General features: G+C 69.0%; 31 protein-coding genes and 7 pseudogenes. 24 read left to right on the top strand and 14 right to left on the bottom strand.

What is annotated here, in order from left to right:
• The coding region (locus JHN63_RS11050; protein WP_200679215.1) for a serine/threonine-protein kinase at positions 1-1,096 on the bottom strand (1,096 nt) is incomplete at its 3' end.
• Positions 1,097-1,367: 271 nt separating this feature from the next.
• Here JHN63_RS11050 and JHN63_RS11045 point away from each other — a divergent pair.
• A complete protein-coding gene (locus tag JHN63_RS11045; RefSeq protein WP_200679213.1) occupies positions 1,368-1,550 on the top strand; it encodes a hypothetical protein in 183 nt (60 codons plus the stop codon).
• 265 nt (positions 1,551-1,815) lie between these two features.
• On the opposite strand, the gene JHN63_RS11040 is transcribed toward JHN63_RS11045, so the two are convergent.
• Positions 1,816-2,622, bottom strand: a complete 807-nt coding sequence (locus JHN63_RS11040) for a helix-turn-helix domain-containing protein (protein ID WP_200679211.1) — start codon at positions 2,620-2,622, stop codon at positions 1,816-1,818.
• A gap of 101 nt (positions 2,623-2,723) precedes the next feature.
• On the opposite strand from JHN63_RS11040, the gene JHN63_RS11035 reads away from it, so the two are divergent.
• Together JHN63_RS11035 and JHN63_RS11030 are read left to right on the top strand one after the other, a co-directional pair.
• Positions 2,724-3,566 carry an oxidoreductase gene (locus JHN63_RS11035; protein WP_200679210.1) on the top strand — a complete coding sequence of 281 codons (843 nt, stop codon included), beginning with the start codon at positions 2,724-2,726 and terminating at the stop codon, positions 3,564-3,566.
• Positions 3,563-4,234: an SDR family NAD(P)-dependent oxidoreductase gene (locus tag JHN63_RS11030; RefSeq protein WP_200679209.1), complete on the top strand. Its 672-nt coding sequence runs from the start codon at positions 3,563-3,565 to the stop codon at positions 4,232-4,234. Before JHN63_RS11035 ends, JHN63_RS11030 begins: the two co-directional genes overlap by 4 nt.
• A gap of 605 nt (positions 4,235-4,839) precedes the next feature.
• On the opposite strand, the gene JHN63_RS11020 is transcribed toward JHN63_RS11030, so the two are convergent.
• The gene (locus tag JHN63_RS11020; protein WP_200679207.1) at positions 4,840-7,182 is read right to left on the bottom strand and encodes an alpha-L-fucosidase; all 2,343 of its coding nucleotides are present in this window, start codon (positions 7,180-7,182) and stop codon (positions 4,840-4,842) included.
• A gap of 206 nt (positions 7,183-7,388) precedes the next feature.
• Positions 7,389-7,688: a hypothetical protein gene (locus tag JHN63_RS11015; RefSeq protein WP_200679206.1), complete on the bottom strand. Its 300-nt coding sequence runs from the start codon at positions 7,686-7,688 to the stop codon at positions 7,389-7,391.
• A gap of 367 nt (positions 7,689-8,055) precedes the next feature.
• Here JHN63_RS11015 and JHN63_RS11010 point away from each other — a divergent pair.
• Positions 8,056-8,472, top strand: a pseudogene (locus JHN63_RS11010) (transposase); the annotation flags it as partial.
• Positions 8,473-8,528: 56 nt separating this feature from the next.
• Complete coding sequence (locus tag JHN63_RS54630) at positions 8,529-8,648, top strand: hypothetical protein (protein WP_374222910.1); 120 nt, start codon at positions 8,529-8,531, stop codon at positions 8,646-8,648.
• Here the strand turns inward: JHN63_RS54630 and JHN63_RS54625 are convergent.
• A pseudogene (locus JHN63_RS54625) lies at positions 8,642-9,133 on the bottom strand (ISKra4 family transposase); the annotation flags it as partial. The gene JHN63_RS54630 and the pseudogene JHN63_RS54625 sit on opposite strands and share 7 nt — an antisense overlap.
• A 142-nt stretch (positions 9,134-9,275) precedes the next feature.
• Positions 9,276-9,438, bottom strand: a pseudogene (locus JHN63_RS54620) (ISKra4 family transposase); the annotation flags it as partial.
• Between the two features lie 271 nt (positions 9,439-9,709).
• Here JHN63_RS54620 and JHN63_RS54230 point away from each other — a divergent pair.
• The gene (locus tag JHN63_RS54230) at positions 9,710-11,470 is read left to right on the top strand and encodes a PE-PGRS family protein (RefSeq protein WP_200679203.1); all 1,761 of its coding nucleotides are present in this window, start codon (positions 9,710-9,712) and stop codon (positions 11,468-11,470) included.
• Between the two features lie 737 nt (positions 11,471-12,207).
• Here JHN63_RS54230 and JHN63_RS10995 read toward each other — a convergent pair.
• The 3 genes from JHN63_RS10995 to JHN63_RS10985 form a co-directional block, all read right to left on the bottom strand.
• Complete coding sequence (locus JHN63_RS10995) at positions 12,208-13,455, bottom strand: DUF4157 domain-containing protein (protein WP_200679201.1); 1,248 nt, start codon at positions 13,453-13,455, stop codon at positions 12,208-12,210.
• Between the two features lie 370 nt (positions 13,456-13,825).
• Entirely contained in the window at positions 13,826-14,173 is a 348-nt protein-coding gene (locus tag JHN63_RS54615; protein WP_374222911.1) for a hypothetical protein, read from the bottom strand.
• Between the two features lie 225 nt (positions 14,174-14,398).
• Positions 14,399-14,836 carry a MarR family winged helix-turn-helix transcriptional regulator gene (locus tag JHN63_RS10985; protein ID WP_200679221.1) on the bottom strand — a complete coding sequence of 146 codons (438 nt, stop codon included), beginning with the start codon at positions 14,834-14,836 and terminating at the stop codon, positions 14,399-14,401.
• A 162-nt stretch (positions 14,837-14,998) separates the two neighbouring features.
• Between JHN63_RS10985 and JHN63_RS10980 the strand changes: the two genes are divergently transcribed.
• The 6 genes from JHN63_RS10980 (at position 14,999) to JHN63_RS10955 (ending at position 25,399) form a co-directional block, all read left to right on the top strand.
• A complete protein-coding gene (locus tag JHN63_RS10980) occupies positions 14,999-16,096 on the top strand; it encodes a substrate-binding domain-containing protein (protein WP_200679219.1) in 1,098 nt (365 codons plus the stop codon).
• A 111-nt stretch (positions 16,097-16,207) separates the two neighbouring features.
• Positions 16,208-16,489, top strand: a complete 282-nt coding sequence (locus JHN63_RS10975) for an FmdB family zinc ribbon protein (RefSeq protein WP_200679199.1) — start codon at positions 16,208-16,210, stop codon at positions 16,487-16,489.
• Positions 16,490-16,535: 46 nt separating this feature from the next.
• Positions 16,536-17,783, top strand: a complete 1,248-nt coding sequence (gene fmdA / locus JHN63_RS10970; RefSeq protein WP_200679197.1) for a formamidase — start codon at positions 16,536-16,538, stop codon at positions 17,781-17,783.
• 28 nt (positions 17,784-17,811) lie between these two features.
• Positions 17,812-18,843 (top strand): alpha/beta fold hydrolase, encoded by a 1,032-nt coding sequence (locus tag JHN63_RS10965; RefSeq protein ID WP_200679195.1) that lies wholly within the window; start codon positions 17,812-17,814, stop codon positions 18,841-18,843.
• Positions 18,844-18,845: 2 nt separating this feature from the next.
• A complete protein-coding gene (locus tag JHN63_RS10960; protein ID WP_200679193.1) occupies positions 18,846-19,430 on the top strand; it encodes a DUF1097 domain-containing protein in 585 nt (194 codons plus the stop codon).
• Between the two features lie 821 nt (positions 19,431-20,251).
• Positions 20,252-25,399 carry a family 43 glycosylhydrolase gene (locus tag JHN63_RS10955; RefSeq protein ID WP_234476433.1) on the top strand — a complete coding sequence of 1,716 codons (5,148 nt, stop codon included), beginning with the start codon at positions 20,252-20,254 and terminating at the stop codon, positions 25,397-25,399.
• Positions 25,400-25,694: 295 nt separating this feature from the next.
• Here JHN63_RS10955 and JHN63_RS10950 read toward each other — a convergent pair whose 3' ends face one another.
• A complete protein-coding gene (locus JHN63_RS10950) occupies positions 25,695-26,423 on the bottom strand; it encodes a spermidine synthase (RefSeq protein ID WP_200679190.1) in 729 nt (242 codons plus the stop codon).
• 84 nt (positions 26,424-26,507) lie between these two features.
• On the opposite strand from JHN63_RS10950, the gene JHN63_RS54610 reads away from it, so the two are divergent.
• Entirely contained in the window at positions 26,508-27,203 is a 696-nt protein-coding gene (locus JHN63_RS54610) for a PQQ-binding-like beta-propeller repeat protein (RefSeq protein ID WP_374222909.1), read from the top strand.
• Here the strand turns inward: JHN63_RS54610 and JHN63_RS10940 are convergent.
• Positions 27,146-30,166: a glycosyl hydrolase gene (locus JHN63_RS10940; RefSeq protein WP_200679188.1), complete on the bottom strand. Its 3,021-nt coding sequence runs from the start codon at positions 30,164-30,166 to the stop codon at positions 27,146-27,148. The genes JHN63_RS54610 and JHN63_RS10940 overlap by 58 nt on opposite strands.
• Positions 30,167-31,690: 1,524 nt before the next feature.
• Between JHN63_RS10940 and JHN63_RS10935 the strand changes: the two genes are divergently transcribed.
• Positions 31,691-32,140, top strand: coding sequence for a spore-associated protein (locus JHN63_RS10935; protein ID WP_200679187.1), 450 nt, complete (start codon positions 31,691-31,693; stop codon positions 32,138-32,140).
• A 296-nt stretch (positions 32,141-32,436) separates the two neighbouring features.
• Positions 32,437-32,739 (top strand): annotated as a pseudogene (locus JHN63_RS10930) (IS30 family transposase); the annotation flags it as partial.
• Positions 32,740-32,821: 82 nt separating this feature from the next.
• On the opposite strand, the gene JHN63_RS10925 reads toward JHN63_RS10930, so the two are convergent.
• Positions 32,822-33,337, bottom strand: coding sequence for a hypothetical protein (locus JHN63_RS10925; RefSeq protein WP_234476432.1), 516 nt, complete (start codon positions 33,335-33,337; stop codon positions 32,822-32,824).
• A gap of 625 nt (positions 33,338-33,962) precedes the next feature.
• Here JHN63_RS10925 and JHN63_RS54605 point away from each other — a divergent pair.
• The 4 genes and pseudogenes from JHN63_RS54605 to JHN63_RS10905 all read left to right on the top strand — a co-directional run.
• A pseudogene (locus JHN63_RS54605) lies at positions 33,963-34,142 on the top strand (transposase); the annotation flags it as partial.
• On the top strand, positions 34,120-34,944 hold the full coding sequence (locus JHN63_RS10915) for an IS3 family transposase (protein WP_234476431.1): 825 nt from the start codon (positions 34,120-34,122) through the stop codon (positions 34,942-34,944). The pseudogene JHN63_RS54605 and the gene JHN63_RS10915, both read left to right, overlap by 23 nt.
• The gene (locus tag JHN63_RS54600) at positions 34,887-35,165 is read left to right on the top strand and encodes an IS3 family transposase (protein ID WP_200679184.1); all 279 of its coding nucleotides are present in this window, start codon (positions 34,887-34,889) and stop codon (positions 35,163-35,165) included. The genes JHN63_RS10915 and JHN63_RS54600 overlap by 58 nt, the downstream gene beginning before the upstream one ends.
• Before the next feature lie 198 nt (positions 35,166-35,363).
• Entirely contained in the window at positions 35,364-35,741 is a 378-nt protein-coding gene (locus JHN63_RS10905; RefSeq protein ID WP_200679182.1) for a hypothetical protein, read from the top strand.
• Between the two features lie 38 nt (positions 35,742-35,779).
• Here JHN63_RS10905 and JHN63_RS10900 read toward each other — a convergent pair whose 3' ends face one another.
• Positions 35,780-36,094 carry a hypothetical protein gene (locus JHN63_RS10900; RefSeq protein ID WP_200679180.1) on the bottom strand — a complete coding sequence of 105 codons (315 nt, stop codon included), beginning with the start codon at positions 36,092-36,094 and terminating at the stop codon, positions 35,780-35,782.
• Positions 36,095-36,132: 38 nt separating this feature from the next.
• Here JHN63_RS10900 and JHN63_RS10895 point away from each other — a divergent pair.
• The 5 genes and pseudogenes from JHN63_RS10895 to JHN63_RS10875 form a co-directional block, all read left to right on the top strand.
• Positions 36,133-36,750: pseudogene (locus tag JHN63_RS10895) on the top strand (IS3 family transposase); the annotation flags it as partial.
• A pseudogene (locus JHN63_RS10890) lies at positions 36,746-37,150 on the top strand (cation transporter); the annotation flags it as partial. The pseudogenes JHN63_RS10895 and JHN63_RS10890, both read left to right, overlap by 5 nt.
• A 357-nt stretch (positions 37,151-37,507) precedes the next feature.
• Entirely contained in the window at positions 37,508-38,038 is a 531-nt protein-coding gene (locus JHN63_RS10885) for a hypothetical protein (RefSeq protein ID WP_200679177.1), read from the top strand.
• Between the two features lie 327 nt (positions 38,039-38,365).
• Positions 38,366-39,124 (top strand): methyltransferase domain-containing protein, encoded by a 759-nt coding sequence (locus JHN63_RS10880; RefSeq protein ID WP_200679175.1) that lies wholly within the window; start codon positions 38,366-38,368, stop codon positions 39,122-39,124.
• Positions 39,125-39,885: 761 nt separating this feature from the next.
• A complete protein-coding gene (locus JHN63_RS10875) occupies positions 39,886-41,394 on the top strand; it encodes a cryptochrome/photolyase family protein (RefSeq protein ID WP_200679173.1) in 1,509 nt (502 codons plus the stop codon).
• Positions 41,395-41,417: 23 nt separating this feature from the next.
• Here the strand turns inward: JHN63_RS10875 and JHN63_RS10870 are convergent, their stop codons facing one another.
• The gene (locus tag JHN63_RS10870) at positions 41,418-42,623 is read right to left on the bottom strand and encodes an NAD(P)/FAD-dependent oxidoreductase (protein WP_200679171.1); all 1,206 of its coding nucleotides are present in this window, start codon (positions 42,621-42,623) and stop codon (positions 41,418-41,420) included.
• Between the last annotated feature and the right edge of the window lie 39 nt (positions 42,624-42,662).

Raw genomic sequence — 42,662 nt, 5'->3', positions numbered from 1 at the left:
AGCACGCTTCGGCAGGCACCGCCGTGGTGGTGGCCAGGGCATCGGCGGTCCGCTCGGCGGTGCCTGCCGAAGCGTGCTGCATTCCGTAGGTGAGCAGGAGGCCCAGGAGTACGGCGGCAGCCGAGACGAGCATGCCGGGTCGGCCGGGTCGCCATGACCGGGCCCAGTCGTGGCGTGGTCCCTGGCCCAGGACCGTACGTGCGGTGTCCGTGGTCGATCGGGGGGAGCGGGCCGAGGGCAGCAGCAGCGCCAGAAGGGCCACGAGGGCGGCGAGCCGGGCGCGGCCGCGTTCCTCCCAGTCGGCCCCGTATACGGCGCCGGCGACCGCCTCCAGTTCCGTCACGAACGCCTCGGCCTGTGCCGGCCGTTGGTCCGGTTCCTTGGCCAGACCGCGACGGACCAGCTCGCGCACCGCCGCGGGGACCTCCTCCACAGGGACGGGGGCGTCGACGTGCTGCAGGGCCAGTTCGGCGATGTTGTCGCCCGAGTACGGCTTGTGCCCCGTCAGGCACTCGAAGAAGGTGGCCGTGGCCGCGTACACGTCCGCGGCGCACGAGGCGGGGGCGCCGGTCCACTGCTCGGGGGCCATGTAGGACGGGGTTCCGGCCACACCCGCGCTGGTGCCGGTGTCCACCGCGATACCGAAGTCGACGAGCTTGGACGATCCGTCCGTCTCGACCAGGACGTTCTCCGGCTTGTAGTCGCGGTGGACGACGCCGATGCGGTGTGCGTCGGCGAGACCGAGCAGCGATCCCTTGAGAAGGACGAGCGCGGCCTCGGGATCGAGTGGCCCCTGACGGGTCAGCAGCGTCCGCAACGAAACACCGTCCACCAGTTCCATGACGATGGCGGCGCCCCGCGGGCTCTCCACGTACTCGTACAGGCCGGTCACGTAATGACTCTGCAGTCCGCCGAGCAGACGTGCCTCCGCCCGGAAATCGTGCACGAAACCAGGCCGCGTGCGCAGGGACTCGCTGAGGTACTTCACCGCGACCCGGACGCCGGTGTCCGCGTGCACGGCCAGCACGACCCGACCGCTCGCACCCGACCCGAGCTCGAGAGACTCGGTGTATCCGGGCACCACCCATGTGCTCACGTCATCCCCCAGACCGCGTGCCGCCGTACCGGACCAAATCCTGGAGCGGCTGGACCATCGCGTTAAGAGACACATTTTCAGCCACGGCGGTTGCGGAGCAGGACAATGCCGATTCCCCCGTCGTCGGTTTCAGGGTCGGGTCTGCCGGCAGCGACAACGCAGCCAACCAAAGTGCGCTCGCCACTCGTCCCCATTGATGACCCGTACCGCTTCGACCCTTGTCGCGCATCGCCTCGGCCAACCTCCCCCCACCACCACGAAAGAGGCCTGCATGCTCCACATCCACTTCACGCCGCTCGACTTACAGAGCATCCGCGTGGCCCGGCGTCCCGATCCGCTGTGGGAGCTCGTCTGCGCCACCTGCCGGCTGGGCACGAATCAGGGCCCGCTCGAGTTCGGGGCGGGCGACGTCAACGACGTCCATGGGCCGTACCGATGCCGTCCTGTGGGCTGATCACGCCTCAACAGGCGCGCGACCTGGGACAGTTGCCCGTCGGCGGGTGGATGCGGCCGTGCCCGGGGACAGAAGTCGTTCGACGAGGTTCGAAAGGCTTCTGCCGGGGCCGCGCGATCGGCGATCGTCGCCGTCAGGGCACGTTCCGTCGGCAAGGCTCACCGCGTTACAGAACAACCAGTCGGCGGCAATACGGGACGCTTCGGGGTGGCCTGCCTTGGGCTGGGGCGGCGCGTCAGTGACCGGACTGGTCCGCCCGTGTCGGTCAGGCGAGTCCGCGCAGTGCTTCGTCGTCTTTGCCGCCGGATTCGGGGAAGTACACATACAGCACGTGGCCCCTGGGTCCGGCGAGTGTGAAGGTCTCGAAGTTGAGGCGGAGGACGCCGACGCCGTCGACGCGCAGCCGTTTGTCGCCTGCTACGCGGTCATATACGTCGTGGGAGTCCCACAGTGCCCGGAATGCCTCGCTGCGTTCGCGCATGCTCGCGAGAAAAGGGTCGAGTTCCGCGCCATATGCGCTTGAGGTGGCGCGCAGGCCGGCGACGGCTTGCCGGCTGATGTCGTCCCAGTCGGGGTAGACCACCGGCGCGCGCGGGTCGAGGAAGGTGAACTCGATCAGGTTGTGCCCCGGGTTCCACGCCGGGTTGACGCGGGCGGCGAGCGCGGTGGCGGCCAGCACGTCGCGGTTGGGGGCGACGACGAACGCGGGCAGGTCGGCCCAGCGTTCCAGCAGGCGCAGCACCCCCGGCCGCACGGAGTGGTCGGGGCCGGCGTGGGTGTCGGCCGGGGCCAGTGGTGGTGTCGCGAGCGACCACAGGTAGGTCCGCTCGGTGTCGTCCAGCCGCAGCACGCGGGCCAGGGCTTCGAGGATCTCGCGGGACGGGTGCCGGTCACGGCCCTGCTCGATCCGGGTGTAGTAGGACGGGCTCAACCCTGCGAGCAGCGCCAGTTCCTCGCGGCGCAGGCCGGTGACCCGGCGTCGCGTGCTGTCGACGACGCCGGCGGAGGCGGCGTCGATCTTTTCCCGGCGGCTGCGCAGGAACGAGCCGAGCTGGTTGTCGTCATGTGCCATCGAGAGCGACCTTACCGCTGGTCACTCGGTGAGGCTGACCCTCCGAGAGCCACCCTCAAGGGGGTGTGGCACGTCCACGCCCTCACTGGTGACATGGAGTCATGTCGAACGAAACACACTGGCTGATCACCGGATGCTCCAGCGGCCTGGGCCGGGCCCTGGCCGAGTACGCCCTGGACCGGGGTAACCGGGTCGCCGTCACCGCCCGCGACCGCGCGACCGTGACCGGCCTCACCGAGAGGTACGGCGACCGCGCGCTGGCCCTGGAGTTGGACGTCACCGACCCAGCGTCGGTGGCCGCGGCCGTGCAGGCGTGCGAGGAGACGTTCGGACGCGTCGACGTCCTGGTGAACAACGCCGGATACGGCTACCTGGCCGCTATCGAGGAAGGCGAGGACGCGGCCGTCCGCGCACTTTACGAGACCAACGTGCACGGCGTGGTGACCGTCCTCAAGGCGGTGCTGCCCGGCATGCGAGCCCGTCGCTCGGGACGGATCATCAACGTCTCGTCCTTCGGCGGCCTGGCCGCCTTCGCCGCGACCGGCTACTACCACGCCACGAAGTTCGCCCTGGAGGGACTGTCGGAGTCGATGCACGCGGAACTCGCGCCACTGGGCATCGCGGTGACGATCGTCGAGCCGGGTGGCCTGCGCACCCAGTGGGCGGGGGCGTCGATGCGGCAGTCCCCGACGCGCTTGGCCGACTACGAGCAGACCGCCGGCAAGCGCCGTGACTCCACACTGGCCGTGTCCGGCCGCCAGCCCGGCGACCCAGCACGGGCCGCCGCAGCGATCGCCGCGATCGTGGATACCGAGGCACCGCCCCTGCGGCTGCTGCTGGGCTCCGACGCGCTCGCCGGGGCACGCGCCCGCCTGGACCGGGTGCGCGGCGAAATCGACGCCAACGAGGCGTTGACCACGAGCGTAGACCTGGTGCAGGCATGAGTGACGCTGGGGCGCGAAAGGGTACGTTCGTCGTGATCGGTGCCGGGCCGGGCCTTGGTGCCGCGGCGGCCCGCCGGTTCGGCCGCGAGAGGCATCCCGTCGGGCTGATCGCTCGCGGCGCCGAAAGGTTGGCGGCGGTGGCTGACGACCTGATCTCCGAGGGTGTGACGACGGCGACCGAGGCCGCCGACGTCACCGACGCGCAGGCGCTCGCAGCGGCGCTGGGTGGGCTGCGCGAGCGGCTCGGCCCGATCCAGGCGGTGCTGTTCAGCCCCCGGCCGAGCCTTACATGGATCAAGCCCGTGCTCGACACCGAGCCGTCGGACGTCGCGAGCGCCCTGTCGTCGAGCGTCGTCTCAGCCGCGGCGGCCGTCCGCGCGGTCCTGCCCGACATGCGCCACCGCGGACACGGCACCCTGCTGTTCACCACCGGCGGCGCCGCCGCCGAACCGCACCGCGACTGCGCCGTGTCGGGAATCGCCTACGCCGCCGAGTCCTCCTACGTACGGATGCTCCACGACGCGCTCGCGGACCAGGGCGTGCACGCTGCGCAAGTCACGGTCGTCGGGCCCATCGGCCACGGCGCCCGGCACGAACCGGACGCGGTGGCCCAGGAACTGTGGCGGCTCCACACCGAGCGCCACCGGCCACTGGTCGTCCTGCGCTGACACCACCCCACGGTGCCGTGTGGAGGTAGAGCGGGACCCCGAGCTCCTGCAGGGCCTCCCAGAATGGCAGGTACCGCGGTTCGTCCAGGTAGTGGCCCAGTGCGTGGTCGTTGACCAGCGCGTCGCACAGGCCGGGTCCGTCACGGCGGGGCGCAACTCCGCGGCTGCCTGGAGCGGATCCTGCAGCGCGACCGCGGCCAGGCCTCGGAACCGGTCGGGGTGCTGGCCGATCACGGCGGCGAGAAGTCGTTGGCCATCCGGGCATCGGCCCGTTCACTGCCGAACCGGGCAGTGACGATGCTGGGCGGCTCGCCCTTGTCGACGTGCTCGGCCTGCAGGAGCCGTAGCGGCTCCCCCTCCCGCAGGCTGCAGGCGGAATGTCACCGCCCCGGCGGAGGGAGTCGACCTGATGGGCCACCACGTCGACCTGTTTCGGATCGTCGGCCGGTCCAGGTCCACCACCCACTGTCCCTGAGCACGCCACACGGTGTGACCGCGTTTCCGTGACGAACTACGCCCCTGCCTTGTCGGAACTGTGCCCGCCGGTGTCGCGAACGGCGTCATGCCGTCGCGACCACCGGTCGTGCTCGGGTGTCCGTCGGGTCTCAGGCACGCCAGTGCACTTTGAACACCCACGCGTGCTGCCCCGCCTTGCGTGCGGCCTCGGGGACGTCGATCACCAGAGCCCCGTTGCTGAGGGTCCATGTCAAGGGGCGGTCGTGGCCGAGCATGGTCACCTTGTCGCCGCTGCGGATCGGGATCGGCGCTTCGACGGTGAGCTTCGCGCCGGGCTCGGCCAGTGAGTGGATGTAGAAGGCCTCGTCGGGGCGGACCGTGAACCTAAGGTCGTCGCCGAGCTGGGCCATCCTCGACCAGTACGTCGTGTCGTAGATCGCCTCGCCGTTGACGCGCAGCCAGCGGCCGGTCTCGCGCAGCCGGGTCTGCATGATCTCGGGGATCGTGCCGTCGGCCCGAGGGCCGATGTCGAGAAGGAAGTTGCCGTTCTTCGACACGATGTCGACGAGGTTGCGCACGACCTCTTCGGCCGTCATGTAACCGTCGTCGGGGGTCGCCCGGTTGTAGCCGTAGCTGAACGGGTCGAGGCCGCGGCTGGACTCCCACTTGGCGACGACCGTGTTCTCGTACGTCGTGTACTCGGGCGTGGTGAAGTCGTGGAAGGCGATCCCCGAACGGTCGTTGACGGTCACGTCGATCGGACGGCGGCGGTTCTTGGCGTGGTTGAAGTACTCCGCCAGCACATCGATGCTGTCGTTGGCACCGCCGATGTCGCACCAGATGAGCTCGGGGTCGTAGCCGTGGATCAGTTCCAGCATCTGCGGGGCCTGATACTCCGTCACGAAGTCCTTGCCCGCGGAGTATCCGGTGTACGGCACCGGCTGAAGGGTGTACGGATTGCGTGGGGCGTGGCCCATCCACGGGTTGTCGGGGTTGAACCACTCCGGCATCGAGAAGTAGAGCCCGCAGTGGAGTTCGGGCGTGTGACGGCGTGAGGCGTCGAAGAGTTCTTTGACCAGGTCCCTCTTCGGGCCCATCTTCACCGCGTTGCGGTCGGAGACCTTCGTGTCCCACAGCGCGAAGCCCTCGTGGTGCTTCGAGGTGAGCACGTGGTACTGGGCGCCCGCGTCCCGGAACAGTTCCACCCAGGCCCGCGGATCGAACTTCTCGGCGGTGAAGCGCGGGATGAAGTCGTCGTACGCGAAGTCCTCGCCGTAGGTGTCCCGGTGGTAGGCGTACGTCGGGTTGTTCGGGTCCTGCATCTGGTCCCAGTACCACTCGGCGTACTGCTTGCCGACCGGCGCCCAGGCGGGCACCGAGTAGACACCCCAGTGGATGAAGATGCCGAACTTGGCACCCTGGAACCAGTACGGCGCCTGATGCCCGGCCAGGGACGTCCCGGTGGGCCGGTAGTCGGCGACACCGAGGGTCAACTGCTCGTGGGAAACCGCCACTTGGGATCCGCGGCCGGTCACGGTCACCGTGCCGTCCCGCACCGTGCCGGGCGCGGCACCGCTGCGGATGCCGACGCGGACGCGGGCCTGCTCACCGGGGTCCAGACGCCGGACGCGGGCGGGCTCGACCGTACGGGCACCCTCGGCGTTGACACGCACGGAGACTCCGTCGCCCGCGAGGATCGCGATCGTACCGGCGTTCACGACCGTCGCCTCCACGCTCTGCGCGCCGGACGACTCAAGCAGCGAGTTCGTGGAGTGGGCGTCGCGCAGGGCCAACGCCCTCCCCTGGGCGGCGGGTTGGAGGGAGAGGGCGAAGACGTGCAGGGAGGTCTTGCCCGCCTCGGCAGGGTTGGTGACCGGGAGGGTGAGGGCGACTGCCTCGCGCTGAGGGTCGAACCAGACCTCCGAGGTGCCGATGCCCACGCTGTGCTGGTCCTTGGTGCCGTCCGGCTGGTAGCGGTACGGGGCCGAGAGCGAGCCGCCTGCCGCGTACCAGTCGGCGCCGCCGAGGACTGCGGTCGTGGTGGAGCCGTCGGCGTAGTGGACGGTGGCGTTGCCGGAGGCGTTGCCGTAGCTGCCCGAGGTGAGGAAGGCGGCCGACAGGTAGCGGCCCTGGGGCAGTTCGACGCGCTGGCCCATCGCGACGACGTTGTTCTTGGCGCCTGCGGCCGAGGAGGGGAAGAGGAAGGGGATGCCGTCGACCTCGACGCGGCCGGTGGGGAGTTCCTCACCCGGGAAGGTGTAGCCCGAACCGTCGAAGTCGCCGCCGCGCGCGGAGGCGGTGTCGATGCCGTCGTTGTCGTAGAGGCCGTCGAGCGGGACGGGGACCGGCTCTGGGACGGGGACCCAGGGTCCGGGCGCGGTGGCGCCGAGTTCGGCGGCGTGTGCGACGGTGGCTGAAGTGAGGGGAAGGGCTGCTGCTGCGGCGACTCCGGCTGCGGCGCCCAGGACCTGACGTCTCGGATACGTACTCATGAGCGGCTCCAATTCCTCGGATGTCTGATGATTGATTGGGGTAGCGATGCTGTCAATGGTGCGGACTGAGAGGGGAGTTGGGGAGATTCATAGGATGACTCGACTGCATGTCCTGCTCGGTCGGTTTTTGGTAGATCTCGGCCGCACCACCGCGCGCCATGGCGGAAGGCCCTGCATCCGGGCGAGCTGGACCGGGCCGCTCCCCTTCAGGTCTGCCTCTGGCGATGCAAGAGGTCTGTCATCTCTTCAGGATCGGCCCGGCGGCCGCACGCTGGATTGGGTGAAGGGGCCTGTTGCAGATTGGCGCGCGCCGGCAGCGAGACGACGAACACGTTGGTCTCGGCGATGTCCTCGGAGTGCAGCACGATGTCGTGGATACCGGCCGTCCGCTCCCGCACGCCCTTGTCGGTGATGTGGTCGTGCAGGTCGTTGTGCGTCGTGTCGGGCTCGATCGCCGACACCTGTACGTGCTTCTCGCCGAGCTCGGCCTGCAGGCGTCGATCCACGGCGACATCCGGGTGTTCTGGTGGTGCACCGCCCTCCTCGTCCTCGGCGCCGCCGTCTCCGCCCTGCTGCGCGGCGGCCCTCTGCCCGCACCGGCCGCACCGGCTGCCAAGCCGTCCGAACAGGCCGAAGCGGCCCGCTCCCAGCCCAGGAAGCGCAGGCGGCCCGCGGTGCGGACGGTGTACGGGTCGTCCCGGCGGGCGGCGCGGACCAGCCGGTACAGCAGGAACAGGGCGCCGATGCAGAGGGCGGAGGAGGGCAGTTCGGTCAGGGTGCTCAGCAGCCGCGCGCCGCCGCCGGGGGAGTTGTCGCAGTACCGCGATGTGAAGGAGACCTCGATGCCGGGCGCGGGCTGCATGGTCCGGCCGATTCGAAGAGATCAAAGCCCTGAGCATCACGGGCTGCCTGAACCTCCTGCACAAGCACATCAACCAAGGCCGCGCGGACGCCGACCGCAGTCAGATCTCCCCGCGCCGGCTCGCCCGGATGCTGCTGACCAGGCCCGACAACCTCAAGGCCGAGCAACACGGGCTCCTGGCCAAGCTCACCGCCGCCTGCCCCGAGATGATCCAACCGGCGGCAGCTATCAGGGACTTCGCCCCGCTCCTTGTACCTCACGCCGACAATGCCGACGCGCTCTCACATTGGATCGTCCAGGTCCGCGGCGCCGACCTGCCCCACCTGCATGCCTTCGCTCGAGGTCTAGAACGAGACCGCGACGCCGTAAACGCCGCCCTCACACTTCCGTACAGCAACGGACCCACCGAAGGCGTCAACTGTGAGACAGGGCCGTTAGATTGACACACCCGACCGAGGTCGAGAGCGACGCAGAGGCGGGGATCGTGGTGGGACAGAGCGTCGCTTCCGGCGACGAGGTCGAGTCGGGCACGGCGATCGGCGTGAAGATCGCCAAGGCCGTGCAGACCGTGCAGATCCCTACCGACATCGTCGGCAAGGCGTGAGCGGCGGTCCATAGATACTCACCGACGTGCACGATGTCGAGCAGACCGTGCACGGTGACGCGGCGCCGGGCGGCCACGGCGTGGATGAGCTCGAGTTGATGGCGGGCGCCATCGACAAGCACCACCCAGGTGCGGACATGAGCGGGGTCGTGGGCTTCGGCCTGGTCGAAGGCGGCGGCGATGGTGTGCTCGGGCGGGTGGACAACCGAGCCGGTGAGCCATTTCGCCGTGGCCTTCGGCCCCGGTCTCGGCGCGGGCTCATGGCTGGGGCCGGTCGGAGGGGCGACGATGCCGTGCGGCCGGCGCGGTGACGGGGCTGTGTCGAAGACGCAGGCCAGGGTGGCCATTCGCTCGCGGTGCGGCTTCTCGCCCGGACCGAGGCGGGTGCGCATCGCCCGGCGGGCAGCCTGGTGGGCCTTGAAGGTGGCCGGCCGTAGCGCCTCGCGCCGCATGACAATGCCCTTGCCGTCGATCTGCAGGACCAAGAGGGTGTCGGCGGTGGCCGGCAGCACCAGTTGATGCCGGTACAACGCGTCGATGTCCTGGGTGGCTCTGCCGGTGAGTCGTAGTGTCGTCTGTCGTTGAGCGCGGATGTCACCGTTGTTCCGGCAAAGGCGATGACGAGGTCTTCGGCCTGTCGTTTGCCCAGGATCTTCCCGCACCGATTCTCGATCGCCGCCTTGGCCTGGTCGTACGAACCGCGCACCGCTTCGGTCACCGCGAGTCGGCGCAGGCCATGGGAGTGCCGACCGGCGGGCAGTGGCAGGGCCCGGTCGGCGGGATGGACGTTCAGCTCGTCCATCTCCAGCGCTCGACGAGCAATGCAGCCGTCGCCCAACTCCTGCGAGGGTGAGGGTGAGCCACACGGAGCCACGGCGGGACGGGCTGCGACGCAGGCGAGGGCGAGGACCCGCGAGCCATGGGCGTGCGCGGTCGTACGACGCTGTCACATGGCGGGTGGGGGCAACGGAATCTGCCCGAGCGGACCTTCCGGCGCGGTGGCGGTGCGGCGTAGAACGGAGCCGACCGGGAACCGCCCCGGCCAGCGAGGAGGAATCCGCGTGCACCCTTACCAGCGGCAGCGCAGCCCGGAGACCGGTCAGTTACGGGGCGGGCCGTCCCGTACCACCCAGCCGCCCGCCCCACTCACCGGCGCCTGGTTGACCCACTTGCAGCGGGTGGCGTCGGGGGATGCGGGCGCGGGACAGCATCACGAGGGCGCGAGTCAGCAGACGCGGGCCGTCGACCACGGCCGCGGCGGGGCCGGAGTGACGGTCCAGCGTGTCGGCGCCGAAGCCCCGGCGGAGTCCGCCCGGGAGCAGGAGGCACCCGCGCCAGAGGTCGGCAGCGGCGACAAACACGGCGCGCAGCAGATCCGGCGCCTGATGAAGTCGATCCCCGACCACACGGTCCTACAGAAGATCAAGATCGGTTGGCTCGCCCCCAACACCTGGTGGCCCGAGGAGTGGATGGTCGAGGGGGAGCCCAAGCTGCGCCGCACCCTGGACCGGCGAGTGAAGCTCGGTGAGCCGTTCACCGACCAGGAGCTGGCGGACATCCAGCACCTGTCCAAGCTCAACCCGAAGTGGCTCGAAAGGGTCGGCATCGGCACGTACCAGGAGGCCGAGAAATACGTCGGAGGCCGGTTCGACAACTGGATGAAGCTTTCCTCCGGGAAACGCGTGCTCACCGCCACGCTGGCCTTCAAGAAGCAGCATCCGCACATGGTCGAGGCGATGACGGCTCCCCCGAGCCACCCGGACTACACCCTGGGCAGGTTCATGACGACCAAGTCCCCCAACATCCCCGACGACGTGAGGGAGGAGATGAAACGGGAGGCGTACGAACAGATCCGGCAGACGGCCGTGGACACCCTTCACCCGGCCGGTATCCCTGCCGAGCGGCGTCACCCGAACGCGGACAAGGACTCCACCCGGGCCTGGGCGCCCAAGGACAAGGACGCTCGGGAGATGCTCACCAAGGTGCTGCTGATCCTCCGCAACGGTCTGAAGCTCTACGACGCCGGCCAGAAGGCCCACGTGGACGACCACGGGCAGGACGTCATCCGGGCACTGGCCCACGGCGGCCGAGTCGTCATCGACATCCCCGCCCTGACCGACGGTCAGTCGCCGTACGACCTCACGGACTTCCTGGGCGCCACCCAGCCGGTCCCGCACCTCCCGGACTCGGAAGGCCAGGATCCGGCCCGCCAGCTCGGCCCCTCGGTGTCCCACCGCGGCTTCGCAACTCACCGTACGAAGATCACCGAGGACAAGGACGGGAAGCCCGGAAAGTTTCAGGAGGAGGGCGAACTCCCTGCCGCCGTGAAGAACTTCTTCTCCAAAGCGGGCTCGAACCCACCGATGCTCATGGGCATGGACATCTCGGGCGGCGGTCTCGGCGGCGCCGACTGGAACGGCGACGTGATCCTGCCCAACGGGTCCTGGGGTCACATGCTGCTGGTATTCCAGCAGCCGACTGCGAAGACGAAGGGTTCCCTCCTGGTCGGTATCGAGACTCTCGCCCCGGGCGCCACGAGCCCGGTCGGCTACGAGCACAAGGCCACCTCCAGCGAGGCCACGGCCAACGACGAGTCCGTCCTGCACGGCCACAAGGGCGACAAGGTCGGCGCGGGCAAGCTCAAGGACAACTCCCGCCTGGTCGAACTCTCCGACTTCGCCCAGAAGCGGAACGACGGCGACTGGCGCACGTTCCTCGACGAACTCAACCAGGAATGGGTGCGGAAGCTCGGGAAGACCGAGGACGGCAGCAAGGAACGAGAAGCCCTGTACAGGGAATTGGTGGGCCCCCGCCAGACGTAGCGCCCCGTTTTCCGCGGTCGTGCAGAGCACTGCGGCCGCCGGGCCCGACGCCATCCCCGTACCGCCATCCAGGCACGGAGCGAGGAATCAGTCGATCGCCGCCGGCCGCACCGCGGCGAGCCTGCCATCGACCGGACGATCCAGCCCGCGCCGCACGCCACCCTGTCAGACGCCGCAGAAACGGCCCTGAGCATGATCAGGCAGGCCCTCGCACAGATATCGGAACTCATCGTTCGACGCCGCGCCGAATGTGGTCAGATGCCGCCGCCGGTCACAGACGGTCTGAACGCAAACCGGTGAACCCCTGGAGGCACAGCGCAATCTTCCCGCCGTAGGATGAACGGCGCCGCGACGACCCGTGTTGCGGGGTGAGTTCCACGCTCGTGGCACTACACGAGTGCGAGGTGTGCGATGCGTGAACTGCCACATGCCGCAAGGCCAGTTGGAGATGGGCTCGATGACGGTGGTGCCTCAGGCGACGTGCAGCCACCGGGCGGGCCGGGCGAGAGCCGCAAGCCGGCGCGGGCCGCACCGGAGACCAGCGTCCTCGACCGCCTGGCCGCGCTGCAACGCTTGGCGGGAAACGCCGCCGTTGTGCGTCTGCTGAGTCCCCCGAGGACGGCGGCCGATCGGGAAGCCCCTTCAGCCGACGACCAAGACACGGGCTGAGCGGAAAGCAACAAGGGCTGGACGGCGCTGACTACCCGCCCCGTCCAGCCGATTCGTCAGCGCAGACTTCAGCCCGCCCCGCCCGGGTCGTCGAAGTTCTTGTATTTGTCGACAGGAAAACCGCCCGTGATGCCTGCCACCTGGCCTGCATCGTCGCCTGTGGGCCTGTAGTGACCGCTGTCGTTCGTCCACTTCATCAGGACACCGTCGGTGAACACGGCAGTACCTGCCCAGTACACGTGCCCGTCGCCGGCCTTACTGGCCTTCGCGAGAGCGGAATGCCCCTCTTCGTACTCGGTGCCGACCTGCGACGCCATGATCTTGTCCGGCTTCCGGACGGGGATCACGAAGTTGTACTTGCCGTTCGCCAGCTCGGGGGTCCCGTACTGTTTGCGACCCTCGTGCGGTGACGCCGAGTACAGCATTGTCGAGAGGTCGAGGGAGAGCTTGTATCGGCGGCCGTGACGCCGCTGGACCAGCATGTCGTTCGCGAACGCGACCGTCCCCTGCATGGGAAGGGGAAGCGATTTTTCCAGCTGGTCCTCCAGCTTGGCGGCCAAATCGTTCTTGCCCTGGGCCCGCAGCATCTGTGCGTTCCGTGTCAGCGCCGAGGCGGACCGGGACACCTCCATGTCCTCCCGAGTGGCCCGCCGGGTGCGCTGTACCGCGACGGCACCAGTCGCGACACGCTGCACGTCGTGCCCGCAGGCATGGCTGTGCCGGTGCTGTTCGACGTCGTTGGTCGGCTCCCCGGAGGCGATCCTCTGGATGGGCGCGGGGCCTTGCATGACCCGGTCCGCCGTGTCGACTGCGTGCCGTTCACCGGAGTCGCCCGGATTCGAGATGCTCAGACCGGCGCCGTTGTCCACGCCTGGGACGGACCCCTTCGCCTGGTCGAGCGTGTGTGCCAGCTCGTGCGCCCAGTCCTTCTGGCTCATCCCGCCGCCGTCCACGATGTGCTGTCCGGTAGTGAACGCCTTGGCCTCGACGACGGCCGCCGCCTCCCGCGCGGCAGGCCCGTCATGCACCCTCACGCTGCTGAAGTCGGCGCCGTCGAAACGCGCCTGCATCTCGGTCTGCAAGCCGGGATCCAGCTGGCGTGCCGGCGACTGAAGGGCATTGTCCACTGCGGCGCGCTGCACCTGGGCGTGGTCCGCGTTCTCCCTCTCCTGGTCGGCAGGCCCGCTTCCCTTGGCCGCGATACGTTGCAAGTGCGTCAGCCAGGCGCCCGTCAGCCCCGCGCGCGGCGTGCCGGCACGCGATGCGGGCGACGGGTGTTCGTTACTACGAGCCTGTCCGTGTCCGAGGTAGTGCACGCAAGTCCTCTCCAGCAGCAAGGAAGCTTTCGTCTCGTTCTAAGTCATGGCGACGGGTGCGACAAGGTCCATCCGGACAGACTGTCTGCCCTCCTGGTGCCCGTTCAGGCGCGCGCTGACGGCCTCTGGACAGCGACCGCACGGCTTGTGCCAGCTTCACGCCCTCTGCTTGAGAGACACCAGCACCGACCCACTCACCAAAGGCCGCCCGAGCGCCCGCACCCACTGCATCGACACCGGGGAATCGGACATGGGGTAAGAAGCCGTTGTCCTATCGATCATGAGGACGGTTCAGATCGAACACGGTCCTTGGTCGGGCGATCTTGACCGGGTGGATGCATGAAGGCAGACACCTCACGATGCCAACGAGTCAAGCTGCGGCGACGAGTTCGGTGGGGAACGCGGTGTGTTCGTCGAACAGCTGGCGGTGTTGTAGGCAGTGGTAGAGCTGGCCGATCATGCGGTTGAAGCAATGCCACGAAGTTAACAAGGCGGCCTCCACGTCAAGCCCGGTGCGGAGATGGATCGTTCCGGGGTTCCAGGCCGCGGTTCCCTGATAGGAGAAGGTCGACCAGCACCTTCTTGACCAGGGGATCCGTTGTCGAGTCAGCTCTCCACCTGCACCTTGACCCGTACTACCACCGTCGCAGCGGGCGCCTTCGCGCCGGGCCATCTGGGCGGGCTGACTCAACACATACCCTTCGAGCTCGTCGATCACGTCCTCGAAGAGACCAAGACCGTTCAGGTCCGGGTGCGTACGCTCCCGTCCCGGGAAGGATGCCCAGCTTCTTGGCGACCGCTTTCATCGCGGCCCACTCGGTGTCGTACTCCGGCCGGACCTCGGCGATCATCCGCACCGCACGACGCAGCCGGCCTGCGAGGGCGGGGCTGTCATCTCGGCGGGCTCGGGCGGCAGCCGGCCTCGGCGCCCCGGGCGGGCACGTCAGCCCAGTCGTCTCCATGCGCGCTGGAGCAGTGTCCGCAGCAGGGCCGTCTCCTCGGGCCCAAGGGCGGTCACTATGTGGTCCTTTTCGCGTTCGACCGCAGCGGTCCAGCGGGGGAGCGCCTCGTTTCCCCGCTCCGAGGCGAAGACGAGGACGCGCCGCCGGTCGGTGTCGTCCACCCGGCGCAGGACGAGGCCGAGGGACACCATGCGGTCGACGACCTTGGTCAGGGTCGGTGCCGTCAGCAGGGCGAACTCGGCGACTTCGGCCATGGCGTGGCCGGTGTCGTCGGCGAGGAACGACAGCACGCGCCACTCCTCGAGCGTCGCGCCCTCCGCCTTCAGCGCCTCGCCGAGCCGTTGGACGACGCTCCGCTCCACGAGCGTGAGTGCTCGTGCCAAGTCGAGTTCGGATACGGCCGCCGGGGTCGTGGTCATCGCCCTGCCCAGTGTCGTCGTGGTGTGGGGGTGGTCTGCGGCGCCAGCGGTCGTGCACGCTGTGCGCCGCAGGGAAGGTCCACGTGGAATGGTTCCACGATACAGTCGTTTCCTTATCGCTGTGAAATATTCTCGAAGCAACCAATCGCTAGTGTGAGCTCTATGATCGAGAAGGCGTCTGTCCGGCTGGGCTCCCCGGCAGGCCGGACCCGGGACGCGTTGGACGTCGCCCTGGTGATACCGCTCCAGGGGCCCGCCGGAATCTTCGGGCCCTCCTGCGAGTGCTGCGCCCAGCTCGCGGCCGAGGAGGTCAACGCCCGTTCGGGCGTGCTGGGCAGGGAGTTGCGGCTGGTGCTCGTCGACGGCGGGGCGCCGCCCGAGCGGGTGGCGACCGAGATCGACGCGCTGGTCTCCGGCGGTGTCGTCGACGCGGTGGCCGGCTGGCACATCTCCGCCGTCCGTGAGGTCGTCGCCCCGCGCATCGACGGCCGTGTGCCGTACGTCTACACCGCCCTCTACGAGGGGGGAGAGCGGTCGCCCGGAGTGTTCCTGACCGGTGAGACCCCGGGGCGTCAACTGCGGCCCTCGCTGCAGTGGTTCGCCGGTGAACTCGGTATCCGCCGCTGGACGATCGTCGGCGACGACTACGTCTGGCCCCGCTCCTCCGCCCGCGCCGCTCACCGCTACCTGCGGGAGCTGGGCGGCGAGGTCTGTGACGAGATGTATGTGCCGTTGGGCACCAGGGACTTCGGTCCGGTTCTGGCCCGGGTGGCGGCCAGCGGCTGCGAGGCGGTCCTCATGCTGCTGATCGGCGACGACGCGGTGCTCTTCAACCGTGCGTTCACCGCCGCCGGACTCGACCGTGACCACATTCGGTTCAGTTCGCTGATCGAGGAGAACGTCCTGCTGGCGACCGGGCCGGAGAACACCCGGGGGCTGATGACCTCGGCCGGCTACTTCGAGGACCTGCCCACCGCGTCCGGCCTCGACTTCGCCGCCGCGTACGGACGCCGGTTCGGCCCCAACGCGCCGGTGCTCAACAGTCTCGGTGAGTCCTGCTACGAGGGCGTGCGCATGCTCACCGAGTTGCTGCGCCGGGCGGGCGGCACGGACATGGACAGGATCCAGGAGACCGCCGAGGGCCTTGAGTACGAGACTCCGCGCGGCACCGTCCAGATCCGCGACCGCCACCTGCGCCAGCGGGTGTTCCTTGCCGCGGCCGACGGGCTGCAGTGGGACGTGCTCCAGCAGCTGCCGTAGGCGGGACCGCGGCGCGGGCATCCTTTTACACGCACGTAACACGGTGAACTCTTGCCCAATTGCTTCGGTTGGAAATAGTTTTTTCTCGAAGCTTTTGGAGGTGAGTTGTCCATGGCGACATACCAGTACCGCTGCCCGGGCTGCGGTCCCTTCGACGTGACCCGTCCGATGGGCCGTGCCCTTCCCGAAGAACAGTGCGCGACGTGCGGCCTCCACGGCCGCCGTGTCTTCAGCGCCCCGATGCTCCCCTGCACCTCCGCCCCTCTGGCACGAGCCCTCCAGTCCCAGGAGGCCAGCGCCCACGAACCGCGCGTCGTCACCGAGATCCCGCCGGCTCGCCGCCGCCCGACCACGGCCTCCGACCCCCGGCAAGCCCAACTGCCCAAGCCCTGAAGCCTGTTGCCCGAACCCCCAGCCACCTGCCCTTGGAGGCAGTCCTATGCCCGAAGTCGTCTTCAGCGTCGACCAGGCCATGTCCATGCGCGACCAGAAGGTCCCCGGCCACAACCGCTGGCACCCCGACGTCCCGCCCGCCGTCACCGTGAAGCCGGGCTCGGAGTTCCGCATCGAGTGCCGGGACTGGACCGACAACCAGATCGGCAACAACGACTCGGCCAACGACGTACGCGACGTCGACCTCAGCCACGCCCACATGCTCAGCGGGCCCATCGCGGTGGAGGGCGCTGAGCCCGGCGACCTGCTCGTCGTCGACATCCTTGACCTGGGCCCCGTACCGCAGTCGCAGGGCGAGGGCTCCGGGCAGGGCTGGGGCTACACCGGCGTCTTCGCCAAGGACAACGGCGGCGGCTTCCTCACCGACCGCTTCCCCGACTCGTACAAGGCGGTCTGGGACTTCCACGGCCAGCAGGCCACCTCACGCCACATCCCCGGCGTCCGCTACACCGGAATCACCCACCCCGGGCTTTTCGGCACCGCGCCCTCCGCCGAACTGCTGGCCCGCTGGAACGCCCGCGAGCAGGCCCTCATCGACACCGACCCGCACCGAGTGCCGGCGCTCGCCCTGCCGCCGCTGGCCGAGAACGCGCTGGCCGGGACAGCGAGCGGCGAGGCCGCTTCCCGTATCGCCGCCGAGGGTGCCCGCACGGTCCCGGCCCGCGAGAACGGTGGCAACCACGACATCAAGAACTTCACCCGCGGTTCCCGGGTCTTCTACCCCGTCCTCGTCCCCGGTGCCCTGCTCTCCGGCGGCGACCTGCACTTCAGCCAGGGCGACGGTGAGATCACCTTCTGCGGCGCCATCGAGATGGGCGGCTACATCGACCTGCACGTCGACCTCATCAAGGGCGGCATGGAGAAGTACGGGGTCACCACCAACCCGATCTTCATGCCCGGCAACGTCGCACCGCAGTACACCGAGTTCATCTCGTTCGTCGGCATCTCCGTCGACCACGACACGGACACCAACCACTACCTCGACGCGACGATGGCCTACCGCAACGCCTGCCTCAACGCCGTCGACTACCTCACCACCTTCGGTTACAGCGGCGAACAGGCCTACCTCCTGCTCGGCTCGGCCCCGATCGAGGGCCGGATCAGCGGCGTCGTCGACATCCCGAACGCGTGCAGCACCCTCTACCTCCCCACCGCGATCTTCGACTTCGACATCCGGCCGACCGCCGAAGGCCCGCGCAAAGCCGACCGCGGCCAGTGCGCCGTCACCTCGTAACCCCCCTCCAGGAAAGCGAGTTCCACTCATGCGCGACCATCTCACCTTCCAGCTGGGCGACTTCACCACCCGGCACGGCGCCACCCTGCGCGGCGCCACCCTCGCCTACACCACCTACGGCGAACTCAATGCCGACAAGTCCAACGTGATCGTCTACCCCACGTGGTACTCCGGGCGCCACTGGGACAACGAATGGCTCATCGGCCCCGGCATGGCCCTGGACCCCGAGCACTACTTCATCATCGTCCCCAACATGCTCGGCAACGGCCTGTCCACCTCACCGAGCAACACCCCACCGCCGTACGACCGCGCCCGCTTCCCGCACATCACGGTGTACGACCAGATCGAGGCCCAGCACAAGCTGGTCACCGAGGAGTTCGGCATCGAGAAGATCGCTCTCGTGACCGGCTGGTCGATGGGCGCCGGGCAGACCTACCAGTGGGCCGTCAGCCACCCGGAGATGGTCGAGCGGATCGCCCCCTTCTGCGGCTCCCCGCGCACCAGCCTCCACAACAAGGTCTTCCTGGAGGGAGTCAAGGCCGCACTGACAGCCGACGTGGTCTACAACGGCGGCTGGTACGACGAGAAGTGGCCGACCACCGGACTGCGGGCGCTCGCCCGGGTGTACGCCGGCTGGGGCTTCTCGCAGGCGTTCTACTGGGAGAAGGAGTACGAGAAACTCGGCTACACCTCCCTGGAGGACTTCCTGGTCGGCTTCTGGGAGGGCTTCTTCCTCGACGGCCGCGACCCGAACAACCTCCTCACCATGCTCTGGACCTGGCAGAACGGCGACGTCGGCCTCACCCCCGGCTTCGACGGGGACACCGAGGCGGCGCTCGGCTCGATCCGGGCGACCACGCTCGACATGCCCGCCGAGAAGGACCTCTACTTCCCGCCGGAGGACGAGGCCTGGGCCGTCAGCCACATCCCCGGCGCCGAACTCCGCGTGATCCCCGGCATCTGGGGCCACTTCGCCGGCCACGGCAGCAACCCCAAGGACACCGAGTTCATCGACACGGGGCTGAAGGAACTGCTGGCCAAGCCCGGCGGATTGGCGTAACCATGCACATCGGACGCATCAGACTCCCGCACGAGGTCAGCGCCTCGATCGTCGCCTTCGCCACCGTCTTCCTGCTGATGAGCCCGCTCAGGATGCCGACCTGGGCCATCTTCATCACCTGGGCAGGAACATTCCTCCAGGGCGGTCCGAGCCGCTCCAACGCGCTCGCCATGGTCACCGCCACCACCACCGGGGCGGGATTCGGAGTGGTGGCCGTGCTCCTCAACCGCGAGACGGGCACGATGTTCGGCACCGGCGCGTTCGCCCAGACCCTCGCCCTGGCCGTGGTGATCTTCGTCGTCAACGGCACCCTGCTGGCGACCGGCCGGCTGAAGCCGTTCGCTCTCATCCCGGGCATGTTCTTCGGCTTCGCCTCCCTCTTCGCCACGTACTTCGGCGGCTTCGGCTACGACGCCGGCCACCTGGGTGCCGCCTTCGTCAGCGCCGCCGCGATGTGCGCCCTGGGCCCACTCTGCGCCACCCTCGGCCTACGGCTGATGCTCGCACCTCCACCCACCGCGCCCGAGCCCGTGGCGCAGTTCGGGGTGGAGGAGGTGACAGCCTCGGTCAACGAGGCGCCCGCCTGACACGACTGCTCGCGCACACCGCCTCGCAGGGCGGGCCGACCACCGGCCGCCCTGCGAAGGCTTGGGGCAAGCTCGACGCACTGGCGGCTGTTACGGCGAATCTCCACGCCGAGGACCAAACCCTCCGGAAAAGAGCGGAAGAGAGTCGACAAGCTGTCTACCCGGACGCCGGGGGTGCGGTTTCTGGCGGCGCGGTAGGTGCTCGTCATGCCTGCGCCCGCCTCGCACACCGGGTGAACCGATATCGCTTCACCTCACTCAGGACCAGGTCGGTCCTCGGCCCACCGATGTGGCCGGTGCCCCGAGACCGGCCGTCCGCCCGTCGCGAGGAGTCCCCGCGCCGCTTTCTCACCGTCTTCACCGCCACGCCAACGGGCCGCGCGACGCTCCCGCTCGACCTGCCGTCGGCGGACGCCAGAACGATCCGTGCCCGTTCAGCGGGCCGCCGATCCGGTCATCCCGCCCCCCGATCAGCTCCGCACGCTCGTCCTTGAACTGCGGATTTCCACGGAGGACGGGACCGGATGCGACATGCCAACAGGTCCACTTACCGACCCCGGAATCTCTTCCACGTCACGTTGGATCGTCCGACCGGCCGCACATGCGCTCTCGCCTCTTGACGCTGCACCACGGACCGTTTGACACTCTCGAAACACAACATCACATTGTCGAAATGCCGCACCGTCGGCCTTTCTCTGCCCCGATTGCCCGTGGAGGAAAAACCGCCGATGTCGCATCGATTTGTCATGTCTAGAGCAAGTTGGAGTGCGCCCCGGAGCGGGTCCCGGCGGCCCAGACTCGCAGCGGTTGCCCTCGCCGCGATGTGCATGACGCTGCTGCCGACCACCGCACACGCCACGAACCCGGCAGCCACCGCGGGCTCCTCGGAGATCACCGACGGCCTCGCCCTCTGGTACAAACTCGACGCGGCCTCCGGCCAACTGGCTGCCGACTCCTCGGGCCACGGCCGGGACGGCACCGTGAACGGCACCGCCGGCTGGAACGCCGGCGACGGCCTCACCCTCAACGGTTCCGACACCTACGTGAAGGTGCCGGACAACATCTTGAGCGGCATGAGCGCGATCACCGTGTCACTGGACGTGCAGATCGACGCCGCGCAGGCCAGTCCGTACTTCATCTACGGATTCGGCAACTCCAGCGGCTCCAACGGCAACGGCTATCTCTTCACCACCGGCAACACCTTCCGTACCTCCATCGCTTCCGGCAACTGGTCGACCGAGCAGACCACCGCGCCCGCCGCCTCGTACAACCTGCCGCGCACCGTGTGGAAGCACCTCTCCTACACGCAGACGGCCGGCGGCACCGGCGTGCTCTACGAGGACGGTGTGGAGGTCGCCCGCAACACCGCCGTCAGCATCACGCCGGGTTCGATCGGCGGCGGCACCACTACCGCCAACTTCATCGGCCGCTCCCTCTACTCCGGCGACAAGTACTTCAAGGGGAGGATCAAGGACTTCCGGGTCTACGACCGGGCGCTGGACGCCTCCGAGGTCGAGCAGTTGGCGCTGCCGATCGCCACGGACGGGGTCGCGCGGGACAAGGCCGCGCTGAGCCTCGGCGACGGCACCAGCGCCGTCGTGTCGGACCTGACGCTGCCCACCGCCGGTACGGCGGGCGGCAGTTCGATCAGCTGGTCCAGCGACGCGCCGTCCGTGGTGTCGGCGACCGGCGCCGTCACCCGCCCTGCGAGCGGTGAGCCCGATGGTCACGCGACGCTCACCGCGACGCTGAAGAAGGGCGCGGTGACCGACACCAAGTCCTTCGACATCACCGTGCTGGCGGACTTCGACGACCAGCACGCCGTGGACCTGGCCGCAGCCTCGCTGACCGTCCCGAACATCGACGACGTACGCGGGAATCTGACGCTGCCCGCGAACGGCGACTACTCGACCGAGGTCGAGTGGTCGTCCGCCGACCCGTCCGTCGTCTCCGCCGACGGGGTGGTCAACCGCCCGGCCGCGGGCGAGGGTTCGGCCGCCGTCGAGCTGACCGCGACCGTCAGGCGCAATGACGCATCCGCGACCCGCACGTTCACCGCCAAGGTGCCCGAACTCCCGGCGCCGGAAGCCAAGTCCGGCTACCTCTTCAGCTACTTCACCGGCGAGGGCACCGCCGACGGCGAGCAGGTCCACTTCGGCCTGAGCAAGGGCAACGACCCGCTGAAATGGCGGGAGATCAACAACGGCAACCCGGTGCTGACCTCGACTCTGGGCGAGAGGGGGTTGCGCGACCCGTTCATCATCCGCTCTCCCGAAGGCGACAAGTTCTACCAGATCGCCACCGACCTGCGGATCTACGGCAACGGCGACTGGGACGCCGCGCAACGCACCGGCAGCCGGGCGATCATGGTGTGGGAGTCGACCGACCTGGTGCACTGGACCGACCAGCGACTGGTGACGGTCTCGCCGAAGGAGGCCGGCAACACCTGGGCCCCGGAGGCCTATTACGACAAGTCCCTCGGCTCGTACGTCGTCTTCTGGGCGTCGAAAATCTACGACAACGAAGCGCACACCGGCGACACCTACAACCGCATGATGTACGCCACCACCCGTGACTTCCGCACCTTCAGTAAGCCCAAGGTGTGGATCGACCGCGGCTACTCGGTGATCGACTCCACAATGATCGAGCACGACGGCCAGTACTACCGCTTCTCCAAGGACGAGCGGAACAACACCTCCTCCTCCCCGAACAGCAAGTTCATCTTCGAGGAGAAGGCCGACTCGATCCTCGACACCGACTACGCCTCCGTGGCCGAGGGCATCGGCAAGGGCGCGATGAGCGCCGCCGAGGGACCGCTGGTCTTCAAGTCGAACACCGAGGAGAAGTGGTATCTCTTCCTCGACGAGTTCGGGGGCCGCGGCTACATACCGTTCGAGACGACCGACCTCGACTCGGGCGTCTGGACCCCGTCCACCGACTACTCGCTGCCGTCGTCGCCACGCCACGGGACCGTGCTGCCGGTCACCGAGGCCGAGTACAACCGGGTGCTGCGCGCTTACCAGCCCGACGAGCTGGTGGAGAGCGCCGAGGATGTGACGGTCTCCACCGCCATCGGCAGCGCGCCGGTGCTGCCCGCGACCGTCATCGCCGAGTACGCCGACGGCATCACCCGCCCCGTCGCCGTGACCTGGGACGACGTCCCGGCGTCGGCATACGGATCGGCCGGGACGTTCACCGTGAACGGCACCCTGCCGGACGGCGCCACACTCCACGTCCAGGCCCATGTCACGGTGTCCAAGGACGGCGGCACCGACATCCCGTCGGCACTGGTCCTGCGCTACGACTTCGACGAGACGTCAGGCAACGTCGTCCGGGACTCCAGCGGCCACGGCAACCACGGCACCTACGTCAACACCCCGGCCTTCGGAACTGGCGTGCACGGCGGTTCGTTCGTGATGAGCGGCGGCTCCAGCTCCTCCACCACCTCGCCGTACGTCAAGATCCCCAACGGCGTGCTGAAGGACACCGACAGTGTCACCGTCTCCACCTACGCCAAGTGGGATCCGACGTCGACGGCGGTCAACCAGTGGCTCTTCGGACTCGGCCCGAACAGCGACAAGTACCTCTTCGCGACACCGTCGAACGGCGGCGGGAGTCTCTACTCGGCTGTCACCACCGGAAGTTGGGGCGCCGAGTCGAAGCTGTCGGCGGGCTCGAAGCTCGCCGCCGGTGAGTGGAAACACATCACCGTCACCCTCAACGGCGCCACCGGGACCGCGGTCCTCTACCTCAACGGCGTGCAGGTGGCCAAAACCACCGGAGTGACCATCAAGCCGTCGGACCTCTACGACGCCTCGAAGGGCTACAGCGGCTACATCGGCAAGTCGCTGTACGCCGCCGACCCCTACTTCGCCGGCCAGGTGGACGACTTCCGGATCTACAACCGCGCACTGTCCGCGGCCGAGGTGCTGGAGCTGAGCGGCAACACCACCGGTATCGCCAGTGCCAGGCTGCCCGAGCTGAAGACCGACGCGATCGTCACCGACACCCAGAGCCGGATCGTACTGCCGGTCAAGGAAGGTACCGAACTCACCGCCCTGGCACCGGAGTTCACCCTGGCCAACGGTGCGACCATCAGCCCCGCCTCCGGCACGGTCCGGAACTTCACCAAGCCGGTCAGGTACACCGTCACCGGCTCGGACGGCGCGACCCGCGTCTGGACCGTACAAGCGATGGAAATGAAGAGCCCGGTGCTGCCCGGTCTCAACGCCGACCCGGACATCGTGGTCTTCGGCGACACCTTCTACATCTATCCGACCACCGACGGGTTCCCCGGCTGGAGCGGCACCCAGTTCAAGGCGTACTCCTCCACCGACCTGGTGCACTGGACGGACCACGGCGTCATCCTCGACCTGGGTCCGGACGTCTCCTGGGCCGACAGCCGGGCCTGGGCGCCGACGATCACCGAGAAGAACGGCAAGTACTACTTCTACTTCTGCGCCGACGCCAACATCGGCGTCGCCGTCTCGGACTCCCCGACCGGCCCGTTCAAGGACGCGCTCGGCAAACCCCTCCTCGCGGCGGGCACGTTCAGCGGCCAGATGATCGACCCGGCGGCCTTCACCGACGACGACGGGACGTCTTACCTCTACTTCGGCAACGGCGGCGCGTACGTCGTCCCGCTGAACGACGACATGATCTCCCTGGACACCTCCAAGGTCGCCACGATCACTCCCGACGGTTTCCGGGAGGGCGCGTTCACCATCAAGCGGCACGGTGTCTACTACTTCATGTGGTCGGAGAACGACACCGGTGACGAGAACTACCAGGTCGCGTACGCCACCGGCAGCTCGCCGATGGGCCCCTGGACCAAGCGCGGCGTGATCCTGTCCAAGGACCTGGCGCTCGGCATCAAGGGCACCGGCCATCACTCGGTGGTCCGGGTCCCCGGTACCGACGACTGGTACATCGCCTACCACCGGTTCGCCATCCCGGGCGGCGACGGCACCCACCGCGAAACCACCATCGACAAGCTGGAGTTCGACGCCGACGGCCTGATCAAGACGGTGGTCCCCACCCTCACCAGCATCAGGCCGGTGACCGTCGCGCATGCCGGCCCCGACGCCACTGGAGCGGAGGGCAGCGCCATCGCCCTCACCGGCGCCCTCTCGGGCGCGGACGCCACCCCGAAGTGGAGTGTTGCATCCGGCGCCCCGTGCACCATCGTCCGCGCCAGGACCCTCACCCCCGCCATCACCTGCACCGACAACGGCACCTACGAGGTCACCCTCACCGGCGGCCGCAGCAGCGACACCCTCACCGTCACCGTCACCAACGCGGCCCCGGTGATTCGCGACGCCACCGGACCCGCCAAGCCGGTATCGGTGGGCGCGAAGATCACCCTCACCACTCACTACACCGACCCGGGCAGCAGTGACACGCTCACCTGCTCGGTCGACTGGGCAGACGGCACAGCCCCGACGCCCTGCCGCGCGGGCCACACCTACCGCAAGGCCGGCATCTACCACCCGACCGTCACCGTCACCGACGACGACGGGGCCGCCACCTCCAGGACCCTCACCGACCTGGTCGTCTACGACCACATGGCCGGCTCGGCCGTGGGTAGCGGCACCTTCGCCTCGCCGACCGGCGCCTACCCCGCGTCCCCGCGGCTGACCGGAAAGGCAGCCTTCTCCTTCTCCCTCTCCTACGGCAGGAACGCCACCACCCCCACCGGCAGGGTCGCCTTCGACTTCAAGGCGGCGGGCCTCAAGTTCCGCTCCACGTCGTCCGATTGGCTGGTGGTCACCGGCTCCCGCGCCCGCTACCAGGGCTCCGGCACCCTCAACGGCGTCAAGGGCTACGGCGTCAGCATCACCGCCACCGACCACCCGGACACCTTCCTCATCAACGTGTGGAGGAAGTCCACCGGCGCCACCGTCTACGCCGGCCCCACCGCGGCACTCGCCTGCGGCATCACCATCGGCCACCACCCGGCGGCGCACTGACAGCCCCGGCCCCAGCCGCCGGACGGCCCTGCAGACCAGGTCCGTCCGGCGCGCGTGCGCTGTCGACCACTGAACTTGAACCCGTGCTGCCGGAGCTGACGTGCGTCAGATACGGGCCCCCGACCTGCTGCACCGGATGTCCGAGCGAGTCCCCGACGGTGGTCGGAGACGTTGAGGCTCCGCAGCCGGGGACCACCACGGCGAGGATGGCGAAGCCGTCGTCGCCGTGGGCTTCGAGCAGGCCGGCCCGCCGCTCGGTGTCGATCGCCTCCCCCGCTGCACGGACAGCCGGTCTTCAGGGCCTGTCCGGTGCCTTGCCGGCCAGGTAAACCGTGTTGGTCGAGGTACCGCCCTGTAGCGGGTTGTCGAAAGCGACGACATGGGCCGCTGTGTGGGCGAAGACCTCGGAGAGCGCGGAGGTGAACTGCGGGTCGGGCGGGTCGTTCGACCACAAGGCGAACACCCCGCCGGGGTGGAGGTGACCGGCGAGGGCGCGGAGCCCGGCGGGCTGGTAGAGCGCCGCGTGGCGTGGGTGGAGCACATGGCGCGGCGAGTGGTCGACGTCCAGCAGGATGGCGTGGAAGCGGCGGCCCGGCTCCGTGGGGTCGAGACCGCTCGGACCGGCGGCCAGTGCGAAGAAGTCTCCGTGCAGCAGTCGGCAGCGGGCGTCCGAGGTCAACCGGGCTCCGAGGGGCACCAAGCCCCGCTGATGCCAGTCGATGACTTCGGCGAGCGCGTCGATCACCGCCAGTGTCCGCACCCGTGGATCATCCAGGACGGCCTGGGCGGTGTAGCCGAGTCCGAGTCCGCCGACGGCTACGTCCAGTTCGGTGTCCGGCAGTATGGCCAGGGCGAGTTCCGTGAGCGCGATCTCGCCTGTGGTGAAGAGGCTGGACATCAGGAACTCGTCGCCAAGCTTTACCTCGTACACGTCATCCCCCGAGACCGGGTGGCGGCGCCGACGCAGACTGATCTCGCCGATGGGCGTCGGTCGCCAGTCGATCTCCTCGAAGCGCAGGCCCATCCGTTCACCTTTCTGACGTGCGTGGAGGCACGGTGTTGTCGCGCATCGAAACATACTCCGCCCCGGCGTGGGTGCCGGGCGCTGATGAGGCGACGGCCCGGTCGGGCGCCGCGACCGGCGACGTGCGGTTGGAAGTGGAGATCGCGCCGGTCGACGATGTGGCTACCGACGGCGGAGGACCACATCGTGTCGCCGCACACGCCGGCAGGATGTGGGCGGTGGACGGGGCCAGCGGCCGACCGGTGTGGAACGTCTTTCGGAAGCGTACATGTGGGTAACAACAAAGGCCTGGTCGCTATGGACGCGGCGACGGGAGAGGAACGCCGGCGGCTCTCCCCCGGAGGAGTTGTGTGGGCGAATCCCGCGGTGGCCGAGGGCATGGCGGTCAGCGGTTTCAGCGGCTGGTATCTGATCGCGGTGGACGCCGATACCGGTCAGGAGAGGTGGAGGCCCAGGACCCGCGGGGAGACGTACCGGGGGTCGGCGGCCACCGACGGCACGGTGTACGCGGGCAGTGTCGACGGGCGTCAGTGGGCGGTGGACGCGGCCACGGGCGAGGAACGCCGACGTCTGCAGACCGGTGGGGAGGTGTATTCGACGCCCGTGGTGGCGGACGGGACCGTGTATGTCGGCAGCCTGGACAATTTCCCTGTACGTGATTCACACCTGACGCCCGTGCGCACTTGTGATCTCCCCCTCTGTGAAAGCCCGGTCGAGGGCGGTCAGCTCACCTTCTGCTGCACGTACGGCGTGAGTCGGACCGGTCCGACCAGGCCGTAGGCCTGTCTCGCGGATGTGCCGAACACCGTGGGGTTGCTGATCCGCAGCCGGTTGAACAAGGGGGTGGCCACCTCGACCTCGATGACGTTGGCGCCGTGGCGCAGATGTCCGCCGAGGTCCACCACGGGGTTGAGCCGGTCGACGGGGCCGAGTTGTGTTCCGTTGACGCTGACCCGGCAGGTGTCGCTGACGTTGCCGAGGCGGAGCAACGCCCCCATGCCGGAGGTCCAGGTGGTCGGCAGGGTGACCGTTGTCCGGTAGCGGCCGATGCCGCCCACGTCGGCCAGTTCGGGGATCTGCGACCACGGCAGCAGGGCATCGAGGGCGAGGCTGTGCGTGACGATCGTGGTGGTGGTCGCGGTGGCACCGGGTTGCCAGTCGTCGACCGAGAGGGTCCACCGGTCGAGGGGGACGGATGCCGGCACCTCGGGGATCTCCGTGGTGACCTTGCGGCCCGTCGACAGGGTGGTGGTGCGGATACCGGCCGTGAAGGCTCGTACGGCCAGTGATCCGTCCGCGAAGAGCGCGGTGTCCGCGTCGGTCGCGACCGCGTGCGGACGACTCCCGGAGCGGTCCCCGAACAGCCCCGGGGCCCCCAGCGCCACGACGAGGGTCTCGCCCGGCTGGAGCGTCGCCCGGAAGGTGAACGCGTCGCGGTCCTGGGTGTACTGGGCGAGCCGGGTGACCCGCCCGCTCCAGGGGTCCAACAGGTAGGGCACCGCGCCGGCCCCCTTGCGGTGGGTGGCGCGCAGCGTGACGTCGTGGTCGATGAGGACGACGGCGGGCTTGACGGTCTCGGCGTGCTTGCCGTTGCACAGGTAGTAGAAGTCGGCGTCGTCGGTGACCCGGTGGGCGTTCAGCAGGGTCGACGGCACGGAGTAGACGGCGTCGGAGGTCACGCCGAGTTCGGCGAACGCCGCGCCGACCAGAGTCTTGTCGGTGATCTGACGCACGTTCGACAGAGCGAGCAACTGGGCGGTCAGAGAACGCAGTTCGGCCTGCTCCCCGGCGTCGGGGAGGCCCGGAGTGAGTGCCTGGTCGAAGGTGCCGAGGAGCACGGTGGGCAGGCCCGCACGCGCGAACTTCAGGAGTCTGCGGGCGTCGGCGACGGCCAACGTGGGGTTGGAGCCGTAGAAGAAGTCGCCTTCGAGGAACAGGGCCTTGTAGGCGGGGCCGTCGGGTGCGAGGCGTCTGCCGGAGACCTTGGCGGTGGGCAGGTCGAGCAGGGGGCCGCTCAGGAACTGGTGGGTCCAGCCGAGCGGGACGCCCGTCGAGGTCAGCCAGGACGCGCCGATGCCGGTGGCCGTGTAGCCGGTCTGCCGGAAGACCGCGATGTCCGCGCGGACGGTGCCCGACTGGAGGACCTCGTGGACGCGGCCGAGGTAGGCGGTGATGTCGGGCACGTGGTGCCAGGTCGGCTGCCTCGGCCCCCACGACTCGCCGTATCCTGGGGCGCCGCTGTACGGGCTGAACGCGGCGAAGCCGGGCCAGCTGACGCCCGGTGCGGTGGCGTAGGAGAAGCCGTGGATCACGGTCTGGTTGACGCCCGCCGCGTACGCGCCGCCCATGGTGCGCAGGAACTTGTCCCAGGTGGTGTTGTAGGCGCCGCCCGCGTACGCGCCTGCCTCGCAGGACAGGATGCGATGACCGGCCATGTCCCGTCCGCCCGCCAGACAGCGGTAGTCGTCGAGGTTCTTGAAGCCGAGCGACTCGCCCTCGGGGACGTCGAGAACGGCCGCCGAGGCGATGGCGTCGGTCTGGAGACCGTACGGCTGGGAACGCATCTTCATGCCGTGTCCGTGCGCCCAGGACGTGAGCGCGCCGAGGTGGTGCTTGTTGAACAGGCCGGAGACGGTCTCCCAGAAGTCGTGCCGGATCTCCTGGCTGAGCCGCGCCTCGAAGGCGAAGATCTGGTTGCCGTTGTCGAGGACGACGGCCGGCAGATACGGCAGCAGGTCGCGTCCGGTGTGCTCGCGGAAGGCCGCGGGCAGGCCGGACGTCCACTGCAGCCCTTTGGTCTCCAGCTCGACGGAGTCCTCGAAGAAGGTGCCGCCCGCCGATCTGAGGAGCTGACGGAGCGTGGAGTCCAGGATGGTGGAGTCCCAGTAGCGGGTGACGGCCGCGGTCCCCGCCGCGCTGAAGTGGTCGACGACATACGCGGCGGGGGAGGAGTGCGGCCCTGCTTCGGGTTGCTGGCCCGAACCCCGTTGCCAGTACGAGAGGATCACCCAGGTCGCCGAGTCGGGCGGCGTCCAGCTCAGACGGCCTCCCGACACCTGGCCGGTGAGGTCGGTGACGCTCTCGGCGTCCAGTCCGGTCGCCTTCCCGCTGGAGTAGGCGGTGTTGACGCGGGCGGCCTGCACGGCGACGAGCTTCTGCTGTGTGACACCCGACGCGGGCGCGTAGACGGAGGCCGGCACCGGACCGTCGTAGGCTGCGCCGCCGGTCAACGTGGCCTTGCCGTAGGCGAGTTCCTTCACCGCGGCGTCGTCGTCGGGGGTCAGTCCGGGCACGGCGACGGGCCAACTCGGGCCGAGGGTGAGGTCGATGGTCAGTCCGCGTCGGGCGGCTTGGCGCAGCGCGGCCGTCACACCGTCGCGCCAGGCCGGGCTGCCCCACCCGTGGCGGGTGGTGTCCAGCACGGAGGTGTCGGTGATGCTGTGGTGCACGGCCGCGATCTCGGCGCCGCCGAATCCCGCGTCGGCCATCCGGTCGACTTCCCGCGCGATCTCCACGGGGTCCACCAGCCCGTCCGGCCACCACCAACGGAACCTGGGCCGGACCGACTTGGCCGGCCGGGCGAACCAACTCGCCGTGGACGCGGCTGCGGTGGAGCGAACCGTTCCGGATGATGCGGCGGCGCTCGCCGTCGGACCGAGTGTCGCGAGGACGCCCGTCGTCAGAGCGGCCGCCATGACGGACCGGCGCGTCGCACCGCCACGCTGCGGGTGGGTTTCGTGCATGGTTCAGCCCCAATTTGTCGCGGGTGAACGGGTTATGAATCGTTTCAGTCACTGCAGATGCCGGAACCGTATTTGGCCTTCCGAGCTGAGGTCAATAGAAAGGACAACGATTCAAAGCGATGAGAGGAGAGAGGAGTTGGGGAATCGATGAGCCGCGGGACCTCGGTCCGGACCGGGCACTGGGCGGGGGCGGGCCGGTGTCCGTCGGGAGAGGCGGGGACGCCGTACCGGCGTCCTCGGCCACGGACGGCGCTCGACGGTGATCTCTGATGTCCCGCCGGTGAGGAATCGGATCATGTTCGTGTCTTCTCTGCCGCTGTGTACGTCATGGGGCAGGGGCAAGAGCACGTAGGCCGTTGGGCGTTGGGCGGGGTCCGTGACCCGCGCGATTTCCTGATTGGCCGGGTCTCCGTAGTTCCGGGCCTCAGTGCGTCGGTCAGGGGTGGTCACCGCCGGAGGCGAAGGGGGTGTCGATGTCCTCCGGGATCCAGAAGCAGATCTCCAGGGTCTTCAGCCACCGGTTGTGTCGCGTTCTCCTCTCTGTCCATAGGGTGCCGACGGCAGCCGTTGACAGGAGGAGGGCGCACCAGGCGGCCGGTAGCCGGTGGCACAGTCGACCAGCGCGGCAAGGGGAGCCGTGGCCAGCGAGGGCGCTAGGTTGCGCTGCATCATCGCCACCGCTTCCAACGGGCACAAGAAACGTCGGGACGGAGCCGAGGGCCTGCTTTCTGCAAGCCTGCCCGGGTTGGTCGTCGTCGAGTTCCAGTACGCGCCCACACCGGGCGGCGTAGACGTACAGCACCGCCGGAACCGGCGAGGCGGCGAGAGTGTCGTCGAGCTCGTGCTCGGTGACGGTGGGGACAGGTACGGCGCGTCCTTGAGATCCTTGGTGACGGGGAGCCCTTCACGGGCCGGGGGCGATCGTTCAGCGGCAGGGCGGCTGACGGTCGGCGTCCAAGTCCCCTTCGGGCGGCGGGTGGACGCTCACCTGCGTGGGCTGGCTGGCCAGGCGCGGGCGCGTGGGAACGGAGCAGCACTGTTCCGCGGCTGAAGGCCAGGTGGGCTCGACAGCGTCCCTTCGCTGCCTGGGGCGGCCCGGGGGATCACAGTTCAGATCGCTGAGCCAGACTTGAATGAACTCCTTCGACGCATAGTGCGCTGAGGGGTTGTGGCAAGAATGCGCCGACGTCCGCGCGTCGTCGTGCGGTCGGGCGGATCCGCGATGGCGGAGCGTCGGGCGCGGGCGGTCACAGGTTGCCCGGGCTGTTGCCTGGCGTTCCCGGCTTGCGATCTCCTCGGACGAAGACCGCACCTGTGACGGCGCGGACTGACCCGGTGCATGGACGGCTGGCCCGGGCGCCGCCGCAACCTCCCCGCCCGCCCAGGTCACGGCCAGTCAGCCGTGTTCCCGGTCTGCCCGGTCAAGTCGGCCGGATCGAGCGGGTGCGGGGTCACAACCCTGTAGGGCCGGCACGTGTCAGACCTGTCAGGAGTAAGGCACTCCTAAGGCCATAAGGGGGAAATATGAGATTCAGTCATTCCGTTCTCGCCGGTGCCGCGATAGCGGCCCTGACGGTCGGCGCAACGACCGTTCTGGCCGGCTCCGCCTCCGCAGCGCCGAACACCACTGCGCAGAAGGTCTGTGGAAGCAACTACAAGACCGTCAATTCCGCGCCCGTCGGCACGCAGGGCACCGTCTACCTGACCTACAACGCTTCCAACGGCAAGAACTGCGTCGCGACCATCCGCACCAACCCCGGCGCCGCGCGCGACATGGGCGCGTGGATCTACGTGTCCGACACCGATGAGTACGCCCAGGACGAGGGCGCGTACACGTCGTACGCCGGACCGGGCTATGTCCAGGGCAAGGCCCACTGCGTCGACTGGGGTGGCCACATCGACAACGTGTACGTCTACGTGACGGGCTCCAACTGCGCCGCGCTGAAGGAGCACCGGGTCACAACGGTCCGCTGACCCGCGAAGCGCTGCTGCGGTCCGGTCCGCTCCCGTCGTCCGGGGGTGGGCCGGATCCCGTCGCAGGCCCTGATGCCCGCCGTCCCCGCGTTGGCGAGGGCGGCCCCTGGCCGGAAGCGACGGAACCGTGCCTGTGACCGGGTCTCGCGCGCCCGCCGTTCCGCTTCCGCGACTCTGTCCGCGACCTGCGCGTCGCTCAGCCCGCGCCCTGGCGCCGGACCACTGCCCAAGCCACGTCCTCCACAGTCCACGTCACGGGCCGTCCTCCTGTGCCCACTCCAGGCCGAGCGCGGCCAGCTGAGCACGTCCGCGTCGCGCTCGTGCACGCCTTCACCGGACTGTCGGCCGAGTTGACACACTCGCAGACCTGGGATCAGGGCAGCGAAATGGGATGGCACGACGAGTTCACGCGCGGCACCAACATCCCGATCGGCTTCTGCGAGCCGGCCGGCCTCTGGCAGCGCGGCCCGAACGTCAACACCAACAGCCTGCTGCGGCAGTACTTCCCAAGGGGCACCGACCTGTCGATCCACAGTGCCGAAGATCTCGCCTGCGTCGCCGCTGAGCTCAACGACCGCCCCCGCAAGATCCTCGGCTGACAGACACCCGCCGAGTTCCTCAGCAAGCTCGTCGCAACACTGGAATGATCACGTGTTGCGCCGCTCACTGGAATTCGCCCGCCTACGCCGCCGCGTTGTAGGCGGCACGCGACCGGATTTCGCCGCCGGTCCGGCGCTGCGGGGCGCCCTGGGCGAACACCGTCAGACGCAGTACGAGGTAGCGGCCGATTCCGACGAGTGCGGTGGCCGACAGGTACACCGTCTGCTGCAGGACGAGTCCGGCGCCGGGGCGGAGCACGGTCAGCGCGCCGACCGCGGCGGACGTGACCAGCCAGCCGGCGGCGATGGTGGCCGCGCTCTTCAGGTGCCCGGCAAGGCCGGGCCGTCCGTGACCGAACGAGACGCGGGCGTGCAACTCGGTGGCGACCACGGTGGAGGCGACGGTAGTCAGCGCGTTCGCCGCCATCCACGGGATCCCCTGCGAAAGCAGGACCAGGGCCGCCGAGGCCGCCAGAGTGACCGCGCTGCCCAGCCCGGCGAAGCGCCCGAAGGCCGCCGCGTGCAGACGGACAAGTCGCAGGCCGTTCATGGTGATCCCCTTCCGGGCCGCTGCCCCTGGCGGGGCCGTCGTCTTCATGCCGCAGAGCGTGACCGACCCTCCATTCAGCGCGGTCTCAGCGCGGTCTCAGGGGGACCCGGAGGTGGTGAAACCGGTGTGGCGGTACGCCGCCCACCTCGGCCGTGAACGCCAGCTCAACGGGCTGGAGTTGGGTAGGGACCGCGAGCCGGCCATGCCCACTGGCTGAACGCGGTCACCGTCAGAACCGCCCCGCTCCGCCCCGCTCCGCTCCGACATCGGCAGAGCCAGAGGGCGCCGTAGGCCAGGTACGAAGCGGTCGTAGTCGAGGCCATGCGGTGCTGAAACGTCATGTCCCTGCCCGCAAACGAGTGGTTCACGGGCAGTGGCGGTATGCGGAGTGCGCTTCCTGCGTTGCACCCGCCGTGCCAGATCGTCCGTGCTGTTCGTCTGCCTGATGATTGCGGGCTGCGCGCCTGCATCGCTCGGAAACCCGAACTCGGGCACGTCAGGGAGCGGGACCTCTTTGACGGGTCCTTCGGGCGCCGGCGGGGCAGGTCGGGCTATCGCGGTGGGGGCGGGGTCTGAGGTTCCCCCGAGATGCGGGGTGTGTTGACAGAGGGGCAGATGCTTCTCATGAGAGGAACATCGATCATGGCCGCTCCCTGAAAGTACTCGCTGGAGTTTGCGTGAGCGTGCGGTGCGGATGTACCCCGCCTCCGACCCGAAGCCGCAGATCAAGAAGCTTGCTGTCGATCTCGGCGTGCATCCGGAGGCCCTGTGGGGCTGGATCCGGCAGGCCGAGGCGGACGCCGGCGAGCGGGATGACCGGCTGACCACTGATGAACGCGCCGACTCGCCGCGCCGCGCAAGGAGAACGTCCAGCTCAAACGGACCAACGACGTCCTGCGGACGGCCTCGACGGTTTTCGCGGCGCAGCTCGCCCCGACCCGGCCGAGGTGACGGCGCTCATCGACGAGCACCCGCACCTGGGAGTCGAGTGCGTACTGCGGGAACTGTCCATTGCCTCCTCGACGTACTACCACCGGCGTCGTGCCGAGCGCGAGCCGTGCGAACGCCGGCGCCGGGACGTGGGACTCACGGAGCAGATCAAGGAGATCCACGCCGACTCGGACGGGATCTACGGCTCGCCGCGCGTGCACGCCGTGCTCCAGCGCGAGGCCGGCATCGCGGGCATCAGCCCCCGCCGAAGCGCTTTCACACGCCGCGATCTCAAGGCCACGCTCGCCCCGGACCTGGTCGAGCGCGACTTCACCGCACCCGCCCCGAACCGGCTGTGGGTCACCGACCTCACGATGATCGCAACCGGTGAGGGGCCCTTGTGGCTGTCGGCGATCCGGGACGCGTTCTCACGCCGGGTGGTGGCCTGGGAGACCTCCGCCCGGGCGGACGCCGACCTGGTCCTGACCACCATCGAGTACGCCCTCGCCTCCCGCGAGGTCGAGCCCGGCGCGCTCGTCCACCATGCCGACCACGGCTGTCGGTACACGTCCGTGAAGCTGACAACTCGCCTGGTGCGGGCGGGAGTTCACGCGTCCATGGGCTCAGCCGGGGACTCGTACGACAACGCCCTCGCGGAGAACTGTGGATGCTCATCAGGACCGAATGCATCCGTGGGCGCGTCTTCGCCACCCGGGCCGAGGTGAACCTCGCGCTGTTCGAGTACATCGACGGCTTCTATAACTCCCCGGCGCATCCAGAAACGGCTCGGCTACCTCAGTCCAGTCGAGTTCGAGGAGAAGCACTACGCCGACCAGGCACCGGCCAAACGAACGAACCTGAAACCCCGTCAACCCGCCCTGACCAGCTGATCAGCACCTCCCGCACACCGGGGGAACCTCACTTCATCAACGTTGGCTTTCCCTGAGTTCTCTCACGGGACGCGTCGAAGGTGACCGTTTCGATCAGCATCGAAAGGGTGGCAGCCATGGGAGGAAGAGCCCATGGTGGTGGCCACCATTCGTGCGGTCTACGCGGCTGTCGACAGAGCTGACCGTGCCTTGCTCTGTCCTCCGGATTGATCCGGTGCCTCCGAGACTGCAGGCAATCTCCAGCAGGGGGAAACATGCGCAAGGTGATGAGCGCCGCCGCCGCGTTCGCGACCGCGGCCACGGCGGTGGTGTCGATAAGCGGCGCCGCCCAGGCAGCGCCCGCCGGCGACTCCACGGTGTACGGATGCAGGTCCGGCAACGTGTGTATCTGGCGCGAGGGCGTCGAACCCTTCAACGACCCGCACCCGACGGTCCAGTACTCCAGCTACGGCTACCACAATCTGAGCAACCAGTACGGGGACCATTGGGTCCTCAACAACCAGTACGGTGACGCCACCGCCAGCCTGTGCAAGAACTACGGCGGCACCAACTGCGTTGAGATCCTCTTTCAGGACGATTGGGGGTACGAGAACCTCACGCCGATCAACTCCATCACCCTCAACCGGCCGTAGCGCACCCTTCGCCATGGGTGAGCGACCGCCGGGCCGGCTCACACCGGTCCCGTTATCGCCACTGCGGTGAACTTGCCGATCAGGGTCAAGTGGTGCGGCTGATCGGTGAATACGAGGGATTCGATGGCGATGATCGTTGATTTGTTGTCGTCCAGGCGACCGGCTTGCACCAGAGACAGAGGTCCGGTCCCTGCGGAAGGCTGATCGCGTACATGGGCATCGGCCAGACGGATGCCCCACGGGATGATGGCGATGCGGTCGGTGAACCGGCGCCCGGTGAGGCGGTCGATGCGGTCGGCGAAGACGGAGGTCGGGGTGACGATCGCGGCGCTGGCGCCGGCGACTTCGAGCACGGCCTCGTGTTGCGCTCGGCCGCCATCACTTCGGGGCCGTGAGCGATGGAGATGATCGGGATGGTTCCGGCGGTGCGGCTGAACGCGAGGCTGAGAAGGTCACCACCACGGTGCCCGCGCCGGACGCGGCCCAGGTCCCCGACCTGCTGCAGCGCGACTTCACCGCGGGCGAACCGAACACCAAGTATGTCGGCGACATCACCTACTTGCCCGTCGGCTACGGCCAAGTCCCGTACCGGGCAACGGTGTTGGACCTCTACTCGAAGCGCCTGGCGGGCTGGACGGTCGCCGATCACATGCGCACCGAGCTGGTCACCGACGCGCTCGACGCCGCCGCCCGCACTCGCGGCGGTGACCTGGCCGGTGCGGTCTTCCACAGCGAGAACGGGGCCCAGTACGCCTCGAAGGACTTCGCGAAGGCATGTCGCGAACTCCGCGTGATCCGTTCTCGCGGAGAGGTCGGGACGAGCGCGGACGACGCCGCCGCGGAGAGCTTCAACGCGGCCCTGAAACGGGAAACCCTGCAAGGCCGGAAACGCTGGCCAGGAGTGCGCGAGGCCCGCCTCGCGGTCTTCCGCTGGATCGCCCGCTACAACACCAGGAGAAGGCATTCAGCGATCGGCCAGGTCGGCCCGATCGCCTTCGAACAGCGAACGGGCCCGCGCCCTGACCGGCACCGGCGATGCCGGGCACTCCACGCCCGGTATCGTGCCGGCCGCCCTCTCCCTGGCGATCATGCCGTTCCTGTCCGCCGCCCAACGCCGTGCCGGTCTCGAACTGGGCTCCGCCTCCGCCGTGGCCGACTCCAGGCAGACCCTGCTGTGCACCTACCTGTCGGCCGTCCTCCTCGTCGGCCTGCTCGCCAACTCCCTCTTCGGCTGGACCTGGGCCGACCCGATCGCGGCCCTGGTCATCGCCGCCGTCGCGGTCAAGGAGGGCCGCGAGGCATGGCACGGCGACAACTGCTGCGCTCCCACCGGCCTGACGGCGCTGAAGGAGGCCGACGGCGCAAAGGATTCCTGCGGTTGCGCCCACGGCTGCTCCTGCTGCGGATGAGCTGACCGCGTCACGTGCGCGTCACTTCCGCCTCCCCGACCAGTCGCGGGGTGCATCGTGGGCCCTTTCCTGCCGGACTCGTCCTGGAGGCCGCCGGGCAAGTCATGGTTGACCAGGGCGACCGCCTGGACGAACCGGGCGATCAGATGTCGTCGAGACGCGCTTGAAAGAGGGCGAGACCCGGGCCGACAGGACAGAAAACGTGACAAGTCGCGTACTAGGACCCATGATGTCTGATTGTTGGAGGGGGGAAGATTGCGCGTTTTCGCTGTGGGCCGCCGTGGCCACGTGCCACCTGCGGCGACGATGGCAGTCGCCCGCGCAGGGATGTTTTCCCTGCTCGGAACCATGGTCACGGTGATCGTGCATGACCTGGCCTTCGAATCGAACCCGTCTCGGCTCGTGAAGGCGCTGGCGGCCTGTTTCCTGTTCGTCGTGGCACTGCCCGGTGCCGGCAGCGGCAAGTCGCTCCGTACGCAAGTGCTGTTGGCGTTCGGCTGCCAGGCCGTCATCGGGTACTGGTTCGTCCTCGCCGACAGCTCGGTCGCATTCCGGGACCACGGACCGCTGCCGTCCTCTGTCCTCGCTGGGTGGCCCGTGGTGATCGGCCACATCCTGCTGGCCCTGCTCTGCGCGGTCCTGCTGCATGGACTCGACGACAGTGTGCGCCGCGTGCTGTACGCAGCCAGGAAGGAGTGGTGCGCGTTGCGCGCACTGCTGCGCAGGCTCCTGGTTCCTGGTCATATCGCATACAAAGCAACGGAGTCCGCGGCCGCCGGGCGCGTGGACTCCGGACCGACGCGGGCTCCCTCGTCATCAGCTCTGCTGGCCGGCGCAGTGGTCCGCCGCGGCCCGCCGCACCTACCCCTGCCGTACCCCGCCGCTTGATCCGTCACAGCGGCATCCGTACGGCTTCCGGTGTACTCACCCGTCCTCCTCGGGGACGGTTCTGTCCGCCATTCCGGCACGCGGGCTCCGCGCGAGTCCCGTGGCAGGGGGAAGTCCTTTGAACCGCATGTCACTTGCGACGCGAGCGATTGTGCCCGTCGTCGCCGCGGGCCGCATCGGCCCGTCCACCACAGCACATCCGAAGGTCCGAGGCCGTGTTGCTGCTCGGGTCCCAGCCGAGCGCGCCGGCGCTCGCTCAAGGCGTACGTACGAGTTGTGCACCGCGCAAGGCCGGGCGCCATTGGCGGCCCGGGAAGGAGTGGACCGATGACGGCAGCAGGCAGGGCGAAGTCCGGGGCGAAGCGGCTCCTGGAACGCACGGGGTTCCAACTCGTGCGCAGCACCATCCCTCAAGGCGGTGTCGACGATTTCATACCGTTCGAGCCGACGATGCGGGCAGCGCGAGCGGCCGGTCTGTCGGTGGGCGACTACATCGACGAGGTCATGAACGGGACCCCGGGGGCCACCCAGTCCACCGTCGACGAACTACGGACCCTCGGCGTCTTCGCCGCGGTACCGGACTCGGTGCTGGAGATCGGCCCCGGATCCGGGCGGTACCTGGAGAAGACGCTGAAGGAGTGCTCGCCGACCCGCTACGAGATCTACGAGACGGCGGAGCCCTGGGCCACCTACCTGGTGAACACCTTCGGAGTGGTCGCTCAACCGGTGACAGGATTCAGTCTCGACGCGACACCGGACGTCAGCGTCGACCTCGTCCAGGCGCACAAAGTCTTCAACACCCTGACCTTCCTCGGCACCTGCCGCTACTTCTTCGAAATGGCCCGCGTCACACGGCCGGGCGGGCGGATCGTCTTCGACGTCATGACGGAGACCTGCCTCGACCCGGAGGCGATGCGTGTCTGGGCGACGAAGGGCGGGACGGGTCACGACTCGTTCCCGGCCGCCATGCCCCGACGCACGTGCGTGGACCTCTTCGCGACGCTCGGCCTCACCCTTGAGGCCCACTTCCTGGCTCCCCTGGGCGTGGCGTCCACGGAAGTGCTCGTCTTCAAGAAGACGGCCTGACCTACGGCAGGCCCTTCTGCTTGCCGGCCGGCGGGGATGGGTCACGTGGAGTATCAGCGGCTCAGCGTGACGCGTCCCCGCCGACCCTCACCAGCGCCGCTGACACGCCACGAACCGAACTCGACGCACAGGCGATGAGATCCGTCACGGAGCCTGCGTCCAACGTCCCTCGACGCTCACGCAGTTGACTCCGGCGTACTCGGAAGGTCGCGCACGGGTCTCCCTGTCATCGCCGGTCAACTTTCAACCCGGCTCCAAGGTCAAGTCCGGATCACTGCCAGTCCGTCCGAACTGACGCGCAGACGGCCGGCCGGCCAACACTCCTGGTGTGAGTTCGCCTGGTTGGGCCGCCAAGATTCCGGGACCTCGCGCGCTTGGGCGTGGGACATCCTTTTAGACCTTGGGCCCGGCCGGCAGTGAGAAGGCGACGGGTCCATCCCGCCGGCCGCATCACGTACGCGCTGTCCAACCGGGCGCGCAACGGCTACGTCCTCGACCGGCAGGCGGGCGACGTGCCCGGCTGCTTTCTGAACCAGAGCCGTGCCACGATGCCGCCGCCCGGTGGCAGCGCCCCGGGGCCGCGCTCGTGCGGTGCCCGCGATTACGCCCAACGGCTGATCGGCTCGCTTTCCGTACCAGTCGACTCCGCTGCCTCCCGTACGTTGCTGCTGTGCCCAGCGGCTCCGCGATGGTTGCGGGAGCCGCGTGACACCGGCACGAGCCCGGACCTCCGCGCCGGCCCCTCACCTCACGGAGTGACCATGAACGACTGGCACTGGCTGTTCGGCGACCAGTTGGGCCCGCACTTCCTCGCGCCGGAAGAGGGCGGTCCCGCTCGCGACAGCAAGGTGGTGATGATCGAGGCCCGCTCGGTGTTCCGGCGCCGCCGCTTCCACCGCGCCAAGGCCCACCTGGTGCTCTCCGCGATGCGCCACCGGGCAGCCGAACTCGGCGACCGCGTCAGCTATGTCCGCGCCGACACCTACCGTGAAGGGCTGCGCGAGGCGGTCGGCGACAATCCGGTGACCGTTCATCACCCCACCTCACGCGCCGCTCTGGGACTGGTGCGTTCCCTGGAACAGGTACGGGTGCTTCCCGCGCGGGGCTTTCTCGTTCCTCAGGACGCCTTCCGTGTCTGGGCCGACGAGCACGGCGGAGGCGGGAGGCTGCGGCAGGAGGACTTCTACCGCTGGGCGCGCCGGGCGCTGGGCCTGCTCATGGACGGCGGCAGTCCGGCCGGCGGGCGATGGAACCACGATGAGGCCAACCGGGAACGCCCCCCTCGTGGTGTGCGCACCCTGGGCGCTCCCGCGCCCTACCGCCCCCGCGAGGACGACATCGACGCCGAGGTGCGCGCCGACCTCGACCGCTGGGAGCGCGAGGACGGCATCCGTTTCGTCGGCCGCGACGGACCCCGCCTCTTTCCCGCCACCCCAGGGGAGGCTCGTGCGGCGCTCCGCCGGTTCGTCGACCATCGGCTGGCCGGGTTCGGCCCGCACGAGGACGCCATGCTCGCCGCCGACCCGGTGATGAGCCACAGCCTGCTCTCCGCGTCGCTCAACCTCGGCCTTCTCGACCCGTGGGAGACGGTCGCCGCCGCGGAGGAGGCCTGGCGTGCCGGCCGGGCTCCTGTCAACAGCGTCGAGGGATTCGTCCGGCAGGTAGCCGGATGGCGTGAGTACGTGTGGCAGCTGTACTGGTACTTCGGCGAGGACTACCGGCACGAGAACGGACTGGGGCATCACACCGCGCTGCCCGAATGGTTCCTCGAACTCGACTCCGACGCGGTCACGGCCCGCTGTCTCGCCACGGTCCTCGCCCAGGTGCGGGACACGGGATGGACCCACCACATCCCGCGCCTGATGATCCTCGGCAGTCACGCCCTCCAGCGGGGCTGGGAGCCGAGCCAGGTCACCGACTGGTTCCACCGCTGCTTCGTCGACGGCTACGACTGGGTGATGCTGCCCAACGTCACCGGCATGTCCCAGTACGCCGACGGCGGTCGCATGACGACCAAGCCGTACACGTCGGGCGGCGCCTACATCCACCGTATGAGCGACCTCTGCGACGGCTGCGCCTACCGCCCCGGCGACCGCGCGGGGGAACGGGCCTGTCCTTTCACCACCGGATACTGGTCCTTCGCCCACCGCCATCGCGACCTGCTCGCCGCCAACCAGCGCACCGCCCGGGCCGTGCAGGGCCTGGACAGGCTCGGCAACCTGGACGAGGTGCTCGCCGCCGACCGGCGCTGGGACAAGCAGACGCCGTGAACCCGGTGCACGGACCGGCCGGTTCAGCCCAGGTCGGCGGCCACCTCCCGGGCGGCGCGCGCCCCTGAAGCGAGCGCACCCTGCACCGAGCCGGTGGCCCGGTGGTCACCGCAGACGTAGCGCCCGGCGGCCGTCCGGGTACGGCGGCTGAGGGGCAGACCCGGTTCCATGGCCGGCAGCGCTCCGGCCACCGTCCGGACGGTGAGCAGGCCCCAGTCCGCCGTGTCGGTCCCATAGCACTCGGCGAGCGCGTTGCGCGTCGCCCTTTCCCGTCCCTCGCTGTCGTCGCCGAGCACGGAAGTGGCGATCAGCGCGTACCCGCGCGGCGCGTAGCCGGTGTGGACCTCGCTCAGTACGACGCTGTTGGTGAAGCGTCGTCGCGTGTCCGTGAGGAGGGTCGGTTCGCGCAGCGGTGAGCGGGACGCGAGGTGGTAGTAGGTGGTCACCGTGCGGTGCGGCGGCACGGTCAACCCGGGCTCCAGCCGGGCCGCCGTGGCTGCGTCCGTGGCGACGACCACCGCTCGCGCGGGCACCGATCGGCCGTCAGAGTCCAGCACGCCCTCCTCGGTCAACGCCGTCACCGGCGATTCCAGCGCGACCGTCCCCGGAGGCAGTGCGGACGCCAGCGACTCGGGTACGGCACCCACACCCGCCGCGGGGAGACAGATCGTGCCGCGCGCCATGCTCCGCCACACCAGGTGGAAGAACCGGCTGGAGGTCGCCAGGTCCTCCTCCAGGAACACGCCCGACAGGAACGGACGGAAGAACCGTTCCACGAACCCCTCGCTGAAGCCCGCCGCCGCCAGCGCCCGCCGTGTGGACGTGTCGCGTGGCCGCCGAACCAGAGCCGCCGGGGCCAGCGCGTCGAAGCCGGTCAGCGAGGCCAGGGCCGCCAGATCGCGGGGCCCGGCCAGCCCGCCGACCGCACCACGCAGTGCCTGTCTCGGTGCGCGCGTCGGGTCGGCGAACCGCAGCCGCCGGCCGCCGTCGTGCACCAGCACCCCGGGTGTGAACGGCCGCAGCCGCAGCTCTCGCAGCGGCACACGGGCACGCACCTGCGGATACGCGGTGTTGAACACCTGGAACCCCCGGTCCACCACACAGCCCTCCACCCGGTCGCTGCGCATCCGGCCGCCGACCCGGTCCCCGGCCTCCAGCAGTCGTACCCGCAGCCCCCGCGCACACAGATCGCGCGTACAGGCCAGACCGGCCAGGCCGCCACCCACCACGACCGCGTCCCACCGCTGAGAGGGCGGTAAGTAACGTGT

This window comes from Streptomyces sp. MBT65, assembly GCF_016612545.1.
GTDB lineage: Bacteria > Actinomycetota > Actinomycetes > Streptomycetales > Streptomycetaceae > Streptomyces.
This window is presented reverse-complemented; position numbering and strand designations above follow the sequence as displayed.

Bases quoted from the DNA above. Each gene is read 5' to 3' on its own strand.
- JHN63_RS11045 (WP_200679213.1), top strand. From the start codon at position 1,368: ATGCTCCACATCCACTTCACGCCGCTCGACTTACAGAGCATCCGCGTG.
- JHN63_RS11040 (WP_200679211.1), bottom strand. From the start codon at position 2,622: ATGGCACATGACGACAACCAGCTCGGCTCGTTCCTGCGCAGCCGCCGG.
- JHN63_RS11035 (WP_200679210.1), top strand. From the start codon at position 2,724: ATGTCGAACGAAACACACTGGCTGATCACCGGATGCTCCAGCGGCCTG.
- JHN63_RS11030 (WP_200679209.1), top strand. From the start codon at position 3,563: ATGAGTGACGCTGGGGCGCGAAAGGGTACGTTCGTCGTGATCGGTGCC.
- JHN63_RS11020 (WP_200679207.1), bottom strand. From the start codon at position 7,182: ATGAGTACGTATCCGAGACGTCAGGTCCTGGGCGCCGCAGCCGGAGTC.
- JHN63_RS10985 (WP_200679221.1), bottom strand. From the start codon at position 14,836: ATGACCACGACCCCGGCGGCCGTATCCGAACTCGACTTGGCACGAGCA.
- JHN63_RS10980 (WP_200679219.1), top strand. From the start codon at position 14,999: ATGATCGAGAAGGCGTCTGTCCGGCTGGGCTCCCCGGCAGGCCGGACC.
- JHN63_RS10975 (WP_200679199.1), top strand. From the start codon at position 16,208: ATGGCGACATACCAGTACCGCTGCCCGGGCTGCGGTCCCTTCGACGTG.
- fmdA (WP_200679197.1), top strand. From the start codon at position 16,536: ATGCCCGAAGTCGTCTTCAGCGTCGACCAGGCCATGTCCATGCGCGAC.
- JHN63_RS10965 (WP_200679195.1), top strand. From the start codon at position 17,812: ATGCGCGACCATCTCACCTTCCAGCTGGGCGACTTCACCACCCGGCAC.
- JHN63_RS10960 (WP_200679193.1), top strand. From the start codon at position 18,846: ATGCACATCGGACGCATCAGACTCCCGCACGAGGTCAGCGCCTCGATC.
- JHN63_RS10955 (WP_234476433.1), top strand. From the start codon at position 20,252: ATGTGCATGACGCTGCTGCCGACCACCGCACACGCCACGAACCCGGCA.
- JHN63_RS10950 (WP_200679190.1), bottom strand. From the start codon at position 26,423: ATGGGCCTGCGCTTCGAGGAGATCGACTGGCGACCGACGCCCATCGGC.
- JHN63_RS54610 (WP_374222909.1), top strand. From the start codon at position 26,508: ATGAGGCGACGGCCCGGTCGGGCGCCGCGACCGGCGACGTGCGGTTGG.
- JHN63_RS10940 (WP_200679188.1), bottom strand. From the start codon at position 30,166: ATGCACGAAACCCACCCGCAGCGTGGCGGTGCGACGCGCCGGTCCGTC.
- JHN63_RS10935 (WP_200679187.1), top strand. From the start codon at position 31,691: ATGAGATTCAGTCATTCCGTTCTCGCCGGTGCCGCGATAGCGGCCCTG.
- JHN63_RS10925 (WP_234476432.1), bottom strand. From the start codon at position 33,337: ATGAAGACGACGGCCCCGCCAGGGGCAGCGGCCCGGAAGGGGATCACC.
- JHN63_RS10915 (WP_234476431.1), top strand. From the start codon at position 34,120: ATGAACGCGCCGACTCGCCGCGCCGCGCAAGGAGAACGTCCAGCTCAA.
- JHN63_RS54600 (WP_200679184.1), top strand. From the start codon at position 34,887: ATGCTCATCAGGACCGAATGCATCCGTGGGCGCGTCTTCGCCACCCGG.
- JHN63_RS10905 (WP_200679182.1), top strand. From the start codon at position 35,364: ATGCGCAAGGTGATGAGCGCCGCCGCCGCGTTCGCGACCGCGGCCACG.
- JHN63_RS10880 (WP_200679175.1), top strand. From the start codon at position 38,366: ATGACGGCAGCAGGCAGGGCGAAGTCCGGGGCGAAGCGGCTCCTGGAA.
- JHN63_RS10875 (WP_200679173.1), top strand. From the start codon at position 39,886: ATGAACGACTGGCACTGGCTGTTCGGCGACCAGTTGGGCCCGCACTTC.